Raw genomic sequence first — 57,671 nt, forward strand, 5'->3', positions numbered from 1 at the left:
ACTCCGTCCCAGAACGCGACCACCAGATGGTCACGGTGGACCGCCTGCCCCGCGCGTACCGCGAGGAGCCGCAGCACCGCCTGTGCCCTGGGGCGCAGCTTCGCCCAGTCGTGCTCGCGCCCGGCCATAGTGAACTCGAAGCCACCGAGACAACGCACCGTGAGTTGGGCCTCCTCGACGTAGCCGGGTGTCTCGCTCTGGACGCGCACGTCGAACACGGTGAGTTCTCTCAGGTAGTGGGTGGAGGAGAGTTGGTGCCGCAGCGGCGGGGCGAGGCGGGCGGCCATTCCGTCCCAGGGAAGCCGTCGGCTGCCTGGCCCCGGCTCCGGGAGTCTGCCGGTCCGGTGGCCGTCGTCCTGGCCGCCCGGCAGAAGCTAGGGAGCGTCCGCTCTTCGTCCTGCGGCTCCTGTGCGCCGGGCGCCCTCCGCCATGGCGTGGAGCTCATCCGTGCCGACCGGCGTGACACCGTGGAGGCTGACGACGGTGTGGCTGGCGAGTGTCCACCGGATCGTCTCGTCGGAGATGTGGACGTGGGTGAGGTCGCCCGGCCGCGCTCCCGTGTGGGGAAGCGGCGCCAGCGTCACGGGGTCGTGCACCACGCCGGCCACCCCCCACAGCGGGCTGTACTTCACCAGCGCAGCGGCATGACCGCGTCCCAGCGGTGGGCAGTCCTCGATCGATTCGACCGCGCAGAGCGGATGTACCGGGGGTGCGGCCGCTGTCTCGCCCTCCGTGATCGGCGCGGCGCCACCCAGTAGGTGCAGGGTCCGCTCATCAGTCCGCGTGCCGAGAACCGTCAATCCGCACACCTGACAGAGGCTGTGTTCGATGGCGCGTTTCTGACGGAGGGTGTGAACCCGGTGGAAGGCGGGCTGACCGCGGCCCGGGGCGATGGCGGCTCGCACCCATAGTGCCTCGTCACGGCGGTCGGTCACCGGGTCTTCGTTCCGGAAGCCGATGCCCTTGCCGCCTCGTCCCTCGATCTCGATGACGCGCGGCTGGCGGACGAACTCCCCTGTCCATGAGGTGACGTAGGCCACGCGCATGCCCCGCCAGTACCGTTCCTTCACCGACTCCCCGCCTTCAGGGCGGCGTCCAGCACATTCTGTCGGGGGACGCACATCCGTCCGGTTCTGTCTTTGTGGGGGACGAGGAGTCCCCGCTCCTCAAGCCGTTTGAGAGAGCGGTGGATCGAGGAGTATCTGGCTCCGAGTTCCTCGGTCAGTTCGGTGCGGCTCGGGATGCTGTGCCCCGGAGGGTAAGTGCCGTCCGCGATCCGGGCGATGATGACGGTTCGGATGCGGCCGTAGTTGGTCCGACTTTGTTCTTGGATCGTCCAGGTCTCCCACTGTCCTGGCCCGGTACGTACGCGAAGGTTCGGTCCTGCCGGCGGGTTCTGGGGGTCTGTCACCACGGTTCCCCGGCCTGGCACGCTGAGAAGGAGCCCGGCGGCCTCCAGGCGACCCATGGCGGCCCGGACCGTGCGGTCGGAGGTACCGAATTCCTTGCCGAGAGAGACGCTGCCCGGAATTCTGGTGCCGATCTCGTACGTACCGTCGGTGATGCGGTCCCGGAGCGCCTTCTCCACATGGGTTGACATCTTTCCGCGCTCTATGCCGGATACGTGCCGGTACCCCCCACGTGAGCGCATCACTACACCGGCTTCACAGAGTTGTTTGTTCACCCATCCGAACGAGCGGCCGATGAAGGCGCTGATGTCGCGGATGCTGCCCTTGGCTTTGTAGGCCTTGGCTATCGCGGTGCGGTATCGCTCCTTGTCGCTTCCCGTGATGAGTGCCTGGCGAGGGTAGGTGGGGAGCCCTTGGAGCGGCCGTTGCCAAGCCGGAACGGTGTCGGGGGTGGGGCTGGGGGCCTTCTGTTCCGGTCGGTCGGTGGGGTTCGAGGAAGGAGGGCCACCTCCTTGCCCAGCCGCTGCATCGTTCTCCCTGTCCAACTGGTTCATGCCGCCCTCCCCGAGGAATCGCAGCTGGCCGCCGTGCGGCTGGTACCTGCGGATGCTGTCGGTCCGCCGTCGGTGAAGAGGGCAAAGTCGTCGGTGTTGTACACGGCCAGTTGCTCCCAGGGGTTCGCGCCCTGGGCCAAGCGGCTGGCCTGCTGGGTCAGCTCGAACAGCAGGCCGAGCACGATGGTGGTGATGCGGTCCCAGCGGGCGCCGGCCTGCAGGTGCAGGTCGACGGTCTGCCGTGCACGGGGGGAGTCACCGCGCAGGCAGGGACCGGCCTGGTCGGAGTCGGCGTGGGCCAAGGAAACCTTCCCTTGCGTCATGGAAGAGGCGTGCGGGGCCCCACTGCCGGGCCGGAAAGGTGAGGGCGATCACGGTCCGGCAGCGGGAGTTGTGGGAGGTCGGCCAGGACGTCAGGCCCGGCCGATACCTTGTTCCCGTTCGATGTCGGTGACCTGGGTGCGCTGGCGGAGGATCTCGGCGCGGGCGGCGCGGGTGTAGTGGCGGGTGACGTTCTCGCCGAATGCCTCGTGCGGGATCTTGCTGCCGGTGAAGTGGGCGGCGGCTTCGATCAGATCGCGGGGTACCGGAACGGCGTAGGCCTGGTAGGGGTCGCCGACGCAGGGCTCGGGCAGTTCGGGATCGTCGTTGAAGCCGTGGACGATGGCGGCGCTGACGGCGGCGAGGGCGAGGTAGACGTTGGCGTCGGCGCCGGCCCATCGGTTTTCCAGATGAGCGGCCTCGCCGATGCCGGTCACCCGGACGGCGCAGCCCCGGTTGTCGAAGCCCCAGGTGTGCCGGGTCGGGGCGAAACTGTGCGGGCGGTACCGCTTGTAAGAGTTGGTGGTGGGGGCGTACAGCGGCGCCAGGTGCGGCATCCCGGAGATCAGTCCGGCGATGGCCTTTTCCATGGCCGGGGGCAGGTCCTGGCTGCGGTGGTAGGTGAAGGCGTTGCCGCTCGCCGACCACAGGGACAGGTGCAGGTGCAGCCCGCTGCCGACGCCGGCGAACGGCGCCGCCATCCACACCGGGGTCATGCCGTAGTGCTGGGCGAGGTCGTCCACGATCAGGCGGTAGGCGGGGTAGGCATCGCACGCCAGCATCGGGTCGCCGTAGGAGAAAGTGACTTCGACCTGGCCCGCGGCGCCCTCGGTCTTGATCGCCTCGACCGGTATGCCGGCCCTGCGCAGGGCGTCGTGGAGATCGCGGAAGAAGGCGCTGATCTTCGGGGGATGACCGAGGGCGTAGTCGAGATTGTGCGGCCAGGCCGGGCGCAGGTCGCGGTATCCGGCGGCCCGGGCGTCCTCGGGGGTGCCCGCGAGGAGCAGGAACTCCGACTCCACGCCCACGGCGGCGTCGTAGCCCAGGTCCTTCAGGCGTTCGAGCTGGGTGCGGAGCATGTGCCGGGGGGCGACCTCGACCGGGGTGCCGTCGTGGTGGAAGGCGTCGCCGATGACGAGGGCGGTGCCCGCCTGGTGGGGCAGCATGCGCAGGGTGCCCGGGTCGGCCTTGACGCCGATATCGCCGTAGCCCTGCTTCCAGCCGGTGAGGTCGAAGTCTCCCAGCGGGGTCATGTCGATGTCGGTGGCCAGAATGTAGGCGCACACCTCTGCCGCGGAGCCCATGCAGTCCACGAACACATCGGCGTCGAGGATCTTGCCCTTGAGACGGCCCTGCATGTCCGGCACGGCGAGCATGACCCTGGTGATCTCTCCGCTGCGGACGCCCTCCATCAGCCGGTCCGGCTCAGCCGGTTGCGCGGAAGGCCGTAGACCGAGGTCGGGGCGCTCCTTATCGTGCTGTTCCTCAAGCTGTGCCTGGTGCTGATCGTCGTGGGTCATCAGATGACGCCTTCGAAGTCGGTGTGGGTGTTCAGGGACGGGATCTGATAGGTGCGGCGGCCCTTCGTGATCCACAGGACCCACGCAAGTACGAGCACCGCGGCCAGGGCGACGCCGGCGTAGTTGAACGACGTGACCGTGATGGGCCAGGCCTGCGGCAGGCAGAACAGCACGGTCACGAAGCCGACCCAGGTAACCGCCGTCCAGCCGATCGGCTTGGACCACCGGCCGAGGTTCCAGGGCCCCGGCTGGAAGCGGTCTCCGGCCCTGAGCCGGAGAAAGACCGGGATGGCGTAGGCCGGGGTGATGCCGATGACGTTGATCGCGGTGACCGCGGCGTAGGCGGTGGGCGAGTACAGCGACGGCGCGGCGAGCACGAGCGCGGCGGCGACGGACAGCCAGACCGCTGCGACGGGGGTCTTGGTGCGGGGGCTGACGCGGCGCCACGTGGCGGCGAAGGGGATCGCGCCGTCGCGTGAGAACGCGAACACCATGCGGGAGGAGGCGGCGGTCTCGGCGTTGCCGCAGAACAGCTGGGCCATGATCACGATGAGCAGCAGCGCCTTCGCGCCGTTCGCGCCCAGGACGTCGAGGAAGATCTGAGCGGGCGGCACGCCGGTCGCACTGGTCTGGGTACCGGTGTAGTCCTGAATGGCGAAGGTGAGGCCGGCCAGCAGGATGAAGCCGGCGATCCAGGACACCCAGATGGAGCGGACGATGCCGCGGGGCGCCGATATCTGGGCCCGGGTGGTCTCCTCCGACAGGTGGGAGGAGGCGTCGTAGCCGCAAAATGTGTACTGCGCCAGCAACAGCCCCAGCGCGGTCACGTACAGGCCATCGGTGAAACCGGTGTCGTTGTTGAAGTGCGTGAACACGAACTCGGCGCTGCGGTGCTGAACGGGGGCGAAGGCGAGGGCTCCGACGATGACGGCGACTCCGCCCAGGTGCCACCAGACGGAGACGGAGTTCAGAACGCTGACGAGGCGAACGCCGGCCACATTCAGCAGGCCGTGCAGCAGCAGGATCCCCAAGAAGATCATCATGGTCTTCTCGGGGGTGGGGACGAATCCCCACTGGAGGTTGGCGAACGCGCCGACGAACGTGGCTGCGCCGTAGTCGATCCCGGCAATCGCACCGAGCAGCCCGAGGAGGTTGAGCCAGCCGGTCACCCACGCCCAGCGGGGCCCGCCGAGCCGGTGCGCCATGTAGTACAGGCCCCCGGAGGTGGGGTAGGCGGAGGTGACCTCGGCCAGTGACATGCCCAGGAGCAGGACCATCAGGCCGACGCCGGCCCAGCCCCACATGATGACGGCGGGGCCGCCGGTGTTGAGGCCGAAGCCGTACAGCGTCATGCAACCGGACAGGATGCTGATGACGGTGAAGGAGATCGCGTAGTTGCCGAACGGGCTCATACGGCGGGCCAGCACGCTTTTGTAGCCGAGTCCGGCCAGGACGTCGTCGTCGTTGGCCAGCCGGTGGGCGCCGGTACTTCTCGGAGACACCGAAGGGATCCTCTGGATTCGATGGGAGGGGGACGGAACTCGGAAAGGGGCTGTCTTGCCGGGGGAGGGGCTCGGCTTCTCACCTTCGAAAGGGCCTTGCTCATTTCGCGCGGGCCCGTGCGAGAAGGAAGTCCTCCTGCCAGTACCAGCCCGCATCGCTCACGTGCTGCCACGGCGTGGGAGTGGCGAAGGGACCTATCGCCTCGAACACCTCAGCCGCACCGGGCACACCGGAAGCGGTGAGCGTGTAGGCGAGATGGTTCAGGTCCAACAGGGAGGCCTCGGCGGGTTCGGGCAGCTCGGCGAACCATGCGTCCCGCGCGAGAGCGACGTAGTAGTGGACCGTCGCGTCCTGCCAGAACCCGAGCCCGGCGGACATCTGCCCGCTGGCCTTGCGCAGCCGGAACTCCTTCACATACGCGTACAGGGGCAGGGTCAGCAGGACCGACCCCCGGTCGCTACGCGAGGCAACCCACCGGGTGAAGTCCAGGGCTCCGCGTCCGCGTGCCTGGAGACACTGGAGCATGCGGTGGTAGGCCTCCCGACTAGCGGGATCGCGACGGAGAGCCTCCCACAGGAGCGGCCAGGGCCCAGGGGGCAGCATCGCCTCGGGCGGTCTCGCCCAGTGCTCCGGGCGGTGGGCGGCCCTGATGTCTGTGTCGAGCTGGGCCAGTGCAAGTTGATCCACCCACGGCACTGGATCTCGCGGCCGACGGGCCGCCGCCTCGTCGCAGGCAAAGCGCGCCATGCGGATCCGGCGAAAAATGTCGCCACCAGCACCACCAGCACGATGCGCGGCCAGTGCCCGCAGCGTTAACACACGGGCCTGCATCATCATGGCGTTGGCGTCGCCCGGCTCCTCCACGTTCCAGGCGTCGATGGCATCGCTCTGCGCGGCGCCGTTTGCCAGAACCTGGCTGCGGGACGTGAGCAAGGCCCAGGTGCTGGTGTGGCCGAGCAAGGTCTTGGTGGACAACCACCGGCCGAGTCGCAGATCTTCGAGGGCCAGGCGTAACTCTTCGTCCCGGCCGGCAACGTGCGGGGTCAAGTCTGTAGCGGCCCGCGGCATCAACGCGACCCCTTCAACACGAAAGGTAACGCGCGGTATTCGGCGGGGAGATCCAGCGGGATCTCGCGCAAGACCGGCGCGGTCTCCGCGGCGGATTGGATCTCGGTGGGCCCCTTGGTGAGGGGGAGGGTGCACCAGGTCGTGGTGCCGTCGTTGCTCACGCCCCACGCACTCGCCAAAGAGTCGACAAGGAAGAGGCCGCGGCCTCCTTCGTCGTTGAGCTCCGCGTGGCGCAGCACAGGCCGCGCGGGGGAACCGTCATTGACCTGGATCTTGAGGCCGTCGTCCTGGATGAAGATGCGCACGCAGATTTCGAGACCACTGCCGTGGCGCAGGGCGTTCGTCGCCAACTCGGTGAGCAGCAGTTCCGCCGTTTCGATCAGGTCGGGGCTACGCCAGTGGCGGAGGCTTGCGCGGACGATGCGGCGGAGGCGCTTCGGCCAAGCGGCGTCTGCTGTGGAGAGGTCGGCGCTATCAGGGTCGGGGCGGCGCTCGATGGAAACCACGAGGGCCGGCCGTGCGTCTGTGCGGCTACTCAGTTCGTCGGCGGTGTCAGGGGCGCTTCGACAAGTGCGCTCCTGGCCCGCGAGGTGCGTCGTCATGGTCGGCTCCATGTCGAAATGGCCAGTGACGACATGGTGGGCCCACAACTAGGCCCCGACTATCATGAGTTGATGATAGTCGGGGCCAAAGCCTGACGGAGAGTGACGGGCAGTCAGGCGACCTGCCCGTTTGCGGTGCTCAGCCACGATCCGTACGACAGGAAGCTCTCCGGCAGTCTGCGATGTGCCGCCTCGAGGCCGGCGTACGTCTCTCGCACCGTCGGGTGGTACTTCGCTTGCTGTGGCGCCGCCTTGCGGGCTTTGAGTAGGCTCTCGAACGATTCCCCGAGCCTGTTGGTCCACATCTGCGCGCGAGCAACCTCGGCGAAGTGGTGGCTCGTGCGGGACTTCGGCCAGTCCTTCGGGATGGTAAGGCCTCTCGTCGCCTCAACCGCCTCGCCGTACTGGTCGAGTTCGGCGAGGACAGAGACCCGGTGCACCTGAACGTTGGTCGGGCCGAAGGTGAGGTAATGCACCTTGACCGCTTCCCCGGTCCTCCCTGCGATCCGCTCCGCCTCCTCCAGGTGGGACAGAGCCTGGCCTTTGTCATGTGCTCGGCCGGCCATCACCGCGCCGCCGAGGTGGAGCTGGCCAGTGACAACCTCGCGTTCCCGCGTCCCGTCGGCCTGTTGGAGCGTGACCAGTCCCCGGGTGACAAGACGCTGTCCGATCTCGAACTTGCCCTCACGCAGGTAGGTGAGGGCGCGAAGGTACTGGAACATGCCACCGAGGACAGCGTCAGAGCCGCGTTGCGCGGCCCAATCCATGCGCGCGAGCGACAGTTGGGCGAGGTCCGAGAACCCGAGTTTGGCGGCGACGTCGTAAGCCGTGCGGTAGAACGACGCGAGAGTCAGCCACCCCTCCGTGGTGTTCAGCGAGTGAGCCGCGGTGGTGCCCTCCTCGATCAGACCGGCGACGTTGCTGGCGGTCTTCTTGATCTCCCCCGCGCGGACGGACACCAGGAGTGCCTCGGCGTCGTCCTTGAGCTCCTCAAGCCGTCGAGGCTGAACGTCGGGGTCGGCCCCGAGGTCGTAGATGTCCAGCGCCTCACGGATGGGCCTTATCAGGACGTCGAGTTCGTCGGCGCGCAGCGCGTCGGTGTAGGGCTGGCCAACCACTGTAGCGACCTCTATCCGCAGGCCGCGGGCGAAAGCTGCGATGACGTGCGGGGTGGCCGCAATGGCACCCTGTTCAGTCTTCGTGTATGTGCTGTACTTGATCCCAGTAAGGTCAACAACGGCCCTTTGGGTGAGGTGGCGTTCACGGCGCAGTCGCGCCATGCGCGCGCCGATGTGGTCTTCGGGCAGAGCGTGCATACTGGCTCCTGTTCTGCTTCGACACCAGAACGGTACCCCGCGATCGGCTTCGTGGGGCACGGCCGGACCCCGCTCCCCGGAGCGGGGTCCTTCGTTTGATAGGCCATCACGCCGCCGAAATGCGGTGCACGGGAATCCTGGCGGGATCGTTCCTCTCAGCCTGTGCGGGGCGCACGTACACCGTGTGAGGGACGCAGGAGCCTGGCCTCCAGCGGCCAGTGCGTTCCAGTTCCTCGTCCGTTGCGTCGTTCTGGGCCAGGTCGGGCAGCCCGAGTCAGGTGGTGGGCAGACGCAAGGATCGAAGCCGGTCGGCGATGCTGTACGAGTCCAGTCGCAGGGCACGGATGTCGGCGATGAGCTCGCTCCAAGCCTCGAACTTTGTGTTCACCTGCTCACCGTGTATCCCCAGGTAGGCGATTGCCAGGCCGTAGCCGTACAGCTCGTTCCGGGTCGGGAGCGGGCGCAGAGCCACGCACTCCTCCAGTATCACCGCGGCACGCCAGAAGGCGTCAGGGTGGTCATGGCGTGGCGGATCGACCCTGTGGCGGGCCGCCATCCCGACGAGGACGGAGAAGTCGTTGACCCGAACGTCATCCGGGAGGATCTCCGCCTGTCGCTCCAGGAACCACCGATAGTCGACGTAGTACTCGGCAGGCACAGGTCAGGCTGCCCGCGGGGCGTGCTCGACCTGCGCGGGGCCTCCGAACTCGGCGTCGAAGGCCGACACTGTCGCGGGGTCGCCGGTCACCCGGCGGAAGATCTCGGCGCCCTCGGCCAGCACCCGCTCGCGCTGCTTCTCCTTGGCCACCTGCGTCAGGTAGTCCTCCAGGGACAGCCCCGCCGCCTCGGCCAGGGCCTGCAGCGTGTCCCTGGTGTTGTCGTTGATGTCGATGCCAGCCAGAGGACGAGTATGCCGCGCGGAACCCGACTCACACCACCCACTACAGAAAGAGGCTGTGACCTGCACCTTTATGCCTCCTCAACCTGTTCCGCGAACCGGCCGAAGAGCGGGACGGCATCCAGCGGGTCCTTCTCGTCGAGGCCGGTGGTGTCGTCGGGCCGGTCGTTGTGGGTGTCGGCGAGGGTGGAGCGTGCGCCCCAGTCGCCGGCCTCGTTGCGATCCGACAGCGACACCTTCGCGCGCTTCAGGTCGGTGTTCGGCCCGGCCCGCAGGGAGTGGCTGGTCACCTTCAGACCGTTGATGTACTCCACTCCGGCGGCAGCCGCGCGCTTCTTCACGATCTCGTTGACGGCCCGGCCGGATAGATGCAGGCCGCGCACCGTGGCGTTGCCGCGGCCCTTGAGCGCGCCCTTGACGGTCAGGGCCCGGAAGAAGGGGAGGTTCGGTGCGTCGGCGCCGAGCTCGCGAAGATACGCGATCCACGCGCGGACCCGGCGGACGACCTGGAGGTCGGCGCGGTCGCGGATGAACCGCCACTTCCCCTTGCCCTTGCGGCGGGTCTTGGTTTTGGCGGTGAAGACCCACACCCCGGTGTCGACGACGCGCACGAACTTGACCAGCAGGTCGGCGCTCTCGATGCCACGGGCGAGCTTGCCGTAGCCGATGACGAGCAGGGGCGGCGTCCCGGCGACCGATACGCGTCGACTCGTCGATCTTGGCCAGCACCTGAACGAGGTACTTCAGGGTGAGGCCAGCGGCCTGCTCCCGCTCGCCGCCGGCCGGGATGTAGTTCTCCAGCCGGTAGTCCTCGATCATGTCGCGGACCAGGGAGGCGTCCGGGCGTTCGCCCTTCGGGTACCAGGTGCAGATCCGGGAGAGGTAGGCGAGCAGGGAGTCCGGGCTGTACTGGCTGCCGTCCTTGTCTTTGCCGGTCTCCATCAGGTGATCGAAGTAGGCGACGCCGTTCGCCGTGGTGGTGGACGGCTGCGCGACGCGCCCCTCGCGCGCACACCAGGCGGCGAAGCGCTCCCGGGTCGAGTCACGGTTGACCCGGGTGTTGCGGGCGCCGCGCCGGCCCGCGCGCTCCTTGGCTGACCTCGGGACGGTGAAGTCCCGGGCGGTGAAGGCGGGTTGCCGATCAGCGCGCGGCGGGAGCTCGCCCTCGACGAGGAGGGTGTCACGGGTGATACGGAAGAACGCTGCCGAGCCGCTGTCGGCCGCGGCCGCGGGTAGCAGGCGCACGGAGGCATCGTCGTCGACGAGTTCGGCGTCGACGACGTCGCCCGCTTCGGTCGCTGCGGTGCTCACCCCATGCTCCCCAGGCAGTCGGTGCAGATAGCGACGTGGTCTGGGCCCGGCTGGTAGAGCTGGCCGCAGCGCATGCAGGGCTCCAGGCCGTCGAAGACCTCCGAGCAGCCGAAGCAGTACTGCACGGCTTCCTCCGGCCGGGCGGCCACGTACGCCCCGCCGACCAGGGCGTAGGCGCCGCACTCGGGACACTGCGCGGCGGGCCCCGTGGGGTCCTTGCGGTAGTCGCGCCAGGAGTGCCCGAGCACCCCCACGACGTACGGCAGCGGGAAAGCCTCGGCGTCCCAGTCCGTCTCGCAGAACAGGCAGCGGACCTCTCCGCCCTCGGCGAGCAGGGCCCACTTCGTGCAGTCCGGGCAGCGCAGCGTGTACCACTGGCGGCCGGCCAGCTCGGGCGCGATCCGGTCCATGATGATCGCGGAGTAGCTGCGGATCCGCGGCAGCGCCTCCCGCACGTGGCGCATCTCCTGCTCCAGGTGCTGCGCGTCGTCGCCGGTCAGGCCGGGCCGCAGGTGGTCGTCCACGAGGGCAATGAGGAAGTCCAGCACCTGGGCGGCGCGGGCCTCGATGGCCGGGGCGGCGGAGGTCAGCCTGAAGTGCTGCAGGCGGTTGCGCTGCTGGGCGAGGTGGGTGATGTTGCCCTTGCCCTCCGGCGTGATCTCCACGCCCTGCGCTCGCAGCCGCTTGATCGCGTCCTCGATCTTGCAGCTGGTGAAGTCGCCGTGCTCGTAGGCGAGTTGGTCGGCCTCGTCCGGCTTGCTGAAGACCTGACGCCAGTCGAAGGCGACCAGGAGTGCCTTGAGGAGGACCTCGGTGGCCGCCTGGAGGTGCAGGACGGCGTACTTCAGATCCCGCTCGTCGGGCTCGCCGCGGTCGAGGTGGGCGACGACGCTGCGCAGGTAGTCCATGCCGTTCCGGATCGGCGGATAGTTCATGTCCGCCGGGGGAACGGCGGTCACCGCACACCCGTGCGGACCGGGTGCTGCTCCACGAGCGGGGCCAGGTCGGCGACGACGTTCTCCTCCAACTCGTTCACGCCGTGCTCGGCGAGGAGCTTTCGGCCCCACCCGGTCTCACTCTCGTCGTGCCGGACGGCGACGGGCATCCGGGTGTGGGGGTCGAACTTGGTCAGGGTCACGCGCGCGCTCCTAGCTCCTTCACACCGTCAACTTTCAAGGCTTAAAACCTTGCTGACGCCGGGTCCGGTGACCCCGCCAGCCTTAGTAGATGAGAGTGGGCTCGCAAAGGGGAGGGGGCGAAAGGCGCCGTGCGACCCCCTGGCGGCCTGTCAGGGCTCCAGAGATCCCGCCACCCCGGCGCTCCCGAGATCGGCCACGCGCACCCCCGTTCCGCGGATCGCCTGTCTGGTGCTTCGCCGGAAAATCACCCTCCAGGCGGATTGCCCGTCTCGCCGATGGTGCGCAGCACCAGCGGCCGCGACATCGCCGAGGCGGCCCGCCGAGACAGCTCGCGCCCGCTACCCGGGGCGTACGCGGCGCGCAGGGCCGCGGCCTCCACGTCCCGCGCCTTCAGCGCCCCGGCGACGGCATCCTCAATGGTCAACGGGTGGTCAATGCCTTGACCACCCGTCTGTGAGCGCGCTCCTGACGCAGCGTGGTCAACATCTTGACCGGACTCCGGGGCGCCCTGGCCGGGCGGGTCGTACTACCGACCGCCGTAGCGAAACTGCGGGGTGACGGTGAACTGCTCGTCGTACGCGTCCACGAGCTGCTGCAGCGTGGTGCCGAAGAAGTCGGTGTCGAGGTCCTGGACCCGCCAGTCCTTCGCCTTCGGCCACAGCCCCTCCTCGGCGGCCTTGAGGATGGATCCGTCGGCGTACAGCTTCCGCAGTCTGCGAGCTGGTCACGTCACTCAGGCAAGGCGGAACGGCGCGAGCACCGAGGAGATCATGCGGGGCGGCCGGTGGCGGAAGGCCGAGACGATGAACGTCTACGACCGGGAGTTCAACCCGGCCGCCCGCAACAGCGTCATGCGTCTGGGTCTGTGATCTGTCCGGTCGATTTGTTGCGGACATCACGCATCCGGGCGTCGAGAGCGGCTTGGGTCTCAGGGTCGAGCTCGTAGTCGCCGGCGGTTTCAGGGTTGACGTCCAGCGCGTGAGAGCGGAAGGCCTCCCGCTCGGCGGAGAGCTGCTGGATGGTCTGGGTGATCCGGTGGATCTTCTGGCGCAGCCTCTCCCATTCCTGCTCGGCGAGGGCGAGCTCGGCGAGCTGGTTCTGGATCTCGGCTTCGTTTTCGCGGGTGTAGTTGTCGCTGACCAGTGTGATCAGAGGGACCCCGAGAGCCTCTGCAGCGGTGACCGCCTCGTCGAGCCTGACCGCGCGGGTCTGCTGCTCGATGCGTGTGATGGCGGTGGAGTCGACGTTCGTGCCGAGCAGTGCGGCCATACGGCGTGCTAGCTCTGCCTGGCTGACGCCGAGGCGTTCGCGTTCTTGACGAAGTCGGCGGGCGAAAAGGTCCCCGGGCAGTGGGTTCATGGCGGTTTGGTACTTCCTGGTCAAGATCGCGATCGACGGGGTGTGTGAGGGTGGCACGCCTCGAAATCGAGCAGGCCGGCGCCGCAGCAGTGCTGGAGCGGCACATTACACATCTCGTACTGCGGATTCCACAGGCGTCCGCCACGGTCCTGCGGTCGCGCGTCGCGATGCCGATTCGCCTCATTTCCGAGTCCCTTTCGACTCTTTATCGATAGACCCTTTCACATACCCTCTATGATACGCCATTTGAATGGGGTAGATTAGTCACTCGGATGCCCACATATACGAGTCAGCGAGTGGGTCCAACAGCACGCCACCGGCCTCTCCGGTTTCTATCACTGCCCGTCCGGGTGAGCGAACTGCGCTTGTTGCCTTGTGACTCACTGTCATGCCACTGAATTATTCGAAAGGCGAGAGGAAAGAACCGTGACGAAAATCTACGAGGCAGCCGTCCTCACACAGACCTCCCTGCCGACTGCGGCCTGGGACCTGACCAGCTTCTTGCAGAACGCCAAGTCCCAGATCCAGCTCTGGGGCGGTCTTCTGCTCATGCTGTTCGGTGCTGTCGGCATGGTCTGGGGCGGCGTGCTCCTGATCAAGAAGCTGATGGTCAACCCTCAGTCCGCCGGCCAGCAGCAGAGCTGGCTCATGATCGCGCTCCTCATTCTCGTCGGCGGAGCCCTGGGCACCGGTGGGTGGTCGCTGATCTCGACGGTCGGTTCCGGCGGCCAGCAGACCATCACGGACCTCGGCGGCGGCACGGTGATCGTCCAGACCGTCGATCAGTTCAGCGGGTTCCTGAGCGGCCCTTCCAAATGAGAGGCCGTCACAAACCGTGCACACGACCGGGGACAGAGGAGTCGAGCGAACCGGGTCGGTTGAGGTGCAAGGCCTCCTCCGGCCCGGTTCGCCCTATCCGGGCCCGCAGCACGGTGCAGGCACGAAAGAGAGCAGACCATGGGGATCAAGGACAAGGCGCTGGCCTTCAGCAGGAAGTTCAAGCTCGACTCGCACCACGCGATCGAGCGTTTTGGGGTGTTCTTCGGCATCTTCGCGGTCACGGGCGCGATCGCGATCAGCGCATCGGGGGCCTCGGCGTACCAGGCGGAGCGTGACTCGCTGTCGCAGACGGCGCTGTACACCAGCGACTTCAAGACGTCGAAGACGAATCTCGACGGCACCGTCGACGGGATCTACGCCAACGAGAGCGGCAACAAGGCGCTCGTGATGATGCACTTCAGTCCGACCGCTCAGATCTCGTACAACGCCGCGGACTACAGGGCGTTCCTGCTCGGGTCGGACACCTCGCTGAACAGTGAGCCGGTCAGCACCAGCGGGATCAAGGGCTCCTTCTACGCCTTCGGCTCGACCGGCTACGTCGGGGTCCTCCTCAACGCCGACCGGCCCTTCGACCGCCAGGTGTTGAACCTGACGGTCCGTGCGAATGCCGAACTCACCACGCCCGGAGCGGAGCAGGCGCGCAGCAGCGGCAAACTGGCCGGCGACGAGACCTTCTCCAAATACGACCAGTGGCGGGTCTTCTTCAACCCCGGCGCATCCGGGGTCCAGAAGATCGCGGCGCTCGACGCTCTGACCTTCGACCCTGCGCAGGCCTACTACGAGGTCGCGCTCAAGGAGACAGAGAGCGAGGCCAGGGATGCCCTGGACCAGAAGCTCGTCGAGTTGCGCACGAATCTGACGCAGATTCAGTCGTACACCTCCGACCTGCAGACGACGAAGATCGACGGCCTGTTCCTGCGTCCGCCGACCGTCCCGGTCTCGATCACCAGCGACAAGATCACGGGCGTCTCCGCGGCCGCGGCCAAGGACGGCGTCTCGACGCTGGCGCTGCAGACCAAGCATGTCGTCCCGGGCGGCTTCGACGTCAACTGGCGTGCAGGCAACGTCTACGACGGTTACCTCGACGCCCTGGTGCCAGCCGGTCAGAGCTACGCCCAGTTCTTCACCAAGAAGCGTGACGAGGGCTCGGATCCGGCGAGCCAGCAGATCTCGGACATGCAGTGGATCCTCTCGGACGGCACCAGCCTCACCAAGGACTACCAGTCCTCTGACGTGATGATGCGCCCGCTCATGAACATCATGAACAACCTTTCACAGGCGTATCAGAACTACTCCCGGAACAAGTCGCAGTACGAGTCTGGTCTGTTGCTCGACCTGCTCCGACTGGACGTGAGTCTGCGGGACGTGCAGTCCAACAGCACCATTCGCGACGACAAGGACTTCCTCACCACGCTCCATTGAGTGCGGCGACGAAGTGACGCATCCCGCCACCTGACATTGATCCGGAAAGGAAAACGACATGGCCACCGGCAAGCTGAATCGGAGTCCCAAGAAGGGGACGCAGAAGGACCAGCCGAGCACGTCGGCGAGTCAGGGGATGCCCCGGGGAGGTCGCGGGACCAAGCGCCTCGGCCCTGAGGAGGGCATCGAGAAGCCTCCCGAGGGCAAGGCCAGCGTGCCCAAGCAGCTCCCGGCCCCGGGAGCTGACTCTTCTGGTCCTTCTGGCGCGGCGAACACTGCGCCGAAGATGCCGGACGCGGCAGACACCGCAGAGACCGCAGGCAAGGCGGACGGTGCCGCGAATGCCGGGTCGAAGATCAAGCAGGGCATGAACGGCGTCGCCGGGAACATGGCCGGAGGCGCGGCCCAGAAGGCGATCGAGGGAGACGGCAGCAGCGCGACCCGCCGTAACGCCGGGCGTTACGCAGGAGCTGCCGTCTCCGGTGCCGTGGCCGGCGCACAGGCTGGCGGGCTTCCGGGAGCCGCCGTTGGCGCAGCGAAGAACGTCGGCGTCGAGGGGGTCCAGGACGGGGTCAGGGGCGTGTCCAAGGTCACCGGCGGCAGCCCGGACGCCAAGCCGGCCGACCAGCGCGAGCTGGGTGCCGGCGGCACGGGCTACGAGCGCGGTCCATCGAGGGACGACGAGGGCCTGGGCTCGAAGGCGGCCAAGGGCGTCGCCGTCGGCGGTGGCGCGGCTGCTGCTCCGCCGGCCATGGGCGTGGTCATGGCCATGGCCTTTCTGAACTGGCTGAAGTCCATGTTCTTCGCCGCCATGGCGATGGCCGTCAATGCCGGGAAGCTGCTGTGGACGCTGATCGTCAACATCGCCAAGGCGGTCGGTCATGCGATCGCTGCGCCGTTCATGGCGATCGGCAGCTTCTTAGCCAAGGGGGCCGGCGCGGTCCTGGGCGTCACTGTCACGGCGACGATGACCCCTGTAGCGGCAGCGATGTCGGGTGCGGTCGCGATGACCGCCACCGTGGCCCTGCTGGGCACCGTCTTGACCGGCGTCCTCAACTCGACGGCGCTGACCGAGGGCAGCATCAACGCGAAGGGGACGGCGTGCGTCGTCAACGCGGGTAGCGTCGGCAACGGTTCCGGGGCCACCGTCCCGGCGGACGTGGAGAAGAACGCCAAGGAGATCTACTCGGTACTCAGCAGCTGGGGGATGCCGAAGGAGAACATCGCGGGCATCCTCGGCAACTGGTCGCAGGAGTCCGGGATCGACCCGACGAGCGTGCAGAACTTCCCCACGGGGACGTATGCCATGACCGCCGAGAAGGCCAGCGCCGCACAGAACACGGACAACGGCATCGGTCTCGGGCAGTGGACGTTCGGCCGCAACACGCTGCTGCGCCAGTACGCGAAGAGCAAGGGCGTCGAATGGTTCACGATCAAGGCCCAGCTGGCCTTCATGGTCGAGGGTGACAACCCGGGCGATGTCACGGTCTTCAAGGACATGCTCAAGAAGTCGCAGGGCTCGCCGCGTGCGGCGGCGCTGCACTTCCACGAGAACTGGGAGCGCTCCGCTGACGGCTCGGCGGGGCTCACCGCACGAGGCGACAACGCCGAGATGTGGTTCGGCAAGATGAGCGGCTGGTCGGTCGACAGCTCCATCGTGGGCGGCGTCGAGAACATCGTCGGCGGGATCATCGAGAACATCGGCAACGGGATCAACACGATCCTGGGCAGCTGCACCTCCAAGGGCGGCAGTTCCGTCTCGCTGAAGGACGGCGGGATGACGCAGGAGGAGGCCCAGGCCCTGGTCGAACTCTTCAACAAGGAGGGCGGGAAGTTCCTGGATGACCGGTACGGTCCGGGCGGTGGCCCGGGTTCCTGCAACGGCAACCACGCGATGAACTGCGTGTCGTTCTCGACCTACTTCGTGAACAAGTACACGACGTTCCAGACCTACCCGGCCGGTGACGGCAAGGAGACGGCGTACACGATTGCGAGGGAGACCGGCAAGCAGATGTCCTCGACCCCGACGGCGTACTCGGTGGGCTCCGGCCCGGGCTACGGTCCCGCCGGCCACACTCTCGTGGTGCTCGGCGTCCAGGGCGACAAGGTCATCCTCGGTGAGGCCGGCTACTGCGCTTTCATGGGTCGGGTTCGCGTCGACAGCGCGGCACGGATGGAGGCCGAGGGCTGGAAGTTCGTGGACATGTCGGATTCGATGCTCCCCTCCGACGAGATCAAGACGGTCTGATGCGCTGCATCTGATCCGGGAGCGAGAAGCCGGTGCCGGGCGATCCGGGCACCGGCTTCTTCATGTCCGGTGCAGGCGCTGCGTGCTGGCTTCGCTTTTCGGAACCCTTATCGAATGGATTCAGAGTCGGTCTCGAATGTCTTTATAGATAGACTTGAGTCGTTTATGAGAGCAACGTGGAGTGAGGAGTGTGTTCCGTGACGACAGCCCATGACGAGTCCGAGAGTACGCGTCCCGAGCAGGAGACCGGGTCGATGCCCGAGGAGAAGCCCGCGGCACCGAAGACGCGCAAGAAGGTCACCGGAGCTGAGCTCGAAGAGCGCTTCGCGGGCTGGACGATGCGCCAGCGCGAACGGGTCCAGACACGCAGCCCGGAGGACAACGCGCGCCTGATCCGACGCAGCGTGACCGCAGTGATGGGGGTCGGGATCCTCGCCCTGGTCGTCGCCACGGGCGTGGCCGGCGAGAGCTTCAAGGCGAGCACGGCGGACAACGAGGCCCAGATCGTCCAGCTCAAGGGGCAGCTGGATGATGCCCGGTCCACGCCCATGAAGGCGGACGCCGGCTCGCAGTTGTCCAAGCTCACCGAGGCGGCAGCTGCCGACGCGAAGAAGGTCGCGACCGGGGAGCAGACCTTCGCCACGTTGTACCGCCAGGCCGGCGTCCAGCCCAGCCCGAACAACGGGGTCCCGAACCGGGCCACGCTGGAGATCATCAAGCACCGCCGGGACATGGCAGCGCTGTTCAGCGAGGACTCCTTCCTGGTCAGTAACAAGGAGGCGTACAGCACCTCGTCGCTGACGCCGTTCGATGCGACCACCGAGATCGATCCGCGCCATGCCTGGTACATCCGCTACGCCGGCCGGAACGCAGCTGCCCCGAGCACGTACGCATGGAAGGTCGAGACGGTGATGCCCGATCTGAGCGTGATGGACGGCTCGGGCGCGACGAACCAGGCAAAGGTCGTCTGGCTGTGCCGGGACACGAAGAGCGGTGAGGTGCTCGCCTGGGCGAGCGCGCGCTACGTGCGCAACGCCACGACGGGGGCTTTCGGCCACTTGGCGCTCGTGGTGACCGTCACTGGGGCTCAGTACGAGAACCCCGCGATCAAGATGCCGGCCGGGTCCGGAGTCCTTGAACTCAGCGGCCCGGGCACACAGAAGAAGGGCGGGAAGCGATGACGGAGCAGACGGCAGCACCCACGCGGCGGGGATTCTTCCGGCGCAACCTCTCGGTCCTGGTGACGGCAGCGGTCCTCACGGTCGTCGCGACGGTTGCCGGTGTGACCTGGAGCAGCCAGCACGCGGCCCTGGCTGAGCAGGAAGCCCAGATCAACGATGTCGAGGAACAGGTGGCAGGCATCCAGAAGAAGAACGCCGAGCAGGTGAACGCGGACGTTATGGCGGCCCTGGGTGTCAGCCAGAACCGGCTGAGCACCGATGGTGAGCGCATCAAGTCGCTGCTCTCGATGGCCTTCACGTGGGACTCGGGACAGAGCTACGAGGCGGCGCGCGAGAGCCTGAAGGGCCGGTTCGGCCTCACCGAGAACGAGACGTTCCTGAAGTCGTTCATGCCTTCGTCGAGGTTCAACGAGGAGTCCCAGGGGCGGCGTTACTACTACATCGACACGGTCGGCCTGAACTCGGCCCTCGGCGCGGATCCGGACATCGAGGTCGTCGACGTCAAGGCGGGCGTCTACACATACGCCGTCCTGGCCGACGTCGAGGTCACCTCCGACGCGGTGTCCCAGAACAAGGCGAGCAAAGCCAGTGTCACGGCGCACCGGCGCGCGCTGCTCTTCGTCACGGTCGACGCCCAGGGCAAGGTCTCGAATCTCTCCGGCGTCCCGGCGAGTGGCGAGACTCGCTATTCCGAATGACCCACACCTCCTTTCGATTCGCCTTATTGATAGAGTTGTCCTGGTATTCGAGTGAAACGGCGAGTTGAGGACTAATGGCATCGACACAGACCGATGAGTTGGGTGGGGGTGCAGTGCGCAAGACGCGCTTCGTCGCGACGTCCGCGTCCTCGCAGGAGGGCGCGGACACTCCTGAGCAGACGGAGCCCGGGGGCGGCCTGCGCAAGCGCACCCTCGTGGCCGGCGTGAGCATGGGTGTGGGCGCACTGCTGTGCTTCGTACTCTCCGCGGGGTTATCCGGCGGTCAGAACGCGGTGAGCGATAGGGCTGCGCCGGAGATCTTCTCTCTGCAGGAGCAGATCAGGATCACCGAGGCGAAGACGGCGGCGCTGCCGAAGGCCGACGACGCCGAGCGTGGTCTGACCGCGGCCCTAACGGCGGCTGGTCAGGTCGCGAAGCTGCAGAACGACTACCGCTATCTGACACCCAGAGTGGCGGCAGACAGCGGCACGCTCGACACGGCGATGTCTCAGTCGACGCTGCGCAACCTCATCCCCTACTTCGCTCCCTCCGTGCACCAGGCGGACCTGGGGCCGTGGTACCTGCTCGCCAGTGACAAGGACGTGGCGGCCGGCGTCGGGATCCCGATGAGCTTCAGCTCCGGCTTTGAGTGGGTCGCCCAGGTGCCCTACCTGGTCAACGACGACAGCGCCATCACGGTGACCTGGCTGGCGATGGAGACCAGGACGGGTGCGGGCGAGAGGCCGGCGGTGCTGGCCTGGGCCCGCGCCGATTACGACCTGGTCCGCAAGGCGTTCGTGAACATCCAGACCGGTACGACGGCCACCGGCGAGGCCCTGAAGCAGGAGGTGAAGGCACCGTGATGGAGGAGATCAAGGACAAGCTGCGCCAGCACGCCGGGAAGATCCTGCTCGGCGGCACCGGGGCGCTGCTCGCGCTCTCGGTGGTCACGCTCGGAGCCGGCCTGCTCAGCGACGGCCCTGCCGCGTCGGACACCCAGGCCGATGCGGTTGCTCAGAAGCTCGAAAGCAACCTCGGCGACGCCCAGGCCAAGCTCGCAACACAGCACACGGCGCTGCTGGTTCAGCTGCCGGGTATGGACATCGAGCGGGTGAACCGTGACAGGGCGACGGGCCGGTCCCTCCTGCTCAGCCTCACCGACAGCTCGGCGTCGACCCGGCCCCTCAAGGAGCAGCAGGTACTGCTCGACGCGCGCTACGGCTTGCTCGACCACAAGTCCCGGGTGCTCACCGAGTTCATGCCGGAGTGGATGACGGCGACCGGAGCCACGAAGGGCGTTGGGACGACGTACACGCTCGCCGATCTGGACGTTGATGTGAGTCGGGTGCAGGGCCTGAACTACTCCTACACGGGGGTGGCCCGGCTCGATCCAGTCCGCGTCGGACCGGATCAGAACGGCGCTGCCAAGAGCGAGTTCGTGGTCTTCACCTACTCCACCTCTCAGGACGGCGCGGTGACGTCGCTGGACGCCTATCGGGCCTCCAGCAAGACCCGCGACGCCCTCGCTGCCGCCAGCGAGGAACAGCCCTCCCCCAAGCCGACCGGGTGAACGAAGCGCCCACCGCTTCAGCACGCATCCCAGAAGACCCCGCCGAGACGTAAGGACACGAACATGTCGACCCAGACCCTGGAGAAGACCGAGACGACCGACCCGACGAGCACGGCCGCGACGGCGAAGAAGACCACGGCGAAGCCCGTGAAGGAGCAGAAGGACTCGAAGCTGCGCACCGGATGGCGGCGTCCGGCCCCGAAGAAGGAGGCCGGCAGGTTCTCCGTCGCGGTGTGGGCGGGGTCCTTCCGGGCCATCGTCCTTCTCGCCGACTACCTGCTGGCGTTCATCACGGCCGTGGTCATCATCCCGCTGCTGGGCGCATGGCTGCACCAGCGGTCGGGCGCATCCCGGGGTGCGCTCAGTGCGGACGGAACCATCGCCATGTGGCTGATGCCGCTCCTCTTCCTGGTCGCACTGCTCGCCGCGGGCGAGATCGTCGTGATGCGCGGCATGTGGCGCTGGGCAACGCGGATGATCGCGAAGATCCGGGACGCCCGGGGCGAGGCGACCGGGGCCCACGTCACACCGAAAGCCACGACCAGGACCACCAACCAGAGCAAGACCAACCGCAAGAGGAGCAAGTGATGCACACCGCAGGACTGACGATGAACGACGTATGGGCCCACCGTGTCCTGCGTGAACGAGGAGTGGAGACGTACCGGCTGGAGGGGGTGACCGCCGAGCTGGGTGTCATGGTCGAATCACTCGAACTCAAGCACCGGGGCAAGGAGGAGAACTACCGCCCGTATCTGCACATGACGGGCGAGCTCCGCTCGGTCACCCCGGACAAGTCCCTGCCGTTCGGCATCTCCCGGGTGACCTACTCCCCCGGTCAGGGCGAGAAGGTAGACGCCTTCTACGAGTTCGACGACCAGCAGCTGGTCGTGCTCGCCAGCAAGGGCTACTTCACGAGCGGCTTCGCCGTGCCCGAGCAGGTCACCGGAATCGAGTGGGAGCTGCCGGCCACGGCGGACATGCTTGTCCTCGCTCCGTCGGGGGCGCAGACCGAAGGCGATGTGCCCGTGGTCTTCACTCAGATCCACGACATCGGGGGCCTGGAGATCGATCTCGAGTCCAGCGGCTACGACCTCGCGGGCTACTTCGCCGACCACTCCAAGGACGGCGTCCCGCGGGCTGAGGCTGTGGTCGATGCGCGCGGGCTGAAGGCGCGCTCGGACGCGATCAACTCCTTGTTCACCGAGGTCGAGCTGGGCCTGGACACCGAGGTCAAGCAGGTCGTCGGAGCGCCCGTGCCTGAGGCAGCGCCGGTCGTTGACGGCATGAGCGCGCGTCTGCAGCAGATCGAAGCGGAGATCGCCGCCGAACGGGAGCAGTACCAGAACGAGCGCGCGAGCACCGAAGGCACCACGGAGAACCTCTACCGGGAGCGCGTGGCTGGGGCTCTGCACCGGGCCGAGGAGCAGGAGGAGCCGTTCGCTCCCCCGGTCCCGGTCCGTGAGGCGCAGCGCGAGCTGAACCTGGATCTCGACTTGGAGCGGGAGGAGCAGGAACAGGAGACCCGGCGACCTGAGGTCAAGCCCGTCCCGAGCCTGGACGAGCGCAAGCGTCAGGTGTCCCAGCGTGCGGCCGATCTGGACTTCGGCGAAGACGGCGAGCAGAGCTTGGGGTCCTGAGGACGGAGCGGGCATGACAAGCGCGGCCCCGGTTGCTGGCGAACAGCAGCCGGGGCCGTAGTGCATCGGTACCGGGACAGGAGGGAGAGCGACGATGAGCCTGAAGCAGGACATCATCGTGATCAACGAATTCAGTGTGCCGCTGCCTGGCGGCGAGGGATCGCGTGGTGCGACGCCGGGTGACTACGTCACCCGGTACATGGCCCGCGAGCAGGCGACCGAGTCGCTGGCTCCGATCCAGCGCCTGCGCACCGACCACTTCATCATGCGCTACATGGCGCGGGAGTCGGCCGTCGAGCGCGCCGGTATCTCGCGGAGCGCGGCGAAGCATGAGATGCGCCAGGCCCAAGGTGCCGGCGGCGTGGCCTTCGGCTACGGCTCGGTCTCACTCTCCGACGAGCAGCTGCGCGCGGCCGCCAAGGACATCCAGCACTACTTCGACGCCGGACACACCGTGCTCAAGACAGTGCTGTCCTTCGACGAGGAGTACCTGCGCAAGCACAAGATCATCGACGAGGACTTCCACTGCGAAGCCCGCGGCGACTACCGCGGCCACATCGACCAGATGAAGCTGCGCATGGCGATCATGCACGGTCTGGAGCGGATGAGCTCGGGCACCAGCGGCTTCGACGACCTGCGCTACGTCGGGGTCATCCAGATCGACACCGAGCACGTCCACTGCCACCTGGCCATGGTCGACGGCGGCCGGGGCCAGGTGACGAAGAACGGTACGCAGCGCGGCAAGCTCCTGGACCGGCACAAGTCCAGGCTCCGCCGCGGTGTTGACGCCTGGCTCGATGAGAAGCAGGCGGTGGCTCATCTCGCCAGCGCTGTCGGCTACGAGCGGCGCAACGTCACCACCTTCATCAAGCGGTGGGCGCACAAGCAGATCCGCGCCGAGTCCCTGCCGCAGTTCCTGCTCGCCTGCCTGCCGGCAGACCGAACGTTGTGGCGCGCCGGCTCGAACGACGCCCGCATGCGCAAGGCGAACCAACTGGTGACCGAGCTCGTGGAGGAACAACTCGACCGTGCCGGGTCCCCGATGCCGGAGGCCATGGAACGCATCGTCGACTATGCCAACGAGCGCCGCGCGACGGAGTCTCTGAGCACGGAGGAATGGCAGAAGCTGGTCGAGCAGGGACGTACGCAGATCATGGAACGCGCCGTCAACGGCACCTACCAGATGCTGCGGGCCATACCGGAGTCGGATCTGCGGGTGCGCACGCCGATGCTCGACGTCATGGGGATGGACTACCAGCAGATGGCGGTGCTCGCCGCAGACCGGCAGGGCGAAGACGAGAATGCCGAGGCCGACTTGGTCTCCTTCGGCTTCCGATTGCGCAGCTACGCCTCACGCCTGCAGCATCACCGGGAGAGGGCCGGGGTCTACCGCGACCTCGCGCACCAGTGGGAACAGGCCGAGAAGGCCGACGTCGCCGCCGAGGACTCGCGCCCGCTCTACGACTTCTACCGCTTCGAAGAGAACTACCACCGGCGGCTGATGAGCAAGTACCGGCACTTCCTGCCCTTCCTCGGGGACGCCGGCCAGTGGTACCAGCAGCAGCAGGAGGTGGCGACCTACGGCCAGCGGCTGCTCTCGCTCATGGCGCTGCGCGCGGATGCCTCCCTGCAGCGGATGAAAGACTCCGAGGAGGCCGAGAACCTGGGCCGGACGATCTACGATCAGCCCGGCGGCCGGCTTCTGACCAAGGGCAAGCGCGGCCGGGCGGTGCTGGACGCGCGCATCCGGACGATGAAGCAGTCCTATGACCAGAAGCTGGACGGCCTGCGGGCTGATCTCGCTTCCTTCGGCCTGGTGCTGCGTGTGGGGTCGAGCGCCGAGGACCAGGCGAGTACGGAGACCGACGAGGTCAGCACGGACTTCAAGACCGTCGCCGGTGCCGCGTATGACTTCGACAAGGTCAAGGCCCTGGACCTGCACCACCTGGGATACGACTTCGTCACCGACATCGCGATCGGGCCGCAGGCACGCGAGACCTTCGTCGAGACGACCAGGGATCGCCGGCGGCTGCTGCTGGCGGCGATGGACTACCTGGACCAGTCCGGCCAAGCCGAGGCAATTCCCGATCTGCCGGTGGACGATGTGGCTGCGATGACACGGGTCTCCCGGGAGCTGACGCCTCAGCAGACGGACGAGGAATCCGGCACGCTCGTGTTGCGTTCCCGGATCGCGGAGCTGCGCGGCGAGCGCGAGCAGGCCGAGCGGATGCGGCGGTCCAAGGCTTCGTCGCTGGACGCCGGTCTCATCGTGCGGGTCCAGGCCCAGGTCGATCAGGCTGTGACCACAGTGGATGCCGGGATGGCATTCGACTCGCAGTCGCCTTCTATTTCGACTGACCCCCAAAGGGAACAGAAAGACTAGTCTAGTCTTGTCGAGTGCTCTATAGCAGTATTAGTGTGAAGAGCGTTCGGCGGGACTCAATGCCTTGTCCGGACGATGTGACTGATCGCGGCCGACTTGTCAGAGGGCAGTCGGAACGAACGGAAGGAAGAGATCATGGCACGTCTCAAGGGCAAGGGCGCGATGACCGGAGTCAACCTCATCGCGAAGGTCTACAAGAACGGCGTCACCAAGGACGGCAAGTCCCTGTACGCGGACGTCCAGCTCGACGCTCGAGATCCGCGCGGTCCGGAGCAGACGAACCTGCATCTGAAGTCCGATCGGGTTCAGGGTGAGGACGGCAAGGTCCGCTACGACAACGGCGCTCCGTACTCCACCGGTCAGATGGAGGAGATCGTCAAGGCCGCGGGTCCGAACACCGAGCCGATCCTGAGCAAGGACGGCAACGAGGTCGGCACCATCTACGGCTTCAAGGGCAACGTGATGCCCGCGACGCGCGGCACTGGCCTGGTGGTCAACACCAAGTCCGTCGAGGCCTCCGAGTTCAAGGTCGACGACAAGGCGCTGGACAACCAGTTCGCGTCCATGCGTGCCGCCCGCGAGGCACGGGCGGCGGCCAAGGAGTCGCAGGCTCAGGCCCCGGCTCCCGAGGCCGAGCAGGAGCAGGCAGCCGAGGTCGAGGTCGATGAGCCGGCGGTCGGCTGAGACCGAGGTCGAGTCAAGCCTTATCCGCAAGGCCCCTGGATGTCACGTGGCGAACTCGCCGTCGTGGCAAGTGGAATGCTCGCTGTCGGCCTCGCTGCCGTGGGTACCTCGACGTACTCGCGGCGCCGCTCCCGTCAGGGCGATCAGCCGGCTTCGCACGGCTGATCCACAGATCCCCAGCGCGTCCGCCGCCCTGGGCGGGGGCCGCTGGAGACGCGGCCCCCGCACCTCGGCGAACACCTCCAGCCGAAGGGTTCTTCTCATGCGATCCGCCATCCGCAACGCCGTCATGACAACGACGGCCACCGCAGTCCTGCTCGGCGCTATCGCCGCGACCGCCACCCCAGCCTCCGCGGTCGGCTCCAGCGCGTGCACCCGGAATGACAAGAACCACTCCGTGATCGGCCCCAACCTGGAATGGCCGAACATCCGCACCGGCCCGGGCGTGGCCTACAAGTCCAAGGGTCACCTCGACTCCGCCGGCGAGTTCTGGGTGGAGTGCTCCGCCGTGAACAAGTACGGCAACCGCTGGTACTACGGCGAGTCCCTGTCCAGCAGCTCGTACGGCACGAAGGGCTGGGTCGCCGCCAGCTGGTTCTAACCCCACCGCGCGCCGCCGACGCGACGCGCCCTGCAGAACGCTCCCTCGCGGAGCGACCGGGCCGAAGCGCCGTGACCTGACCACGGCCGGGCCCACCTTCCATGCCTCGGCGACGCCGGTGTTCTACACCGCGTCCAGTGCCTGCCCACCGACCTCCCGCCGAGGCATACCCCTACCCAACCCCACCCCTTTTATGGAGGTCTGTACATGTCTGCACGTCGCATAGCCGTGCTCGCGGCCACCGCGGCCGCCGTCGCCCTGCCGCTGCTGTCCGCCCCGGCGGCCACCGCCGCGCCGCAGTCGGTCGCCACCGCGGTGCCCGCCTCGTCCTGTACCACCCACCCCTACCTCCCGTGGGCGGTCCACGGCACCACTGCGGTGACCATCCGCTCGAAGGCCACGACCAAGTCGACGGCGGTCGGGATCCTCTACAAGTCGCACAAGTTCACGGTGCACAAGACCACCGCGGGTGCGAAGTGGGTCTACATCACCGACAAGAACACCAAGAAGACGGGCTGGGTCAGCGGTCGGTACGTCTACCGCGACGTCCGGATGTGCACGGACTGAGGCACCGCCCCCTCCGGGTGTCCCGGGCCGCCGAGCCCGGGACACCCCCGCCCGGCCTGCCTCTTCGCGCCGCGGCCTTCACTCCAGTCCTCATCCCAGGTGATCTCTCATGCCGCTGTTTCCGCACCGCAGAGCCTTCCTGCGCCGTCCGCCGCTCATGCGCGCGGCCGACGCGCTGGCCACCGCCGTCACCACGTACGCCGTACCGCTCCTGGTGCTGACGACCACTGGCTCCACCGCCCTGACCGGCGTCGCCTTCCTCCTGGAGTGGCTGCCCCGCCTCGCCGCATTCACGATCGGCGGCCCCCTCGTCGACCGCTACCGTGCGGACCGCGTCTTCCGCGCCGCCACCACCTGCCGAGGCATGCTGCTGGTCGCCTCGGCCCTCACACTTCTCGTGCTTCCGGGCGGCGGCACCGCCGCCACGGCCACGGTCATGGCCGTCGGCGCCCTGAGCGGCCTTCTCGCGCAGGCCTCCTTCGTCGCCGTCGAGACCCTCGGCGCCCAGGCCAGCCGGGCCGCCGTCGACCAGGCCCACCGCGTCCAGTCCGTCCAGATCAGCATCGACCAAGGTGCCCTGCTCATCGGCCCGTTGCTCGGCGGACTGCTGCTCCTGGCCGGACCCTCCACCCTCCTCGCCGTCGTCGCGGCCCTCTCCGTCAGCGCCGCTCTGCTCACCGAACCCCTTCCCGGCACCTCCGTTGCCGGGAACGGCCCGGACCGGCAGTCGGTCGCTGCCAGCCTGCGCACCGGGTGGCGCACCGTGCGCGCCATCCCCGCCCTGGGATGGCTCGTCACCGGCCTGATCGCCAGCAACCTCGCCGTCGCCGTCGCCCAGGCCAGCGCTCCGATCACCGTGCTCCACACCTACGGTGCCTCCTCCCTCGCCGTGGGCGCCGTCTGGAGCGCGGCCGGCGTCGTCGCGCTGGGCGCCGTCGCGGCCAGCCGCCGCCTCATCGACCGCCACGGCCTGTGGCCGGTCGGCGCCGCCGCGGCCGCCACTGCCTGCCTGGCCTGCTTCGCCACAGCCCTCGCGCCCGGGCTGAGCAGCTACGCCGTGACGATCGGCGTCCTCATGGCCGGCGAAGGCGCCCTCACCGTCGTCCTGCGCACCCTGCGCGCCCGCCTCATCCCCGCCGCCGTCTTCGGCAGCACGCTCAGCGTGACCATCGTGCTCGTCGTGGTCTCGATGCCCGTGGCCGGCGCCCTGGTCGCCGTCCTTCCCGCCGGCGCCCTGCCCGGCCTGCTCCTGGCCTGCGCCGTACTGCAAGGGGCGGCCATGGCTCTCGCCTTCCGCGGTCTGTGGCGCCATCGCGCCTCCTACGCCCCGAGCCGTCCAGCCGCCGATCCCACGGCCACCGACAGCCCGACCGCTACCCGGGCCGACACAGCACCACACGCGGCCTGATCCCGCCTCCAACCCGTCCGGCTCTTCCGGGAGTTCACCGTGTCCCACCCCCTGCTTCTCGTGATCGGCTCCGGCCCGCGCCCCATGCGCGGCTACCTGCTGGAGCAGACCGCCGCCCACTACCCGCTGCTGCTGATCAACGATGCCCCGCTGACCTGGCAGAAGCCCTACGTCATTGACCACGAAGTGGCCGATCTGAGCGACCCGATCGCGGTGAACACCGCCGCCGCGTCCCTCGCCGTGCGATGGCCCATCGCCGGTGTACTGACCTGGGACGAGTTCCACCTGATGGCGGCCGCCCGGCTCGGCCACTGCCTCGGCGGCCGGCCCGGCAACACCCTCGCGGCCGTCGCCGCCGCCCGGGACAAGGCCACCTCCCGCCAGCGCTTCGCCGCCGCCGGAGTCCCGTCCGCCGCCTCCACCTGGGTGCATTCCCTGGACGCCGCGGCCTCGGCGGCCGAACGCGTCGGCTACCCGGTCGTACTCAAGCCCGCCGCCTACGCCGGCAGCATCGGCGTCATCCGTGTGGACGAGATCTCCGACCTGCCCGCGGCCTGGGCCATCGCCTCCGCCGGCGCCGCCCACCAGGGCCCGGAAGGAGACGGCGTGCTCGTCGAGGAGTACCTCGACGGAGATGAGATCTCCGTGGAGACCGTCACCCACCGCGGCGTCACCAGCGCCGTGGCCGTCACCCGCAAATCGGTCGGCTTCGCCCCCTACTTCCAGGAGACCGGGCACAGCGTCAGCGCCGGCGACCCGCTCCTGTACGAAGTCGCCCCCGTCGCCGCGGGCGCCCTGGAGGCGCTCGGCATCACCCAGGGCGTCAGCCACACCAAACTCCGCCTCACCGCGGACGGACCGAAGGTCATCGAGGTCAACGCCCGCCACGGCGGCGACCTCATCGGCGAGCTCGTACGCCTGGCGACCGGGATCTCCCTGCCCCTCGCCGCAGCCGCCCTCGCCTGCGGCGAGATCCCCACCCTGCGCCCCACTCAGCAGCGCAGCGCCGCCATCGGCATGATCTACCCGCCCGCCGAGGGCATCGTCACCCACCGCGACCTGCGGCCCGGCAGCGACCGGCACCTGGAGCACTTCCAGTGGCTGTGCGATGTCGGCGACGCCGTCACCCTCACCCCCTCCAACACCACACCGAACAACACCCGAGCCGGGTACGCCGTCGTCAGCGGCGACAGCGCCCACGACACCCAGCAGCACCTCGCCGACGTCCTCGCCCGCGCCGAGATGAAGGTCACCTCCGTCGTCCCCCGCGCCGCGTGAACAGCTCCGGCCCGCCGCACGCCGCTTGAAGGGAACGACCGATGCCCCGCACCGCCCCCGACCGCCTCGCCGCCGCGCTCTCGCACCCCCAGCCCGCCCTCGGGGCCTTCTCGGTGGCGGGCTATCCGGATCTCCGCAGCAGTGTGGACGCCTTCGCCGCCTTTGCGGAAAGCGGCGCGGCGATGCTGGAAGTGGGTGCGCCAGTGGCGGATCCCTGGCTCGACGGTCCGGTCATCGCAGCAGCGCATAGTTGTGTTCTTCGTGCTGGTGATGGCATCAGAGTCACGCTGGAAACGGTGCGGCTCGTCTCTGCTCGATGTGACACGCCTGTGGTCGTCATGAGCTATTGGTCGACGATCCAATCTCTTGGTCCGCAGCGAATGGCCGATGAGCTGGCCGCCAGCGGTGCTGCGGGGTGCCTCGTGCCGGACGTTCCGCCGGAACGCGTTGAGGCGTGGGTGGCGGCAGCGGCGGAGGCCGGAATCAGCGCCCCGCTCCTCGCCAATCGTGATGCGTCGTATGCCGAGTTGGGCGACATATGCCGAGCCGCAACGGGGTTCGTCTATGCGCCCGCGGCCGCTGGCCAGCAGACGGGATACTCGGCTGGGATTGACCTGGACGGTCTCGCTGCTTTCGTTCAATCCGTCCAGCAATTTACTCCGTCGACCCCGATCCTGACCGGCATCGGAGTCTCCACGCCTGAGCTTGCCTCCGCCATCGTGGGGCGAGTCGACGTTTCTGGCGTCGTGATCGGCTCATCGCTCGTCCGCTCTCTTCGCAGTGGCGCAGATAGCCTCCACCAAACGGCGGCCCTGGTCGAGGAGTTCGTGGCTGGGCTCGCCGTCGACTGTGCCGCATGACCTCTGGTGCCTCCAAGGAAACCCCGGCCTTTAGGCCGGGGAGGAATTGGATCTCTTGCGGAGCAGGACGGGGAGCTGCGTTTCGCCGCCAGGCGGACCGCGGTGCTCCGGCCCGCAGAGTTGATCTTTAACAGGGCCGCCCGCTAGTTTGTGAGCGTGACCGCGAGCCACGTGAAGCGGGCGTTCAAGTACCGCTTCCATCCGACGGATGTGCAGGCGGCTGAGCTGTCGCGCACGTTCGGGTGTGTTCGGAAGGTGTACAACCTGGCGCTGGCGGCCCGTACGGAGGCGTGGGCGCTGCGCCAGGAGCGGGTCAACTACAACGCGACCTCGGCCATGCTCACGCAGTGGAAGAAGACCGAGGAGCTGGCCTACCTCTGCGAGGTGTCCTCCGTGCCGTTGCAGCAGACGCTGCGGCACCTGCAAGGGGCGTTCGCCAGCTTCTGGGCCAGGCGGGCGAAGTACCCGACGTTCAAGTCGAGGAAGAAGTCCCGGCGCTCCGCCGAGTACACCACCAGCGGGTTCCGCTACCGGGACGGCCGCCTCACCCTGGCGAAGATGGCGGAGCCGCTGGCCATCGTGTGGTCCAGGCCGCTGCCCGAAGGGGCTTCGCCGTCCACGGTGACCGTGTCGCACGGCAGCGCGGGACGCTGGTTCGTCTCGATGCTGTGCGACGACCGCCCCGTCATGCCCGCACCGGCCAACGCAGCTGTGGGGATCGACGTGGGGATCACCGCGCTGGTGACGCTCTCCACCGGGGAGAAGATCACCAACCCGAAGCACGAACGCAGGGACCGGGAACGCCTCGCCAAGGCCCAGCGCGACCTTGCCCGTAAGGCCAGGGGCGACGGTGCGAACCGGGTTAAGGCCCGGCTCAAGGCCGGCAGGATCCATGCCCGGATCGCCGACCGGCGCCGGGACTTCCTACACAAGCTCACCACCCGACTCGTCCACGAGAACCAAGTGGTCGTGATCGAGGACCTGACCGTGCGGAACATGCTCAAGAACCGTCGGCTCTCCCGGGCCATCGCGGACGCGAGCTGGACCGAGCTGCGGTCCATGCTGGAATACAAGGCTGGCTGGTACGGACGCGAAGTGATCACCGTGGACCGGTGGTACCCCTCGTCCAAGCTGTGCTCGGCCTGCGGCACTCTCCAGACGAGGATGCCGTTGAACGTCCGCGAGTGGACGTGCAGCTGCGGGACGACCCACGACCGGGACGTCAACGCGGCTCGCAACATCCTGGCCGCCGGACTGGCGGTTACAGCCTGTGGAGACGGTGTCAGACCTCAACGGAATACTCCGGGCGGGCAGTCGTCAATGAAGCAGGAAGTCGTCCCAGCACCCCGCACACGCGGGGTGTCTCAGCCGCGAGGCTGAGGGGAATCCACGCCCTTCAGGGCGAGGAGGATGTCAAGAACTGGTATGGGGTAGGCGGCCTACTCAAACTTCTGGTCAACGAGTCCGGCTTCGAGGTCTGCAATCCGCTTCTCTGCGAACTGGAGATTCTACGCCGACGCCGTAGTGGTCGGCTCCGCCGTGATCCGGTCCATGCACGCCCGGCCGACTCCGCGGCCGCAGGTCACCGGCCTGAACCTCAACCACGTCCACCGCACAAACACACCGCACAGAACACGCCTGGGATGATCACCTCCACGGACACGCGGAGGCTTCACCCTCGTTCGGCGCGGACCTGGTCGGACGCATGGGCGCGTTGGTGGATAAGGCCGGCACGGAGGGAGCAACGAGGCCCCGCCAGCGAGCGCTTCAACCACCAGTTCGAGCAGCCCCAGACGCCGGAGGGCAACGAGTCCGACTGCGGAGGGTGAGCGACCCGCGACCAGTGCACGGAACGAAAGGCCCAGGATTGGACTCCGGCGCCTTTTGCATTCTCCATTCAATGCCCTATCAAATGCGACTACTGATAGGATTTCGGCTGATTTTCCAGTTGCATCTTCAGTCCAGTCGAGAGGTCTTGCGCGGCATGTTCCACGAGGCACAGCTCAACGAGCGCTACCCACTCCTGTCCAAGCTCTCGGAGCCACTGAAGAAGGCCGAGCGCGACATCGTCGGCCGTGAGCACGAGACGATGCAGCTGCTGGCCTCGATGAGGCGGCCTGAGCTGTGCAATGCGCTCCTGCTGGCCGAAGCCGGCACCGGAAAGCTGCTGCCGCTGGGCACGCCGATTCCGACGCCGTCTGGATGGACGACGATGGGCGATCTGCAGCCCGGCGACTTCGTGCTCGGTCGCGACGGCAAGCCGACCAGGGTCTCCTACGTCTCCGAGGTCGACGAGACGCCGCTGCTGTACGACATCGCACTGAGCGACGGTCAGGTGGTCACCGCCTGCGCGGATCACCAGTGGCTGGTGGCGTCTGTCTCTGGACGGGCGGAGTCGTATCCGACGAATGTCGCGACCACGCAGGCGCGTCGCGATCGTGTCCAGGTCCGCAGGGAGGCTCTCCTGGCACTGGCAAAGGGCGACATCCCCGAGTTCTCCACGGCAGGCGAACTGATCAACTTGATCAGCGAGATCGAGGGCGTGACATGGCAGCCCACGGATCTGCACACGTACCTGTCGAAGCAGGGTGTGGAGCCGCGCGATGCGACACGGACCACGGAACAGACCTGGAAGAGCGGCACTCGGGTCTCTACGGTGCATGTTCACGAGTTCAATACGCAGATCGCGCTGAAGGCGCTGTCCGAGCAGGTCTTCCGCCGTACGTCGTGGGGTACCAACGGCGAACTGCAGGAGTCGGTCTTCACGACCCAGCAGATGGTGGACGCCGGTGTGCTGTGCGCGGGAGGCAAGCGCCGCCGGTTCTCCATTCGCGTCACCGAGCCCCTGGATCTGCCGGAGGCCGATCTACTGGTCGATCCCTACGTCCTCGGAGCGTGGCTCGGCGACGGTTCAGTGGGGAAGGGAACGTTCACGCAGTCCGATCTGCTTGCCGGCGGCGAGACGTTGTCCGATATGGACCACCTGATCGAGCAGATCGACGTGGCGGGCTACAAGCCGCATCGGTTGACGAGCGATGACAAGACCGTGGGTACCGAAGGACTCCGGGCGCAGCTGCGCCAGGTCGGTGTGCTCAGTCGCAAGCACATCCCGATCGTCTACTTGCGTGGGTCCATCGAGCAGCGCTTGGCGCTGCTGCAGGGGCTCATGGATACGGACGGGACGATTGACGAACAGGGCATCTGCGAGCTGGCCTCCTCCGATGAGACGCTGGCGCTTGGTGCCGAGGAGCTGATCCGCTCGCTGGGCATCAAGGTGAACCGTACGGAGTCCGCTGCGGGATACCGCGACGTCCACGGCGCGCTCGTGAAGTGCAAGCTGCGGCACCGCATGGTGTTCACCACGGCGCAGCAGGTGTTCCGTCTGCCGCGCAAGGCTGCTCGCGTGCCGAGCACGACGCGTTCGACCCAGGAGTGGCTCTACATCACGGATATCTCCCCCGCGCCGACCCAGCCGGGTAAGTGCATCCAGGTCGACAACGAGGACCACATGTACCTGTGCGGTCCCGGGTTCGTGCCGACGCACAACACCGCCCTGGTTCAAGCCACGATGCTGGTGGACAAGGACCGCCTCTACCTCGAAGTGGATCCGGCGCGCATGATCTCCGAGGCGGGCACCGCCGAGAACATGGCCGCGAAGCTCAAGGGCTTCTTCGACGAGGCCGAGGGCTTCGTCAAGGACGAGAAGCGCGAACTGGTGCTCTTCATTGACGAGTTCCACCAGATCATCCAGCTCTCCGACGCCGCGGTCGAGGCGATCAAGCCGGTCCTCGCGGCCTCGGGAACCCGAGGCATCAGGATCATCGCGGCGACGACCTACGAGGAGTTCCACAAGCACATCTCGCCGAACCAGCCGCTTGTCGAGCGTCTGCAGCGCATCAACCTCAACCCGCCGGACCAGGCGACGACCATCAAGATCCTGCAGGGCATGGCCGAACGGTACGGCGTGGCCGACGAGTTCTACGACGACCACATCTTCCGGCAGATCTACGAGTACGCCCAGCGCTACATGCCGGCCAGCGCCCAGCCGCGTAAGTCGATCCTCGTGCTCGACTCCATGGTCGGCTGGCATCGCCTGACGCACCGGCCGATGGACCGGGACCTGCTCTCGGACGTGCTCATGGAGTCCCTGAACGTGAACGTCGCATTCCGGGTCGACGGCGCGAAGATCAAGAAGCAGCTGGACGAGAAGGTGTTCAGTCAGGACTGGGCGACCGGCGCGGTGGCGCGTCGTCTGCAGTTGTCGGTGGCGGACCTCAACGACAGGGGAAAGCCGATGGCGAGCCTGCTGTTCACGGGATCGACGGGAACGGGGAAATTCTGCATCGACTCGACGCAGGTTCCTGTCTACTCGAGCGACGGCGAGACCACCTGGAAGCTGCACGGCGACCTGGTCCCGGGTGACAGAGTGTTCGGTCGCCAAGGTCTCCCGGTCGAGGTGCTCGGACACTTCCCGCAGGGCATGCAGGACGTCTACCGGGTCACGCTCTGGGACGGCCGGATTCTCGACGTTGGAGGACCGCACTTGTGGACGGTCTACACAGCCAAGCAGCGATCGAAGAAGCATGCGGGCAAGGACGTCGCGCCGATGGTCCTGAGCACGCAGGAAATGTTCGAGCGTGGCGTCGTGCGGACCTACCCCGGCGACTCTCGGGAGGATCTGAAGTTCTTCGTCCCGGCGAACGGACCGGTGCACTGGCCGGAGCAGGACTTCGACGTCGACCCGTACGTCTTGGGCGTCCTCATCGGCAACGGGTGCCTCACTGAGACGCAGCTGACGCTCTCGTCTGGCGGGGACGACGCCGACCACACCGTGTGGACGGTGGGCGAATGGCTGGGATCGGCGCCGAAGTCGTACGGGCACAACTACAGCTGGGTCTTCCCTGTCGGCGTTGGCCCGGTGGAGGACCGCCGCGATTCGCTGTTCCAGACGAAGGACGTGCTTGCCTCGGTTCCCGATCTGATCGGTGCGCGCTCGGCGGAGCGCCGTATCCCGGAGAGGTACAAACACGGATCGGTACAGCAGCGGTGGGCACTGGTGCGGGGCCTTTTCGACACCGACGGATCGATCGGCGGCTCGAACGACCGCTTCAACGTCTCGTACTCGACGTTCTCCAAGGGGCTCACGGAGGACCTTAGGGAGGTGCTGTTCTCGCTCGGCGTCTCGAACACGGTCAAATCGTGGATACGCACGAAGGAGGGCGGGCGCGAACTGGCCGAGTACAACGTGCATGTGAAGGTCGGCAACGAGGATAAGGCCCGGTTCTTCTCCCTCCCCCGCAAGCACGAGATCGCACGGCGGGCGGTCATCGAGACCTCGGGTCGTAAGCGCGTGAAGAAGTTCGACATGGTCGGCATCGCGTCGATCGAGAAGCTGCCGGGGCAGCAGAGCTCGTCGTGCATCTACGTCAACGGCGAGGAGCACCTCTACCAGGCTGGTCAGTTCGTGGTCACGCACAACACGGAGCTCGCGAAGCAGCTGGCACGACTGCTGTTCGGTGACGACCAGCGGCACCTGATCCGGTTCGACATGACGGAGTACGCCGAGGACTCGTCGTTCGCGGCGTTCCGTGCTGAGCTCACCAAGCGCGTGTGGGACCTCTCCCACGCGGTGCTGCTTTTCGACGAGGTCGAGAAGGCCTCGGCGATGGTCACGCGCGTACTGCTGCAGGTGCTCGACGACGGCCGGCTCAACGACGACAACAACCGCGAGGTGAGCTTCCTCAACACCTACATCGTGCTGACGACGAACGCCGGCTCGGAGATCTACAAGGACATCTCGCAGTACGCGGCGGACGACACCGGGTCGGGCAAGCAACTGCTGGAGTACGAGAAGCTCATCCGCCGCTCGATCTCCTCAACGGCTGGCGACAACCGGTTTCCGCCCGAGCTGCTGGGCCGTATCGACGCGATCGTGCCTTTCCAGCCGCTGTCGTTGCCGACGCAGCAAAAGATCGTGCGGAAGAAGCTGCGCCAGATGGTGCAGGAGGTGTTCGTCAAGCACAACGTGCGCATCGACGTCGATGCGAGGGTCCTGCAGTACCTCATCGAGGACAAGGGCGACACCGACTCTGATGCCGGCGGTGCGCGTGCGGCTGTGGCGAAGCTGACCGACGAGGTCACCACCGCGGTGGCGACCTTCCTCAACGAGCACCCCGCGGAACGACGGATCCGCATCGACGTCGTCGGCGACCTGGTCAGTGACGACAAGAACCTGCTGAGTTCCGACGCCTACGTCGAGGTCAGCGCGGTGCGATGAGCCGGTCGAGGACAGCGGGAACGAGTCGACTAGCGAATCGATAGCACATTCATACCCTATTATTGCCTACTTAGATAGGGCGGCGATAAGATACTAATAAACCAGGCGAACTGTGTTCTATTAGCGAAGGGATCGCGCATCAATGGGCATTCTGGGAACGGCAGCGGTCAGCCAGAAGAAGGAACGGAAGAAGAAGCCCGACGAACTTCTGGCCTCCGTGGTGAGAGAGACGGCGATCCCGGCGGCGATCGAGCTGCTGCGGTCGAACACGCGGTTCGTCTTTCCCAGCGGTACGGCCTGGGTGATGCTCGTGCTCGCAGCCGACTCGGTCGGCGGCTTGAGCAAGCGGCACGGCCGGGACGAGGCGAAGGGCTCGATCATCGAGCTCATCAGCTCCGACCAGATCCGCACGGTGGCCACAGCGGAGATGCTCGAAGAGGAGGTCTTCGGCATCATCCCCACCGACGAGACTCTCGCACGCATGGAGGAGTACTCGCTACTCACCGGTGCCACCTACGCCTGGGCCGTCGTGTGGCAGAAGCCCAGCGGCGACCTGCTCGTCGATCTGGTGAACGATGCGACCTTCGCGCAGGCGCGCTTTGTCGCTGCAGGTACCACGAGCCTCGAAGAAGCCGTGGGCAAGAAGGCATGGGAAGAGCACAGCGGCCTGGTCGCCGAGGCTGGAGCCGCTGCCCCCGCGGTCCTCGGGGAGGACGAGGGCGATGCGATCTTCGACGGGATCCCCGGTGACGAGCGGGCTGACGAGGGCCTGTACGACGAGCCGCTCTTCAGCGACGTCGTCGACGAGGATGAACGAGCGGACGCACCCATGTTCGACGAGGACGCCGCAGGTATCGACGACGCGGGCACCGTCCCGGTCGAGTCGGCGCCGGACTACGACGGCGACGAGGTGGCCGGCTACGAGGGCTTCGACGAGACCGACGCCGGCTACGGCATCGAGGGCGACTACCAGGAGGCCGGCGACACTGTGCTGCTGGCCGATCAGGCCCAGGTGCGCGACGTCATCGCCCGCCGGTTCCTCTCCGAGGAGCTGGACCTGGACGTCCGGCTCGATGAGTTCAACGCGACCTTCGCCATCGGCGCGCCGGTCGTGCAGATCGCTGTGCCCGAGGGCGCGACGGAGTGGCTCGGGGACCAGGTCGCCCAGCTCAACCGGCAGGCCAACGCAGACCTGATGCAGTTCCGTTCCGCGCACGATGATGAGCTGCGTGCGCTCTACGTCAACCTCATGTCGGTGCACACCGAGCAGGTCATCCGCGATGTGGCCACCGACCGCGCAGGCTCCCGGTACAAGCTGCTGCAGGACGCCGCCGAGGCCGAGCACCACCAGCGGCAGGCGGAGAAGGATGAGAAGATCCGGGCCCGCCGGGCGGAGATCGCCAAGGACTACGAGTCGCAGGCCTCCAAGGTGGCCCAGCAGGCGGCGCTCTCGGCGGAACTGCAGTACAAGGAGCGCAACCGCTCGAAGATGGAGCGCGAGCAGATCGACTCCGTCGCCGGGATCGAGCGGGACATCGAGGACACCCACGCGCACAACCAGCAGGAAATCCTGCGGGTCCGGCGTTCGGACGCGACGCTGAAGATGCAGACCGGGCAGACGCGGATCTTCGAGGTGCTGGCCGAACGGCAATCGGAGTACCTGGCGGCCGAGGAAGAGCGCCTGAACCAGTGGAAGTCCGAGATCCAGCGGATCGTCGACGACAACCGCAAGGCCGACATCGCCCAGTCCGAGACGCTGGCCGAGCATCTGCGGACCACAGACGAGATCGGCGTCCTGCGCCGGGAGCAGCAGGACCTCCTGGAGTCGGTGCGCTCTGAGCACGCCGACCGGATCCGCCGGATGGAGGATGAGCTCGAACGCAACCGCAAGGACGCCATCACGCAGATGACGGCTCGGGACGCCGAGTGGCAGCACAACCTCGATCTGGAGAAGGAGAAGACCAACTCCCAGGTGGCGCGGGCCACCGACCTGCTCCGGCAGCTGTCGACGGTCGAGGATTCAGTGGCCAGGCGGTACAAGGGGCGCCTGACGGAGATGCAGGCCGACAAGGAGTCCTACGCCAACGAGCTGGCGCGGGCCTCCGAGATGCAGGGCCGCTCGAACAAGATCCTCGTCGTCATGATCATCACGCTCTCGCTCCTGATGGGCGCGGCCGGCTTCATCGTCGGGGTGGTCTTGACCCGTTGAGCGATCCGGTCATGACCGACGGGGTGATCTGACGGCGCATGGGGCGCGTTCCCCATGCGCCGTCGTCGTCTGCGCAGGCAGATGCACTGGACAGCAGAACGAGCGAGGCTCGAGAGTAAGGAATCACGATGGCCACGAACAGGCGGAAGGCGGCACGGCCGAAGGCGAGCAGCTGGGACAAGATCTCGGCACGGACACCCGGCGAGACGCTGACGAACCGAGACGTCCACGACAACCAGCAGCTGGACCGCAGCACGTTCCTGACCCTGAGGTCGACCAGACCGGGCATCGTCATCGCGGTGATTACCTGCGTGCTGGTGACCATCGTCGCCTGGGTCTTCTACTCGCTCATCGCCACGGCGGTGCTCTCGGTGGGCACGTCCGTGGGTTCGGGTGTGTCCGACAGCGGCAGCAGCACCGGCAAGCCGAGCCTGTACTACGTCCAGGACACCACGACGGGTGCGGGCGGCTCGGTCGTGAAGTGTTACCGGCCCCTAACCAAGGACGGCAACCCGGACGTGAAGGCGAAGTGCTACCCCAGCGCTGAGGCTGTTCCGGTCCCCAGCTGGTACACCGCGGCGAAGGACGGCAAGCCCAGCGCCGAGAAGCCGACTGAGCCCAAGAAGAGCGCGACGACGGTCGGCGAGCAGCTGGCCGACGTCTCGGGGTTCAAGCTTTTCATCACGTTCGGCTCGGGTCTGATGGTCGCCCTCATTATCGGCACGTGGTTCTCGCGGAAGGTCGCCGCGGCGAACCTGATGAACACCACGAGCGACATCAACCAGTACCACAACGACCAGCACATCTCCCTGCCGGAAGAGATCCAGCAGAACTACGACTGGTTCCCCGACGCCGGTGCTCACTCAAGCGTGCAGGTCAGCTCGATGCTCAGCCACATGATGCTCAAGAAGAAGGGCCTGGGCACCGTCGAGGTCGTCCAGCGCGCCAAGAAGGACGTCATCGATGAGGAGGGAAATCTCGTCTACTACGCCGGCGAGGTCATGGACGACGACGAGGGCAATCCGCTGACTCAGACCCTGCCGATCATCGACGAAGACTTCGGCGACGAGCTGTTCGAGGCATCCGGGCTCCCCGATGACAAGATGCTGCGTCAGAAGTACGACACAACGCGGATCCCGTACAACCCTGACGGCAAGAACCGGGACAAGCTCGGCTTCGAGTCGGACACGTACAAGACCGTCGCTCACCTGATCAAGGAGGACTGGACGTTCCCGGCGTACGAGGTCCAGCGCCCGGCCGGGGCGTACGTGGTCGATACCGCGCCGGTGAACACCATGGTGCTGGCCATCACCCGAGCCGGCAAGGGCCAGACGTACATCGAGCCGGTCATCGACATGTGGTCGCGGGAGAAGAAGCCCTCGAACATGGTCATCAACGACCCCAAGGGCGAGTTGTTGGTGAAGAACTACGTTCCCCTGGTCACACGCGGGTTCGAGCCGGTGCAGTTCAACCTGATCAACTCCATGAAGACCGACATCTACAACCCCCTGGGGCTGGCAGCCGACGCGGCGCGTGAGGGCAACTTCACCAAGTGCGCGCTGTACGTGGAGAACATCGCCGGGATCTTCTTTCCGCTCGACGGCGGCGAGGACCCGGTCTGGCCCAATGCCGCCAACAACGCCTTCAAGCGCGCGGCTTACGGACTCATCGACTTCTACCTGGAGGAGGAACGGGAGCTGCGCAGCGCCGCAGCCGTGCTGAATATGGACCCGGCTCTGCTGGAGCAGAAGCTCGATGACCTCTGGGGCAAGGGCACGCTCTACAACTGCTACCAGCTCTTCGTGCAGATGAGCTCGAAGAAGATCAAGAACCCTGAGGCCGAGCTGGAGAAGCGGGTCAAGGCCGGCGAGTTCGAGAACAACGAGGCCGCCCTGGCCGAGGAGCAGGAGAAGGCAGCGGCCCAGGCCTTCATGTGGGAGGGCAAGGCCGATCAGGACATGCTCAGCCTGTACTTCAACGCGAGCGAGGAACTGCCCCGCAACAACATGCGCACGCTGGTGGGCAACGCCCACAACGCGCTGCGCTCGATGGCCGGCGCGGAGAAGATGCTGGCCTCGGTGTACGGCATCGCGATCACCGCCATGTCGTTCTTCACCGACCCCACGATCTCGACGCTGACCTCGGGCAAGCCTTCGCAGAACACTGACCTGGCCGGCCTGAGCTTCCCGCGTCGCCTCGGCGTGCGCTTCGCGCCGAACTACGTCAAGCGCGACCACCTCGTCGGTCAGCAGGCCGTGTGGTCGGCCTACGCGGACCCGATGTTCGCCGAGAACCTGGGGGGGGACTTCGAGCACGAGGAGATCGTCGGCCGCGAGGGTTGGGCCCGGTACAACTTCAAGGGCAAGTTCCCCGGCGACGAAGCCTGGCTCAAGCTGGAGCTGGTCAACCCGCAGACGAAGATGCTGGTGCGGACCTTCTACTTCAGCTTCACGAAGAACTACCAGGTCTCGCTCAACGGCCGGTACTACGTGGTCGAGCCGGTTACGGGCAAGAAGATCGTGAAGAACGGCGTGATGCGTGAGCTGAAACCGGTGCGTGAGGGCGGCGCCCGGGACGGGAAGATCCTGTCCTTCCAGGCCGGGGACACGCTCTACCCGGACACGCGGCTCGACTTCTCCGGCGGCGGCAACCCGGAGAAGGTCTCGTATCAGGCACGGGCGATCACGCAGACGCTGTCGCGCTACTCGGAGTCCCCCAAGGCGCTGTTCCTGGTGACTCCGCCTCATCTGATGAAGTACGCGAAGCTGATCCTGATCCTGGTCAAGCAGCTGTTCGACGTGAGCGCAGACCAGGCGTACATGACGAAGTCGAACCAGAAGCCGCTCTACCGCACGCGGTTCATGCTCGACGAGCTCGGCAACCTGCAGTCGGAGGGCAAGGGCATCGACGGCTTCGAGACGATGCTCTCCATCGGCCTGGGCCAGGAGCAGCAGTTCACGCTCATCCTGCAGACCCTGCAGCAGCTGCGCGACGTCTACGGCGAGAGCGTCGACAAGATCGTGCAGGGCAACACCTCGAACATCGTCTTCTTGAAGTCCACGGACGATTCGATGATCGAGACGCTGGAGAAGATGAGCGGCAAGACGCACCGGTCGTACCGGGACAGCAAGCAGATCAGCCAGGATCTCGACAAGGTCATCGGCGGCAAGACCGAGGGCCGGGTCTCCTACACGATGAACACCAAGGAGGAGCCGCTGATCAGCTACAACGACATGGCCTTCCTCTCGCCGCGCAACTCGATCGTCTTCCGGGCCGGCGACGCGCCGATCTGGAACCGCAACCAGACGATCCTGCCGATGTCGTTCCGGCTGCTGGGGAACACGATCAAGCATCCGGGGCACACCTACTCGCTGCAGACGATCCCGACGCTGTCCAGTGCCATGGACTTCGACGTGCGGATGAATCAGCCGGACTTCGTGAAGATGCTGGAGAAGCGCATGCGGCAGGCGGTCAAGGCCGCTGCCGCGAAGGCGCAGTACAAGGAGATCTACGGCTACCAGGAGGTCGACATCGAGCGCCTGGACCCGGATGTCTACGCCGACGAGGTCATGGAGGTCATCACGACGATGACCACGGTCGACGATGGCCAGGACCCCAACGCTCCGGTGGTCGTCGACCCCGACGCGTACGAGGGGATGAGCATGTTCGACGAGGACCAGTTCATCGAGAACGTCGAGGTCGGGGTTGCGGTCGCCGAGAGTCAGGCGGTCAGCGTCGAGCGGCAGCGCCTGCTCTACGCCGAGGGGACGATCAGCAAGGAGATGCTGGTCAACCCCGACGGTTCGGCGAAGGTCAAGAGCCTGGACATCGAGATCGGTGAGGCCTACAAGTCGGCGCAGACCGAGTTGGAACAGGATCGCGAGCACTTCGCGGTCGGCGGCGACGGCGAGCTGCGCAGCGCCGACGGGTCTCAGACGTACATCAGCCAGATCCGCTCGGACGCGTACGCCAATGCGGCCCGCCGGATCAACGGCCATGTGAACGACGAGGACTCGCGGGTGTTCGCGGAGGAGGACGTCACCGAGGAGGACCTGAAGTCGCTGGCGACGGTGAAGGTCCACTCGGCCTTCTACCAGTACCTGGCCTCACTGCCGAGCTGGGAGGTGCTGGCCGACGGCCGGTTCGACCGGGCCATGGCCATCGAGATGAACTCGAAGTAGCCGGCGGCCACTTGAGGGCCAGAGAAGGATCACGACCAGTGCCGAGGTCGTCTCTCGACTAAGGGAGACTGCCTCGATACTGACCTTTCAAGATAGCCTCTCACTTCCTTTCGATAAGCCGGGTAGGCTCTATAGATACTTATGCAACCCCGAGCATCCACAGGAAGCTGATTGGCTATGAAGAAGGCACACGGACTGCGCAGGTACTTCTACGAGTACGTCTACTACAAGGCAGTCGAGCAGGCCAGGGAGCAGACCGGACAGGTCGTTCCGATCTCCCAGGCCAAGGCGATCCGTGCCCGGGTCGACGAGATCCTCGGCCGGCGGGGCGCCGCGCTGGCCGACCCGCGGCTGGGCGTCACGGACTGCCTCACCGCCATCGACCAGGCATTCGCGGAGAAGGTGTCCGACTACGAGCCGCAGTTCGGTGACCATTCCCCGCAGAACGAGCGCTACCAGCAGTCGCAGCGGGAGTTCACCCGTGCCACCGGCGTCGGTGCCCAGGCCGACCCGAAGTCGGCCCGGCTGCCGATCAGCCCCTACACCCCCGACTGGTCCGAACGCGCGACCGTGAAGCGCGCCGGGACTGCGCTGGTGTACCTGCCGGACGAGACGATCGGGCGCGTGGCCGGCGGCGAGGTGGAGACCCTTGCCGATCCCCGGCGCGGGAACATGGTGCTCTGGCGCATCGACGACGAAGGCAAGCCTTTCGAGGCCGGCCGAGCGATGACGAACGACGACGCCGCTGGACTCACCGCGCTGATGGACAAGATGAGCCAGCAGGAGTACGACCAGGTCCGCGAGTGGGTCATCGACGGCGGCCGGGATCCCCAGACGAACCGTGTCGACCGCAACCGCTTCATGTCCCAGCGCGCCGTGGCACGCTCGGCAGCACTGCTCGAAGAGCTGAAGGCCCAGGGCGTGGCCTACCAGGTGATGCGCGACCGCGAGCCCGGTCAGATCAAGGCGAAGGTCGCCGGATCCGGCATGGAGATCCGTCTCACCGACACGCGCCAGGAGGAGTACGCCGGAGCCCGGATCTATGACAACGGCACCGTGCTGCGCTACTCGACGAACTACCGGGTCCCCGGCGGCATGGCGGTCTACTCCCCCTCGCCGGCGGAGGCCGTTCAGCTGCTGCGCTTCGCCCAGGGCCACCGCGTCGAGCGCACGGATCTTCCGGGGCACGCCGCCGGCAAGACCGGCACGACGCACCAGGAGCGCCGGGGCCGCACGGTGGTGGATGTGCCCGACAGCTACCACGTCGACCGGGAGTCGATGTTCGTGGTCGGCGACTACGTGGCGCCCGGCGAGTCCGGTCCCCGGCCCGGGTCGAAGGTGATGCTGCGCCGGGACGCGAAGAACCGCTCCCTGCCGACCTTCTTCGTCGACGCCGAGCCCGCTGAGGCCTACGCGAAGGCCGCCGTCGAGAGCGCGCGAAAGAATCTGCAGTCAGCTCTTGGCGTCGAAGACCTGATCGCTCGCGCTGAGGCAGAGCTGGAACGAACGGGCGGAGACCTGGATGCGGTCGAGCCGCCGGATTACTCGGCTGACTCCGAGGTCGCGGCGATCCAGCGCTCCTACTGGGACGTGCTCACCGGCGCGCACAGCGATCTGCTGCGCCCGGGTGCGACCGAGGAGATGTACCAGGAACGGCTGGAGGAGATCGGCGAGCTGCCGGCCGAGGAGGTGCCCGAGATGGGCAACCTCGTCTACGGCGGCACCGCCGTCGAGAAAGTTCGGCAGCACGCCGAGGACGTCCCCTTCGAGCTCATCGGGACCTGGGAGGCGGAGCCTCACGACGTCGACGGCGAGTGGGCCGATCAGCGCTTCAACCCGGACCGGGTGGCGCGGTACATGACCAGCCCCACGGGGCAGTGGTCGAACCTCGACAACCTCGCCTCGGCGCTTCGTCGTTGCGGGGTCTCCCCCGACGAGATGATGGGCTCGACCTTCCAGACGACCCGGTTCAAGGACCGGCTCGTCCGCTTCGACGCCGAGCGCTCCATGCCGATCGCCGATCACGAATCTGCGTTCATGCGGCGCATCGGGGCCACCGTGCGCGAGAGCATCGAGCGCAATGCGGCGACGGTCTCCGAGATCCTGGTCGACGAGCAGGGCGTCATCCGCTGGAGCGGCGAGAAGCTGCGCCGTGACGGCGAGGGGACTCCGATCTCGGGTGAGATCGGCCAGGTCTTCGATGTCGGCGAGTACGGCGAGATCACCACCGCCTTCGCCAGCGGGGAGAACGCTCTGGTCGTGCCGGGCTACGAGGCCACGATCACGGCCCAGCCTCCGGGCGAGGCTCCGACCTCGGTCGAGGAACGCACGCGCCTGCGCGGCTACGAGCAGCTCATGCACGAGCGCATCCGGTACCAGATCGCCGGCGACCTCGTCGCCGGGCGCAGCCAGACCGGCGAGCCCTCCTCGCTCAACGCGGTCTACTCGCAGCTGTACGGCACGAAGCACCCGGTCGACTTCATCGAGCGCGCCACCACGTACCAGCTCGACGAGTCCACCGGAAAGATCAAGGAGCACCTGGACGAGTGGACCGCCGCGATCCTGCAGACCGAGGCGCGCCGCGTGCGCTACTCCAACGAGATCAAGGCCGGCTCGACGGTCTACGCCGAGTACCGGGCCCAGCGCAACCGAACTGACCCGGCTGACGACAACCGCTTCGACGCCTGGCGGCTCACCGGCGGGCGGAACATGACAGTGCTCACCGGAAAGGACCGGAACAACGTCGCTGCGCCCAGCGGCTACTTCGACCCGGTGATGACCGGAGGCGCGACCAACCAGGGCATCGTGCGGTACCTGACCACTCAGGCCCAGGTCGACGCCGACGGGCGGATCGTGCCGGGCGACGAGAGCGTGGCTGGGCAGCGTGCGCCGCTCATGGCTCTCCCCGAGCTCGAGACGCTGCGGTACGACCCGTTCGACCGCCAGCAGATGACGGCTTCGACGATCCTGCAGTCTTCTGAGGTCACCGCGCCGGCGAAGACGGCACTGATGACCTTCGGCGGCTGGACGGCTGATGACCCGATCGTGGTGTCGAAGGAGTTCGCCGAGCGCCACCGCATCCGCGGGGCCGGCGGCCAGGAGCGCGATCTCGTCGTGGGCGACAAGATCTCGGATCTGCACGGCAACAAAGGTGTGATCTCGCTGATCGTCGACCGGGACATGCCGCTGCAGGACGCGCAGGAGCAGGATGTCGTCGAAGAGATCAACTGGTTTCGGGCCAACCCGGGCCTGGACGTGGTGATGAGCCCGTTCAGCCTGATCTCCCGGCGCAACGCGGGCTCGGCGCGCGAGCTGATGAGCGGGAACGTCTCCGACCTGCGCTCCCCCAACGGAGAACTGCGGCCGAGTGCCCTGGGCGAGATGCGCTTCGTGGTCACCCACATGGCCGTCGACGAGAAGACGAAGATCTACGACGACGAGCAGGTGCGTGCCGGCAAGGGCCGTAAGGCCTCCTCGCAGCTGGCCTGGGCGCTGCAGTCTCAGGACTGCCCGGCAATCATGCGCGAGTTCTACGACCACAACAGCGGGGCCGAGTCAAACCTGCGCGAGTACCTGCTGGTGACCGGCATGGACATGGAGGCTGACGGCACGCTGCGGGTGATCGGCCAGGCCGAGGACCTCGACGAGCGCCCCGAGCGCCGGTTCATCCCGATGCCCGAGCTGCTGCGCACTCAGCCGCGCAAGGAGGGCCAGCTCCCGGGACTGAACACCACGGCGATGCGCAAGTCCTTCGGCGATCTCATCGGCGACCGCGGCGGCGACATGGAGATCCCGTTCCCGCTCACGTATCCGACCGGCGAGCAGACCGAGACGGTGAGCGCGAGCTCGTGGAAGCTGCCGGTGATGTCCTCGCATCTGCGCAGTGGCCAGGAGTTCGAGGACGGGTCCTCCGTCACGCACGACTACACCCGCAGCTACCAGGACGTCTTCGTCGAGGCCTGCCGCTACCGCTACATGACCGAGCAGCTGGACAGCCAGGGTCTGTCCGCGGAGAAGCGCGCCGAGGTGCGTCGCGGCATGAGCGAATCCGTCTCGCACGCTCAGCGCGCCTTCGAGGCGATCACGACCGACGTGCAGAACCGGGTGCTCACGGGCAAGAACAACATCTTCAAGACCGGGCTGATGGCCTCGCGGCTGACCGACTCGGCAACGATGGTGTGGACCGCGGACCCGCGGCTGGACGTCGACCAGGTTGCGCTCAGCTCGGTCAAGGCCGAGCAGCTGGGGCTGACCGAGGGCGACCACGCGCTGGTGTGGCGTGACCCGGTGCTCCGTGACGCCGGCGTGCGTTACATGCGGGTAGCGATCGACGACCGGCTCACCGGTGCCGCGATCAACCCGGTGATGGACGCCTGCTTCGACGGCGACTTCGACGGCGACGCGGTCGCCGTGGTGAAGCTGCACAGCGAGGCCGCCAAGGGGGAAGCCCTGGCGAAGCTCTCGGTGCCGGCCAACCTGCTGGACACCGGCGTGGTCAAGAGCGACGGCTCGCACCCGCTGGCCATGCAGGTCTCGCTGGACACCCAGGTCGCGCTGTCCAAGGACGCTGCTCTGGCCGATGAGCTGGAGAGCTCGCGCAGCGAAGCGAACCGGCTCCGGCTGCAGGCGCTCACGGGCGCAGAGTCGCCTGAGGACATCAAGCTCGACCAGCAGGTCGTGGCGGAGGAGCTGAGCGCGCTGTACCGCCAGGCGCAGCGTGGCGAGTTCGGTGCGGCACTGACGTTCTCGGACCGCGAGGCGCACCTGCAGAGCGTGCGCGAGGTCTGTGTCGAGACCGGGGCCAAGGGCAGCGAGAAGAAGCTCGCCGACTACGCCCGGAACCTGGGCGATGCGCAGGGCACGCCCGGCATCACGCAGGCCGACCAGGAAGCCTCGATGTTCGCCACGGCGATCAAGGCCCACGGCACCGGCCTGGGCGGCTCGTTCAGCCAGCGCGCCGTGCGCGCGCTGCGCGGCGAAGATCTCAAGGCCGTCCTGGAGGTCACCTACCCGGTGACTCAGTCGATCCTGCAGGCCAAGCACGACGCCGCCGAGGCCCGGCACAAGTACGCGATGCTCCAGGGCCCCGGCCGCGAGCTCTGGAGGGGCCGCAGCATCGAACACGTCGGCCCCGGTCAGTGGCGCACGGCATTCCTCGACAGTGAGCCCGTCCAGGCCACGGCCGAGGAGTGGGAGAAGCAGTTCATCGAGTTCTACGAGTCCAAGGAGGGCTTCGGCGTCACGGTCAACCCGGACTACCTGGCCCGCGTGGCCAGTGCGCTGAAGGACCCGAAGACCGGGCTCATCCGTAACCTCGAAGAGGACCCGTCGCTGGCCGGCACCGTGATGGACCGGATGGCCTACGGCGGCGGCTTCGAGGCGCTCGTGCAGGCGGCCAAGAACCGCGAGAGCGTCTACGACGGCGAGAAGAACGAGCAGTTCGCGTCCTCGGGGACCCGGAAGGCCCGGTCGGAGATGTCCCGGCAGCTCGATCAGCTGAGCTCCGCAGAGGCGCACAGCCTGGACAGCGATGCGATTGCCGTCGACGACTCGGTGGTCAAGCGCGACGTGATCTCTCAGGACGCGGGGACCCCCCGCACCCGCGGCTCCCACCGACGCTCTGCGCATGCCGTGGGCGTGGGCGCGTCACGCCCGGTCTACACGCCGAGCATCGAGATCGATCAGCCGCAGGGCGACGACGACTACGGGGTGGGGTACTGAGATGGCACAGCGCAAGGAACCGGGAACGGGCCCTGCGGGCCGCCCGCGAGCGACCAAGGAGCTACCGGTTGACGACGATCGGCAGCAGGCCGACGAGCCGCAGAGCAGTGCTTATGCCTACTGGGAATCGCGTTCGGACGAGCCGATCGACGTCGAGGTGATCGACGAGCCGGGACCGGAGGACGACCGCTCGCGCGCCTGGCGCGAGCGGCTCCGGGACCGTGCCCGTGGGTTCTTCGGCGCGAAGACCCAGGAGCGGATGGCCGACCGCGAGCGCGCGCGCTGGATCGACGTCGACCGGACCGAGGACGAGGTCGAGGGCCTGGGCCAGCGCGAGCAGTTGCTCAAGCTCCGGGCGGAGACGCGGCTGGCCGGCGAGAAGTACATGGCCTCGCTGCGGGACTCGAAGCTGCTGGTGCCCGGCTTCAACGATGAGGAGCGGACGCAGGAGTTCGGCGTCATGCACCACGTCTACATGCAGATGATGATGCAGTCGTGTCTCAAGCCGCTCTCGCGAGGGGTGAATGCCAACTCGGTCGTCCAGGCCGTCGGCATGGTGATGGCGATGCGGATGCTTGCCCCGGACTTCAAGAAGGAGATGGACAGTTACCTCCAGCCCTTCAAGGACAAGATCCAGCAGCGTATCGACACCAGGACCCGCGGCATGGTCGCCTCTGCCAGGAGCGGCATCGCGCACAGGCAGAGGATCTTCAAGGATGTGCCGAGCGACGTCCGGCGCGAGCGCCTCATCGGCAGCCCCGATCCGCGTGATCACCTGACGAAGAAGTGGCGCAAGCGCTTCGACGCCATGCAGCACCGTGAGCGCGGCCATCGGGAGATGTTCACTCCGGACTCGGCAGCCATGACCGAGGTCGCGCTCATGGAGAACGCCTTCTGGAAGATGCGTGAGCCGGGCGCGGACGCCGGCCTGATCCGCGACAGCTACCGGGCGATGCGCAAGCGGCTGCACGAGCAGATGCGCGAAGACGGCCTGGAGCGCCAGGAGGTCGTCCAGCGCGCACGGATGATCATCGGCGAGCGGATGGAGTACGAGCCCGAGCTGCGCACGATGTTCAACGGCGTGGCCCACGGCCGGATCGTCAAGGCCCCTGCGCACGAGGAGCGGATCACGGGCTCGGACAGAGTCCGCATGGTCTGGAGCGGGGAGTTCGACGACCAGCTGGGCCAGCGTCTGCCCGAGGACGGGATGTTCACGCTGCGCCGGCCCATGGGCGCGGACGCCCACCAGGTCCAGCTCGCCGAGACGATGAAGACCTCGATGCTCGACGCGCTGGACCGCGGCGATCAGGAGGGCTACGGGGGCAACATGCTGGGCTACCTGGTCGGCTTCGCGGCGCAGAAGCAGGGCCTGGACACCAGCGGGCTGCCCGACATGCTCCAGCACCGCCTGGACCAGTCCGAGGTGATGATCGCGAGCATGGACATCGACGGTCTTTCACCCGAGGAGCAGCAGCGGGTCTACTCCAACGCCTACGTCGACGCGATGGAGGTAGCGAACGAGAAGTACCCGGATCTTGAGGCCGAGTTGAAGCGGAGCCTCGGGAAGAACTGGCAGCAGACGCTGCAGACGGCGGTCGACGACCCGGGTGCCTTCTTCGAGGAGCAGCGGCTCAAGCCGCGGTCGAGCCCTACGGGCCCGTCGTCCGAGCGAGAGGCCGGCCCGCAGAACGACGGCCCGAACACTGAGGCCGATTCCGAGGACTACCAGCCCGCCTGAGGGGATCCGAGAACACGGACAAGGAGCAGGAGGAAGGGTCATGAGCCAGGAAGAGAATGAGGGACAGCAGGTCAGGTTCGGATCGCGTTTCGCGCAGATGTTCGGCTACGTCACGCCGGAGGACAGGAGCCGATGGGAGCAGCAGCGGGCCCAGAACAAGCCGCACGTCAACGGGACCAAGCAGGGCACGAAGTCATTGCTGGTCTCGGTGATGGAGTTCGGGGAGCGCAACATCGGCGCGAAGCTCGATGCGGCCCACCGTGTGGCGGCGCAGCAGCAGTTCGAGGAGTCCCACGACAGGGTCGTGAACCAGCGCCGCGATCCGAACACGCGGAACATCATCGAGTCGGTCGACTACGAGCCCAAGGACGACCGGGAGGAGATCGAGCCGGATCTGGAGCCTTAGCCGAATGGGCCACGACAAGCGTAGCGAGTGGAACTCGATAAGCCCGCGACTCCTTCTCAGCTCGTTACTATCTTCGATAGACTGGTTTCTCAGCGAAATCGCGGCATGAAGGACGACAGGACAGGGTGTGGGCATGGAGACGACGACGAATCCGCGTGTCAGCAAGCGCGAGTTCATCTCTCGGGTCGCGACTCGCAGCGGGTTGCCGGTCCGGGTGGTGAACAAGGTTTACGAGTCGTTGCTCGGCGAACTCACGGGCGCGGTCAGCTGCGGAGAGACGGTCGTGCTCACGAGCTTCGGCCGCTTCTACCGACAGGCCCACAAGGGTCACAAGGTGCGCTTCGGCAAGAGCAACGTCGACGACTACGTGGTGCTGAAGTTCTCCGCGTCGAGCACCTTCAACCGCCGGCTGGGGGGCAACGAGGATGAGATCCCACCGGAGACCTACGGGATGATCGAGGATGCCGACGAGTTCGAGAAGATCGTTGAGGATCGTGAGCTACGGGCTGCATCGTAGGCAACGAGGAGCCAGCAGAAAAAGAGAACCCCCGCGATGCACAGGCATCACGGGGGTTCTCTTTATGGCGGGACGAGCCCAGTTGCGAGGCTCAGCCGTCGGCGATGGCAAAGATCAGCACGAGCACGATGCCCGGGACGATGAGCACGCCGGCTCCGCGAGGAGGTGCTCCCACCCCAGCGGGGGGGTTGATCCAGCCCATGAAGTTGTTCCACAGGCCGGCGACGGTGCTCGTGATCGAGGCGAAGAAGCCGGTGACCCATCCGACGATGACCGCCAGACTGACGCCGCTGATCAGACCGAGAGCGGTGATGGCACATGGCCGCGGTCGTGAGCGCTCTTGAACATGGCCCCGAACATGACGCCCCGTCCTACTTCCGGTCCTCGAAGAGCAGGTAGTACAGCCCGATGTGCGGGATGACGAGGGCCGCCAGCGCGATCCAGGCCCGCCCCGGGTCCTCGACCACCCAGCCGATGAAGTCCTTGACGGGTCCGACGTAGGCCAGTACGGGGGCGAACACCTCAGTGCGGAAGATGATGTGGAAGATGCCGTAGGCCATGCCGAGGGCGATTGCCAGTCCGATGCCGCGCCGTACGAAGAGGGCGGAACGAGGACCGATCCGCCGGCGGCGTCCCATGGCGGCGCTGGACTGGGGCTCGGCATCAGGAGCAACCACCTGGGCCGCTGGCTCGTAGTCGCACATCGCCACCATCTCACTCTTATCAAATCGCTATTACCTCCATTCTACGAGAAGTCTTCAATGGTCGGCAGAATAGGGGATTCCAGGTCACTCGAACTGGAGGTCTGGCTCGTTCATGGATGGCGTGTCGAAGCTGCCGATCGAGCGCCGTCGAGGTCGCGAGGGACTCGCGATCGGCTCGCGCTGCGCGGCCAGCTCGGCGAGAGTGAAGCCCACGGGGCGGCCGAGGCGCTGGCCGGCCATGTAGTAGGCCTGCCCGTTCGCGCGTTCACCCAGGGCGATGACCTCGCGGGTGACGGGCTCGCCCGGGCGCTGGGGCGCGCGCTCCCGCCAGACGATCCGGTGCGAGGGCTTCGTATTCGGATCCGCGCCGACATACGTGGTCTCGCAATCAGAGAGGTCGGGATAACTGGGCATGTACTCCAGCGGGTGTGTGCTCGGCGCGCCCTGCTTGATCCGGCCCAGCTGGTTGAGAGCCACGCGCAGGAGCCGGTCCTCCGGTCCATGAGGGTGCATCACCGCGGCGTCGTGGAGCGTCTGGAGGTCCTGCTTGAGACCGGTCGTCGGCAGGAGGCGGAAGGGAGGCTGACGCTCACTCATCACGCTTCTCCTGCTGGGCAGCACGATGCTCATCCGCCCACTGCTGACCGAGCGGGCCGAGGCTCTCGGCGAGCTCTTCGATGGTCATGCTCGCCTCGCCGGAGGCGTCGGACTCCTGGATGCGGCGGGAGAGTTCGGCCTGGAAAGCAGCCTCAGCGTGGACGTGGGCCGCGTGGTCGTACTTCATGAGGCGCACGAACGCGGCGAAGGGGACGATCGCGGCCTCGGGCTTGTTGTCGTCGCCGAAGATCAGCGGCGTGATCTCGCCGCGGCGATAGAGGTTCACCATCGTGGCGAGGTCCTCGCGCCTGAGCTGGTCGGTCGGGACGACATTGACGGAGAACTTCGGGAGCGCGGCGTCGGGAGCGCCGTTGTCGTGAGCGTTGCTGTTGTGAGTCATAGCTTCAGCCTAATCAGTCGGAAATAGCTTGTCATCGACTCGCATACGACGATTCTCGTCGAGTCGATAAGGGCGTCGAATTCCGGATCGCTCCGTCTCTGAGAGGCGAGACGGGCAAGAGAAAGAGGAGACCGTGCTCCAGCCCCGCACGGTGCGGAGCCGGGGCACGGGCCCTGATGGATGGACGGTCGCGACGAGCGCCGCGGACAGAACCTCGTCATCCAGGTCGGCAGTCCCGGCCGGGGGTAGGAGTCAGGGGCGGGCGGCCTGCTCGTCGCGGACGGCCATGGGCAGCATGGCGGCGGCCTGCGACCGGTAGTCCTCCAGGGCCTGGGCGTACGTCCCGGCCGCGGTGATCCAGCCGTACCGGGCGGAGTGCAGGCGGCCGGTCCGGAACGTGTAGCCGGTCAGGCGGCCGTGCTCGGTACGCTCGGCCTGGAACGCCTCTGCGTGCGGGTACGTATCGGCCACGCGGGCCCGGGCCAGGTCCTCGGTCATCTCTCCCGGCTGCGGGCGGTCGCACAGACCGCACAGGCGGGTGTTGGGGACGCCGTCCACGGCCTCGTCCACCTCCATGACCACGTACATGCAGCATTCCCGGCACGGCACGTCCACGCGGCGCACGCGCCGGCGGTACTCCAGCCGGTCCTCCAGGGTGAAGCGGAGCGGTCCGGCGCTGACGCGGTCCAGGACCAGCCACACGTGGGCGTTGGTGGTCGTGTCCACCTGGAGGCCCTTGACCTCCATCGCCTGGCCGTCGACCACCACCAGGTCGCCGTCCTTGGCGTGGCAGGCCAGGCCCCGGGGGCGCGGCGGGTTGTGGAAGACGGCCGTGGTGTCGCGCATGGTCAGCTCCTCGCGGCTGCCGCGGGCGGGGCGGCAGCTCCCCGGGCACCCCCACATGACGCCCTGCTGGCGGTCGTGCTGGGCGAGCTTGCCGGAGGACAGCAGGGGCGCGGTGTGGTCGTCGTAGCCGCACAGGCCGGTCGGGCCGTCGTAGTCGGCCGGGCCGTGGAAGGGCACCTCCAGGCGGCGGCGCACCTCGGCGGCAGCGGCCTGGGTCACCCGGCTGTCCGTGCCCGCGTACGCCTCGGCGCGCAGGACGGCGCGGCGTCCCTGGGCCTTCCATTCCTGGTCGACCTGCTCGGCGACCTCCATCACCTGCGTGACCGGCACGCCCAGTTCGCCAGCGATCTCGGCAACCTCCACGGGCCACGCCTGGGCCACGGCGTCCTTGGCCGCGTCCAGGTCGTGGTGGAACCCGACCTTGCCGTCGCGGCGCTCAGCGTAGGGGGCCCAGGCGGCGTAACGGCCGCGGCGCATGCGGACGCCCTCGTCGTGAACGGTGCCCAGGAAGGTGCCGCCGCGGACGACCGCCCAGCGGCCCGGGCCGTCCTCCTTGAGCTTGACGGTGTCCTGCTCCAGGGCGGCCAGCATGCGCTTCATGGCCTCGGTGGGCTCGGCGGCCACCAGGGCGATGTGCTCGGCCATGGGTGCCTCGTCCAAGCTGGTGCGGCGGGCGAGGAGAGCGGCCTGCTCGGCCTGCCACCGGTACTCGCTGCCGTCGCCCTGGCTGACGACGTTGCGGACGGACACCCAGTGGTAGCGGGCGCGGGCGCCGTTTCCGGTGCGGAACGTCCAGGCGATGCGCTCACCGTCCGCCTGGTCGATCGGCTGGAAGCTGTGGGCGGTGATGTGGCTGGCCATGACGAGGGTGCGGGCGGCGACCTCGGTCACCAGCTCCTGACGGCGCGCCCGGTCGTTGTGGTCGGCGCGGTGAAGGACGTGGGGGGCGACCAGGTCGGCGCCACCGTCGTCCCAGCGCACGGCCTGGTAGGCGTAGGGTGCGGCGCCGTCCGCCATGCCGAACGTGGTGCCTGTGCGCTCGGTGTCCTTGGCGCGCATGACCACCCGGGTGCCGTCCGTGTAGTAAGTCAGCTCCGGGTCGAACATGGTCGCGGCCGTGACGGTGTCGGCATCCAGGGGGCGCACGCGCCGCTCGATGTCGGCGACCTTGGCGGCCTGGTTGTCCTCCGCCGGGGCGGCCGAGGCCTGCTCGGCGGCGTCGGCGGCGGGGGCCTCGGTCTCGGCCGGCGGCTCGGTAGCCAGGACCTCCACGGCGCGCTTGCAGGGGCCGCACGCCTTGCGGTCGGCGGCCTCCTGGGCGGTCAGCTCCCGGGACACTGGTCGACCGCAGCCGATGGTGTGGGAGTGGAACGCGTCCTTGCGGACGTAGTGCACGGCCTTGCCATTGCCGACCTGGGCTGGGGCGGTGGTGATCGCGGACATGGCGCGGTTCTCCTAGTGGGTACTGAAGCAAAGGGGTGCAGGGCGCGCATGGTTCGTATGGCGCGCGGCCAGAAGCGCTGCGGCGAGGCGCCCTCGGGCGATCTCCTAGGCCACGCGCGCCCCGCCGTTTCGGTGTTCGGGGTCAGTCGGTGAGGTCGACGGCGAGGTCCGCGCCTTCGTCGGGGCGCAGCAGCCCGGCGAGAGTGCCGAGCGCGGCGGACAGGACATCGTCGTCCAGGTCGACGGTCGCAGGCCCGCCCTCGTCCTCGTGCTTGTCTTCGTCTTCGTCTTCGTGAAGCTCCACGTCGTGGAGGCGGTAGTCGGCATGGCCCATGCCCAGCTTGGAGTCATAGGCCGCGAAGACGGCATGCGTGTAGCGGGGGCCGTCGGCCGGCGTGAGCAAGCGGACCCGGCGGGCGATCGTGTCGCGCAGGGCGGCTTCCTCGGCCTCGGCGACGGTCTCCCGCAGCTCGGTCAGCATCACCGGGCCCACGGCGTCCAGGAGTGCCCGCAGGGCGGTCTTGCGGGCCCGTGCGCGGGCGTAGTCGGTGGCGACCTGGGCGCAGCACTGCGCGCGCCAGCACACGCAGCGGTGGCAGTCGAGGCAGTTCTGGGCCCGGTCGCAGCCGCACCGGCAGTCGAAGGGGGTGCAGTAGGCACCGTGTTCCGTCTTCGGTGCGGCGGGGATGGCGGCCAGGGAGCGGGATATCTCGGTGAAGTCGCGGTTCTCGTCCACGAGATCGGCGGCCAGAACCTGGCCGTCTTTACGGAGCTCCCCCGCAAGGTCATCGCAGGTTTGGCGGCGGACCACGAGGGCGTACGCCTCGACCTGCGCACCGATCAGCAGCGGGGGCAGAGGCCGGTCCGCAGGCGGCGCGGCGGCAGGCGGGGCAGCTTGCGGCCTGCCGGTGACGAGTGCCAGCGACGCGCCGATCAACTCGGGATCCGGGCGCGGGTCCTCCCGCCAGCGCAGGATCGAGCAGCCGGACACCGACCCTTCGTCGATCTCATGCAATGTCGGCTCCTGTGCCCACGCTCGGTCCTGCCAGCCGTCCGGTGGTGGCGTGGCCCCGCCGCGGTCGTTGTCAGGCCAGGTGACGCGCACGGCGCGCTCGGCGATGTCGGCGGTGAACACCTTGGTCCGTTCGGTCATCGGTGTGCTCCGGGTGTGTGGTAGGTGCTGATGCTTGCTGCCCAGCCGGCGAGAGTGGCGAAGTCGTCCTCCGCCAGGGAAGAGGAGCGGGGCGCGGCATGGGTGCCGCGCCCCACCCGGCGGCGGGTGCGGTCTCACAGCAGCGTGTCCCGCTCGTCTTCCTCCCAGCGCGGCGGGCAGAGTTCGGTCAGGGCGTCAAGGGCCGCAGTCGTCTCGGGGCTGTCGCCGAGATCGAAGGTGCACAGCTCGCTGCCGTCCTCGGCCACGAGACGGACGCCCGTGCCGTCCCAGAACGGCCCGCGCTTGCCGTCCACGGCCCAAAACCGTGCCAGAACCGCCACCATGGGGTACACCGGGTGCAGGTAGGCCGGATGACGGCGGATCTTGTCGACCAGGACTTCTTCCCACGCGGCCTCGGCGGCATCCCGCGTCTGCCGCCACCGCTGAACGAGATCCTCCGCCGTATGGCGGCGCGCCATGTGCCATAGAGCCAGGTGGACCTCTGTTCCCAGAAGGGCAGGGCCCCGGGCGGCGAGCCACTCCCGGACGGTCATGGCGGGCGGTGCTTCGGCGAGCAGTTCGGCGAGGTAGCTCGTGCTTGACGGCGTGGTCGGAGGGACCTTGCGCACGACGAAGACCGGGAGTGGCACGAGGGTGTCGAACGGGCCCGCTGCGTGCTGCGTTCCGTGCGGGGAGGCGAGGGCGACAGGGTCCTTCGGCAAGGTCCCGCACTCGCCGCACTTGGGGCACGCCCAGGTCCAGCCGACGACGGGAGCGTGGATGATCTGGCCGTCCTGGATGATCCAGTCGAAGCGGTCGGCCAGGCTGTGCTCGTGGGAGGCGAAATCGGCGTCGAACAGTTCGTCAGGCACGGTGAGTTCAGACATCGGTGGGCTCCCCTCGGCTGGTAGTGGGCCCCGGCAGCGCCGGGGCATCGAATGACGAGGCTGCGATGGAGGACTCAGCACCCGTCAGCCGGACAACCTCCAGGACGTGGGCCTCGATGTCGGCGCGGGCCTGGGCGACGACCTGCTCGCCGGCCTCCACGAGCGAGTCGACGGTGAACTGGGCGTTGCTGCCCGCACCGGCTACGGCGTTCTCC

Annotated in this window: 49 protein-coding genes (1 of these 49 running past the window's edge); 26 read left to right on the forward strand and 23 right to left on the reverse strand. The window is 67.4% G+C overall.

Annotated elements, in window-relative coordinates:
* From ACFPIH_RS45110 to ACFPIH_RS45165, 12 genes are all read right to left on the reverse strand, one after another.
* Positions 1-287 (reverse strand): hypothetical protein (locus ACFPIH_RS45110; RefSeq protein ID WP_381184549.1); only part of this gene is annotated, 287 nt, incomplete at its 3' end.
* Between the two features lie 87 nt (positions 288-374).
* Entirely contained in the window at positions 375-1,070 is a 696-nt protein-coding gene (locus ACFPIH_RS45115) for a hypothetical protein (protein WP_381184551.1), read from the reverse strand.
* Entirely contained in the window at positions 1,067-1,963 is an 897-nt protein-coding gene (locus ACFPIH_RS45120) for a GntR family transcriptional regulator (RefSeq protein WP_381184554.1), read from the reverse strand. Before ACFPIH_RS45120 ends, ACFPIH_RS45115 begins: the two co-directional genes overlap by 4 nt.
* Complete coding sequence (locus ACFPIH_RS45125) at positions 1,960-2,265, reverse strand: hypothetical protein (RefSeq protein ID WP_381184557.1); 306 nt, start codon at positions 2,263-2,265, stop codon at positions 1,960-1,962. The genes ACFPIH_RS45120 and ACFPIH_RS45125 overlap by 4 nt, the downstream gene beginning before the upstream one ends.
* A gap of 111 nt (positions 2,266-2,376) precedes the next feature.
* Positions 2,377-3,804, reverse strand: coding sequence for a glutamine synthetase family protein (locus ACFPIH_RS45130; protein WP_381184559.1), 1,428 nt, complete (start codon positions 3,802-3,804; stop codon positions 2,377-2,379).
* On the reverse strand, positions 3,804-5,306 hold the full coding sequence (locus ACFPIH_RS45135; protein WP_381184562.1) for an amino acid permease: 1,503 nt from the start codon (positions 5,304-5,306) through the stop codon (positions 3,804-3,806). Before ACFPIH_RS45135 ends, ACFPIH_RS45130 begins: the two co-directional genes overlap by 1 nt.
* A 100-nt stretch (positions 5,307-5,406) precedes the next feature.
* On the reverse strand, positions 5,407-6,354 hold the full coding sequence (locus ACFPIH_RS45140) for a hypothetical protein (protein WP_381184565.1): 948 nt from the start codon (positions 6,352-6,354) through the stop codon (positions 5,407-5,409).
* A gap of 20 nt (positions 6,355-6,374) precedes the next feature.
* Complete coding sequence (locus ACFPIH_RS45145) at positions 6,375-6,977, reverse strand: ATP-binding protein (RefSeq protein ID WP_381184568.1); 603 nt, start codon at positions 6,975-6,977, stop codon at positions 6,375-6,377.
* 113 nt (positions 6,978-7,090) lie between these two features.
* Positions 7,091-8,293: a helix-turn-helix domain-containing protein gene (locus ACFPIH_RS45150; RefSeq protein WP_381184571.1), complete on the reverse strand. Its 1,203-nt coding sequence runs from the start codon at positions 8,291-8,293 to the stop codon at positions 7,091-7,093.
* A gap of 274 nt (positions 8,294-8,567) precedes the next feature.
* Positions 8,568-8,951: a toxin Doc gene (locus tag ACFPIH_RS45155; protein ID WP_381184574.1), complete on the reverse strand. Its 384-nt coding sequence runs from the start codon at positions 8,949-8,951 to the stop codon at positions 8,568-8,570.
* A 3-nt stretch (positions 8,952-8,954) separates the two neighbouring features.
* Positions 8,955-9,260 carry an antitoxin MazE7 gene (locus ACFPIH_RS45160; RefSeq protein ID WP_381184577.1) on the reverse strand — a complete coding sequence of 102 codons (306 nt, stop codon included), beginning with the start codon at positions 9,258-9,260 and terminating at the stop codon, positions 8,955-8,957.
* Positions 9,261-9,262: 2 nt separating this feature from the next.
* The gene (locus ACFPIH_RS45165; protein ID WP_381184580.1) at positions 9,263-9,802 is read right to left on the reverse strand and encodes a site-specific integrase; all 540 of its coding nucleotides are present in this window, start codon (positions 9,800-9,802) and stop codon (positions 9,263-9,265) included.
* 55 nt (positions 9,803-9,857) lie between these two features.
* On the opposite strand from ACFPIH_RS45165, the gene ACFPIH_RS45170 reads away from it, so the two are divergent.
* Positions 9,858-10,289 (forward strand): hypothetical protein, encoded by a 432-nt coding sequence (locus ACFPIH_RS45170; RefSeq protein WP_381184583.1) that lies wholly within the window; start codon positions 9,858-9,860, stop codon positions 10,287-10,289.
* Positions 10,290-10,498: 209 nt separating this feature from the next.
* On the opposite strand, the gene ACFPIH_RS45175 is transcribed toward ACFPIH_RS45170, so the two are convergent.
* The 3 genes from ACFPIH_RS45175 to ACFPIH_RS45185 all read right to left on the reverse strand — a co-directional run bounded on the left by ACFPIH_RS45175 (position 10,499) and on the right by ACFPIH_RS45185 (position 12,065).
* Complete coding sequence (locus tag ACFPIH_RS45175; RefSeq protein WP_381184586.1) at positions 10,499-11,461, reverse strand: hypothetical protein; 963 nt, start codon at positions 11,459-11,461, stop codon at positions 10,499-10,501.
* Positions 11,458-11,640 (reverse strand): hypothetical protein, encoded by a 183-nt coding sequence (locus ACFPIH_RS45180; protein WP_381184588.1) that lies wholly within the window; start codon positions 11,638-11,640, stop codon positions 11,458-11,460. The genes ACFPIH_RS45175 and ACFPIH_RS45180 overlap by 4 nt, the downstream gene beginning before the upstream one ends.
* 245 nt (positions 11,641-11,885) lie before the next feature.
* A complete protein-coding gene (locus ACFPIH_RS45185) occupies positions 11,886-12,065 on the reverse strand; it encodes a hypothetical protein (protein WP_381184591.1) in 180 nt (59 codons plus the stop codon).
* Between the two features lie 130 nt (positions 12,066-12,195).
* Between ACFPIH_RS45185 and ACFPIH_RS45190 the strand changes: the two genes are divergently transcribed.
* Positions 12,196-12,510, forward strand: coding sequence for a site-specific integrase (locus ACFPIH_RS45190; protein ID WP_381184593.1), 315 nt, complete (start codon positions 12,196-12,198; stop codon positions 12,508-12,510).
* Here ACFPIH_RS45190 and ACFPIH_RS45195 read toward each other — a convergent pair.
* Positions 12,491-13,000, reverse strand: coding sequence for a helix-turn-helix domain-containing protein (locus ACFPIH_RS45195; RefSeq protein WP_381184596.1), 510 nt, complete (start codon positions 12,998-13,000; stop codon positions 12,491-12,493). The two genes, ACFPIH_RS45190 and ACFPIH_RS45195, sit on opposite strands and share 20 nt — an antisense overlap.
* A gap of 426 nt (positions 13,001-13,426) precedes the next feature.
* Between ACFPIH_RS45195 and ACFPIH_RS45200 the strand changes: the two genes are divergently transcribed.
* From ACFPIH_RS45200 to ACFPIH_RS45315, 24 genes are all read left to right on the forward strand, one after another.
* Complete coding sequence (locus tag ACFPIH_RS45200) at positions 13,427-13,819, forward strand: hypothetical protein (RefSeq protein WP_381184599.1); 393 nt, start codon at positions 13,427-13,429, stop codon at positions 13,817-13,819.
* Positions 13,820-13,957: 138 nt separating this feature from the next.
* Entirely contained in the window at positions 13,958-15,262 is a 1,305-nt protein-coding gene (locus tag ACFPIH_RS45205) for a hypothetical protein (protein WP_381184602.1), read from the forward strand.
* Positions 15,263-15,548: 286 nt separating this feature from the next.
* Positions 15,549-17,510, forward strand: coding sequence for a phage tail tip lysozyme (locus ACFPIH_RS45210; RefSeq protein ID WP_381184604.1), 1,962 nt, complete (start codon positions 15,549-15,551; stop codon positions 17,508-17,510).
* Between the two features lie 197 nt (positions 17,511-17,707).
* Positions 17,708-18,691 carry a hypothetical protein gene (locus ACFPIH_RS45215; protein WP_381184607.1) on the forward strand — a complete coding sequence of 328 codons (984 nt, stop codon included), beginning with the start codon at positions 17,708-17,710 and terminating at the stop codon, positions 18,689-18,691.
* Positions 18,688-19,389 (forward strand): hypothetical protein, encoded by a 702-nt coding sequence (locus ACFPIH_RS45220; RefSeq protein ID WP_381184610.1) that lies wholly within the window; start codon positions 18,688-18,690, stop codon positions 19,387-19,389. The genes ACFPIH_RS45215 and ACFPIH_RS45220 overlap by 4 nt, the downstream gene beginning before the upstream one ends.
* Positions 19,390-19,502: 113 nt before the next feature.
* Positions 19,503-20,252 carry a hypothetical protein gene (locus ACFPIH_RS45225; RefSeq protein ID WP_381184611.1) on the forward strand — a complete coding sequence of 250 codons (750 nt, stop codon included), beginning with the start codon at positions 19,503-19,505 and terminating at the stop codon, positions 20,250-20,252.
* A complete protein-coding gene (locus ACFPIH_RS45230) occupies positions 20,252-20,959 on the forward strand; it encodes a hypothetical protein (protein ID WP_381184614.1) in 708 nt (235 codons plus the stop codon). Before ACFPIH_RS45225 ends, ACFPIH_RS45230 begins: the two co-directional genes overlap by 1 nt.
* A 63-nt stretch (positions 20,960-21,022) precedes the next feature.
* On the forward strand, positions 21,023-21,547 hold the full coding sequence (locus ACFPIH_RS45235) for a hypothetical protein (protein ID WP_381184616.1): 525 nt from the start codon (positions 21,023-21,025) through the stop codon (positions 21,545-21,547).
* On the forward strand, positions 21,547-22,596 hold the full coding sequence (locus ACFPIH_RS45240) for a hypothetical protein (RefSeq protein ID WP_381184619.1): 1,050 nt from the start codon (positions 21,547-21,549) through the stop codon (positions 22,594-22,596). Before ACFPIH_RS45235 ends, ACFPIH_RS45240 begins: the two co-directional genes overlap by 1 nt.
* Positions 22,597-22,690: 94 nt before the next feature.
* Positions 22,691-24,979, forward strand: a complete 2,289-nt coding sequence (mobL, locus tag ACFPIH_RS45245) for a relaxase MobL (RefSeq protein WP_381184622.1) — start codon at positions 22,691-22,693, stop codon at positions 24,977-24,979.
* Between the two features lie 135 nt (positions 24,980-25,114).
* Positions 25,115-25,663: a hypothetical protein gene (locus tag ACFPIH_RS45250; protein WP_381184624.1), complete on the forward strand. Its 549-nt coding sequence runs from the start codon at positions 25,115-25,117 to the stop codon at positions 25,661-25,663.
* A 262-nt stretch (positions 25,664-25,925) separates the two neighbouring features.
* Entirely contained in the window at positions 25,926-26,264 is a 339-nt protein-coding gene (locus ACFPIH_RS45255; RefSeq protein ID WP_381184627.1) for a hypothetical protein, read from the forward strand.
* Positions 26,265-26,471: 207 nt separating this feature from the next.
* Entirely contained in the window at positions 26,472-26,831 is a 360-nt protein-coding gene (locus tag ACFPIH_RS45260) for an SH3 domain-containing protein (protein ID WP_381184630.1), read from the forward strand.
* A 109-nt stretch (positions 26,832-26,940) separates the two neighbouring features.
* Entirely contained in the window at positions 26,941-28,239 is a 1,299-nt protein-coding gene (locus ACFPIH_RS45265) for an MFS transporter (protein WP_381184632.1), read from the forward strand.
* 39 nt (positions 28,240-28,278) lie between these two features.
* The gene (locus tag ACFPIH_RS45270) at positions 28,279-29,517 is read left to right on the forward strand and encodes an ATP-grasp domain-containing protein (RefSeq protein WP_381184635.1); all 1,239 of its coding nucleotides are present in this window, start codon (positions 28,279-28,281) and stop codon (positions 29,515-29,517) included.
* Positions 29,518-29,558: 41 nt separating this feature from the next.
* The gene (trpA, locus tag ACFPIH_RS45275) at positions 29,559-30,377 is read left to right on the forward strand and encodes a tryptophan synthase subunit alpha (RefSeq protein ID WP_381184638.1); all 819 of its coding nucleotides are present in this window, start codon (positions 29,559-29,561) and stop codon (positions 30,375-30,377) included.
* A gap of 156 nt (positions 30,378-30,533) precedes the next feature.
* Entirely contained in the window at positions 30,534-31,757 is a 1,224-nt protein-coding gene (locus ACFPIH_RS45280; protein WP_381184641.1) for an RNA-guided endonuclease InsQ/TnpB family protein, read from the forward strand.
* A 604-nt stretch (positions 31,758-32,361) separates the two neighbouring features.
* Positions 32,362-36,654 (forward strand): AAA family ATPase, encoded by a 4,293-nt coding sequence (locus ACFPIH_RS45285; RefSeq protein ID WP_381184643.1) that lies wholly within the window; start codon positions 32,362-32,364, stop codon positions 36,652-36,654.
* A gap of 142 nt (positions 36,655-36,796) precedes the next feature.
* Positions 36,797-38,863 (forward strand): coiled-coil domain-containing protein, encoded by a 2,067-nt coding sequence (locus ACFPIH_RS45290; protein WP_381184645.1) that lies wholly within the window; start codon positions 36,797-36,799, stop codon positions 38,861-38,863.
* Between the two features lie 128 nt (positions 38,864-38,991).
* Complete coding sequence (locus ACFPIH_RS45295) at positions 38,992-43,044, forward strand: type IV secretory system conjugative DNA transfer family protein (protein WP_381184648.1); 4,053 nt, start codon at positions 38,992-38,994, stop codon at positions 43,042-43,044.
* A 177-nt stretch (positions 43,045-43,221) separates the two neighbouring features.
* On the forward strand, positions 43,222-48,765 hold the full coding sequence (locus tag ACFPIH_RS45300; RefSeq protein ID WP_381184651.1) for a hypothetical protein: 5,544 nt from the start codon (positions 43,222-43,224) through the stop codon (positions 48,763-48,765).
* A 1-nt stretch (position 48,766) separates the two neighbouring features.
* Positions 48,767-50,503, forward strand: a complete 1,737-nt coding sequence (locus tag ACFPIH_RS45305) for a hypothetical protein (protein WP_381184654.1) — start codon at positions 48,767-48,769, stop codon at positions 50,501-50,503.
* A 40-nt stretch (positions 50,504-50,543) separates the two neighbouring features.
* Positions 50,544-50,909: a hypothetical protein gene (locus ACFPIH_RS45310; RefSeq protein WP_381184657.1), complete on the forward strand. Its 366-nt coding sequence runs from the start codon at positions 50,544-50,546 to the stop codon at positions 50,907-50,909.
* Between the two features lie 133 nt (positions 50,910-51,042).
* The gene (locus tag ACFPIH_RS45315; protein ID WP_381184660.1) at positions 51,043-51,426 is read left to right on the forward strand and encodes an HU family DNA-binding protein; all 384 of its coding nucleotides are present in this window, start codon (positions 51,043-51,045) and stop codon (positions 51,424-51,426) included.
* Between the two features lie 371 nt (positions 51,427-51,797).
* On the opposite strand, the gene ACFPIH_RS45320 is transcribed toward ACFPIH_RS45315, so the two are convergent.
* The 7 genes from ACFPIH_RS45320 to ACFPIH_RS45350 all read right to left on the reverse strand — a co-directional run.
* A complete protein-coding gene (locus tag ACFPIH_RS45320) occupies positions 51,798-52,130 on the reverse strand; it encodes a hypothetical protein (RefSeq protein WP_381184662.1) in 333 nt (110 codons plus the stop codon).
* A gap of 84 nt (positions 52,131-52,214) precedes the next feature.
* Positions 52,215-52,727, reverse strand: a complete 513-nt coding sequence (locus ACFPIH_RS45325) for a hypothetical protein (protein ID WP_381184665.1) — start codon at positions 52,725-52,727, stop codon at positions 52,215-52,217.
* Positions 52,720-53,127, reverse strand: coding sequence for a hypothetical protein (locus ACFPIH_RS45330; protein WP_381184668.1), 408 nt, complete (start codon positions 53,125-53,127; stop codon positions 52,720-52,722). Before ACFPIH_RS45330 ends, ACFPIH_RS45325 begins: the two co-directional genes overlap by 8 nt.
* 252 nt (positions 53,128-53,379) lie before the next feature.
* Complete coding sequence (locus ACFPIH_RS45335; RefSeq protein ID WP_381184671.1) at positions 53,380-55,416, reverse strand: hypothetical protein; 2,037 nt, start codon at positions 55,414-55,416, stop codon at positions 53,380-53,382.
* Between the two features lie 142 nt (positions 55,417-55,558).
* Positions 55,559-56,569: a hypothetical protein gene (locus tag ACFPIH_RS45340; protein ID WP_381184674.1), complete on the reverse strand. Its 1,011-nt coding sequence runs from the start codon at positions 56,567-56,569 to the stop codon at positions 55,559-55,561.
* A gap of 134 nt (positions 56,570-56,703) precedes the next feature.
* Complete coding sequence (locus tag ACFPIH_RS45345; RefSeq protein ID WP_381184677.1) at positions 56,704-57,456, reverse strand: hypothetical protein; 753 nt, start codon at positions 57,454-57,456, stop codon at positions 56,704-56,706.
* Positions 57,449-57,671, reverse strand: the final stretch of a protein-coding gene (locus tag ACFPIH_RS45350; RefSeq protein WP_381184679.1) for a hypothetical protein. 488 nt of this gene lie beyond the right edge of the window; only the last 223 of its 711 coding nucleotides appear in the window; its start codon lies beyond the right edge, outside the window; it ends in the stop codon at positions 57,449-57,451. Before ACFPIH_RS45350 ends, ACFPIH_RS45345 begins: the two co-directional genes overlap by 8 nt.

Origin of the sequence: Streptomyces vulcanius (genome assembly GCF_042653945.1) — a bacterium.
GTDB lineage: Bacteria > Actinomycetota > Actinomycetes > Streptomycetales > Streptomycetaceae > Streptomyces > Streptomyces mangrovi.

Excerpts from the sequence above, each read along its gene's own strand:
- ACFPIH_RS45120 (WP_381184554.1), bottom strand. The coding sequence starts at position 1,963 with ATGAACCAGTTGGACAGGGAGAACGATGCAGCGGCTGGGCAAGGAGGT.
- ACFPIH_RS45130 (WP_381184559.1), bottom strand. The coding sequence starts at position 3,804 with ATGACCCACGACGATCAGCACCAGGCACAGCTTGAGGAACAGCACGAT.
- ACFPIH_RS45145 (WP_381184568.1), bottom strand. The coding sequence starts at position 6,977 with ATGACGACGCACCTCGCGGGCCAGGAGCGCACTTGTCGAAGCGCCCCT.
- ACFPIH_RS45150 (WP_381184571.1), bottom strand. The coding sequence starts at position 8,293 with ATGCACGCTCTGCCCGAAGACCACATCGGCGCGCGCATGGCGCGACTG.
- ACFPIH_RS45170 (WP_381184583.1), top strand. The coding sequence starts at position 9,858 with ATGACGAGCAGGGGCGGCGTCCCGGCGACCGATACGCGTCGACTCGTC.
- ACFPIH_RS45195 (WP_381184596.1), bottom strand. The coding sequence starts at position 13,000 with ATGAACCCACTGCCCGGGGACCTTTTCGCCCGCCGACTTCGTCAAGAA.
- ACFPIH_RS45205 (WP_381184602.1), top strand. The coding sequence starts at position 13,958 with ATGGGGATCAAGGACAAGGCGCTGGCCTTCAGCAGGAAGTTCAAGCTC.
- ACFPIH_RS45210 (WP_381184604.1), top strand. The coding sequence starts at position 15,549 with ATGCCGGACGCGGCAGACACCGCAGAGACCGCAGGCAAGGCGGACGGT.
- ACFPIH_RS45220 (WP_381184610.1), top strand. The coding sequence starts at position 18,688 with ATGACGGAGCAGACGGCAGCACCCACGCGGCGGGGATTCTTCCGGCGC.
- ACFPIH_RS45230 (WP_381184614.1), top strand. The coding sequence starts at position 20,252 with ATGGAGGAGATCAAGGACAAGCTGCGCCAGCACGCCGGGAAGATCCTG.
- ACFPIH_RS45235 (WP_381184616.1), top strand. The coding sequence starts at position 21,023 with ATGTCGACCCAGACCCTGGAGAAGACCGAGACGACCGACCCGACGAGC.
- ACFPIH_RS45240 (WP_381184619.1), top strand. The coding sequence starts at position 21,547 with ATGCACACCGCAGGACTGACGATGAACGACGTATGGGCCCACCGTGTC.
- mobL (WP_381184622.1), top strand. The coding sequence starts at position 22,691 with ATGAGCCTGAAGCAGGACATCATCGTGATCAACGAATTCAGTGTGCCG.
- ACFPIH_RS45250 (WP_381184624.1), top strand. The coding sequence starts at position 25,115 with ATGGCACGTCTCAAGGGCAAGGGCGCGATGACCGGAGTCAACCTCATC.
- ACFPIH_RS45255 (WP_381184627.1), top strand. The coding sequence starts at position 25,926 with ATGCGATCCGCCATCCGCAACGCCGTCATGACAACGACGGCCACCGCA.
- ACFPIH_RS45260 (WP_381184630.1), top strand. The coding sequence starts at position 26,472 with ATGTCTGCACGTCGCATAGCCGTGCTCGCGGCCACCGCGGCCGCCGTC.
- ACFPIH_RS45265 (WP_381184632.1), top strand. The coding sequence starts at position 26,941 with ATGCCGCTGTTTCCGCACCGCAGAGCCTTCCTGCGCCGTCCGCCGCTC.
- trpA (WP_381184638.1), top strand. The coding sequence starts at position 29,559 with ATGCCCCGCACCGCCCCCGACCGCCTCGCCGCCGCGCTCTCGCACCCC.
- ACFPIH_RS45285 (WP_381184643.1), top strand. The coding sequence starts at position 32,362 with ATGTTCCACGAGGCACAGCTCAACGAGCGCTACCCACTCCTGTCCAAG.
- ACFPIH_RS45290 (WP_381184645.1), top strand. The coding sequence starts at position 36,797 with ATGGGCATTCTGGGAACGGCAGCGGTCAGCCAGAAGAAGGAACGGAAG.
- ACFPIH_RS45295 (WP_381184648.1), top strand. The coding sequence starts at position 38,992 with ATGGCCACGAACAGGCGGAAGGCGGCACGGCCGAAGGCGAGCAGCTGG.
- ACFPIH_RS45300 (WP_381184651.1), top strand. The coding sequence starts at position 43,222 with ATGAAGAAGGCACACGGACTGCGCAGGTACTTCTACGAGTACGTCTAC.
- ACFPIH_RS45305 (WP_381184654.1), top strand. The coding sequence starts at position 48,767 with ATGGCACAGCGCAAGGAACCGGGAACGGGCCCTGCGGGCCGCCCGCGA.
- ACFPIH_RS45310 (WP_381184657.1), top strand. The coding sequence starts at position 50,544 with ATGAGCCAGGAAGAGAATGAGGGACAGCAGGTCAGGTTCGGATCGCGT.
- ACFPIH_RS45315 (WP_381184660.1), top strand. The coding sequence starts at position 51,043 with ATGGAGACGACGACGAATCCGCGTGTCAGCAAGCGCGAGTTCATCTCT.
- ACFPIH_RS45320 (WP_381184662.1), bottom strand. The coding sequence starts at position 52,130 with ATGTGCGACTACGAGCCAGCGGCCCAGGTGGTTGCTCCTGATGCCGAG.
- ACFPIH_RS45325 (WP_381184665.1), bottom strand. The coding sequence starts at position 52,727 with ATGAGTGAGCGTCAGCCTCCCTTCCGCCTCCTGCCGACGACCGGTCTC.
- ACFPIH_RS45330 (WP_381184668.1), bottom strand. The coding sequence starts at position 53,127 with ATGACTCACAACAGCAACGCTCACGACAACGGCGCTCCCGACGCCGCG.
- ACFPIH_RS45335 (WP_381184671.1), bottom strand. The coding sequence starts at position 55,416 with ATGTCCGCGATCACCACCGCCCCAGCCCAGGTCGGCAATGGCAAGGCC.
- ACFPIH_RS45340 (WP_381184674.1), bottom strand. The coding sequence starts at position 56,569 with ATGACCGAACGGACCAAGGTGTTCACCGCCGACATCGCCGAGCGCGCC.
- ACFPIH_RS45345 (WP_381184677.1), bottom strand. The coding sequence starts at position 57,456 with ATGTCTGAACTCACCGTGCCTGACGAACTGTTCGACGCCGATTTCGCC.